The sequence below is a fragment of the Microbacterium meiriae genome, assembly GCF_040686935.1.
In the GTDB taxonomy this organism is placed as follows: Bacteria; Actinomycetota; Actinomycetes; order Actinomycetales; family Microbacteriaceae; genus Microbacterium; species Microbacterium meiriae.
The window spans coordinates 110,813-161,585 of the sequence record NZ_JBFBMF010000005.1 but is presented as its reverse complement, the minus strand read 5'-3'; the positions used below and the strand labels follow the sequence as shown (position 1 = coordinate 161,585).

At 70.7% G+C, this 50,773-nt stretch carries 47 protein-coding genes (1 of these 47 only partly in view); 15 read left to right on the top strand and 32 right to left on the bottom strand.

Going from position 1 to position 50,773, the window contains the following annotated elements; genetic code table 11:
• Positions 1 to 35: 35 nt before the first annotated feature.
• The 4 genes from AB0P08_RS16195 to AB0P08_RS16180 all read right to left on the bottom strand — a co-directional run bounded on the left by AB0P08_RS16195 (position 36) and on the right by AB0P08_RS16180 (position 4,514).
• Positions 36 to 956 carry a carbohydrate ABC transporter permease gene (locus AB0P08_RS16195; protein ID WP_197971853.1) on the bottom strand — a complete coding sequence of 307 codons (921 nt, stop codon included), beginning with the start codon at positions 954 to 956 and terminating at the stop codon, positions 36 to 38.
• The gene (locus AB0P08_RS16190) at positions 953 to 1,900 is read right to left on the bottom strand and encodes a carbohydrate ABC transporter permease (protein ID WP_187662536.1); all 948 of its coding nucleotides are present in this window, start codon (positions 1,898 to 1,900) and stop codon (positions 953 to 955) included. Before AB0P08_RS16190 ends, AB0P08_RS16195 begins: the two co-directional genes overlap by 4 nt.
• A gap of 3 nt (positions 1,901 to 1,903) precedes the next feature.
• Positions 1,904 to 3,217, bottom strand: a complete 1,314-nt coding sequence (locus AB0P08_RS16185) for an ABC transporter substrate-binding protein (protein ID WP_363590536.1) — start codon at positions 3,215 to 3,217, stop codon at positions 1,904 to 1,906.
• A 61-nt stretch (positions 3,218 to 3,278) separates the two neighbouring features.
• Positions 3,279 to 4,514, bottom strand: a complete 1,236-nt coding sequence (locus AB0P08_RS16180) for an aminotransferase class V-fold PLP-dependent enzyme (protein ID WP_363590535.1) — start codon at positions 4,512 to 4,514, stop codon at positions 3,279 to 3,281.
• Between the two features lie 166 nt (positions 4,515 to 4,680).
• On the opposite strand from AB0P08_RS16180, the gene AB0P08_RS16175 reads away from it, so the two are divergent.
• Positions 4,681 to 5,358 (top strand): FadR/GntR family transcriptional regulator, encoded by a 678-nt coding sequence (locus AB0P08_RS16175; protein WP_085605550.1) that lies wholly within the window; start codon positions 4,681 to 4,683, stop codon positions 5,356 to 5,358.
• Positions 5,359 to 5,462: 104 nt separating this feature from the next.
• Here AB0P08_RS16175 and AB0P08_RS16170 read toward each other — a convergent pair whose 3' ends face one another.
• Genes AB0P08_RS16170 through AB0P08_RS16150 form a run of 5 tightly spaced genes read right to left on the bottom strand, consistent with a single transcriptional unit; the run spans position 5,463 to position 9,276 of the window.
• Positions 5,463 to 5,978, bottom strand: coding sequence for a glycine cleavage system transcriptional repressor (locus AB0P08_RS16170; RefSeq protein ID WP_363590534.1), 516 nt, complete (start codon positions 5,976 to 5,978; stop codon positions 5,463 to 5,465).
• Positions 5,979 to 5,999: 21 nt separating this feature from the next.
• Positions 6,000 to 7,058: a PLP-dependent cysteine synthase family protein gene (locus AB0P08_RS16165; protein WP_363590533.1), complete on the bottom strand. Its 1,059-nt coding sequence runs from the start codon at positions 7,056 to 7,058 to the stop codon at positions 6,000 to 6,002.
• A 24-nt stretch (positions 7,059 to 7,082) separates the two neighbouring features.
• Positions 7,083 to 7,895, bottom strand: coding sequence for a GntR family transcriptional regulator (locus AB0P08_RS16160; RefSeq protein ID WP_363590532.1), 813 nt, complete (start codon positions 7,893 to 7,895; stop codon positions 7,083 to 7,085).
• The gene (gene rbsD / locus AB0P08_RS16155) at positions 7,895 to 8,299 is read right to left on the bottom strand and encodes a D-ribose pyranase (RefSeq protein ID WP_187662530.1); all 405 of its coding nucleotides are present in this window, start codon (positions 8,297 to 8,299) and stop codon (positions 7,895 to 7,897) included. The genes AB0P08_RS16160 and rbsD overlap by 1 nt, the downstream gene beginning before the upstream one ends.
• Before the next feature lie 14 nt (positions 8,300 to 8,313).
• Positions 8,314 to 9,276 carry a ribokinase gene (locus AB0P08_RS16150; protein WP_363590531.1) on the bottom strand — a complete coding sequence of 321 codons (963 nt, stop codon included), beginning with the start codon at positions 9,274 to 9,276 and terminating at the stop codon, positions 8,314 to 8,316.
• 118 nt (positions 9,277 to 9,394) lie between these two features.
• Between AB0P08_RS16150 and AB0P08_RS16145 the strand changes: the two genes are divergently transcribed.
• Positions 9,395 to 10,057 (top strand): transaldolase family protein, encoded by a 663-nt coding sequence (locus AB0P08_RS16145; RefSeq protein WP_268777033.1) that lies wholly within the window; start codon positions 9,395 to 9,397, stop codon positions 10,055 to 10,057.
• Between the two features lie 4 nt (positions 10,058 to 10,061).
• Here AB0P08_RS16145 and AB0P08_RS16140 read toward each other — a convergent pair whose 3' ends face one another.
• On the bottom strand, positions 10,062 to 10,739 hold the full coding sequence (locus tag AB0P08_RS16140) for a FadR/GntR family transcriptional regulator (protein ID WP_187662527.1): 678 nt from the start codon (positions 10,737 to 10,739) through the stop codon (positions 10,062 to 10,064).
• A gap of 47 nt (positions 10,740 to 10,786) precedes the next feature.
• On the opposite strand from AB0P08_RS16140, the gene AB0P08_RS16135 reads away from it, so the two are divergent.
• Entirely contained in the window at positions 10,787 to 11,686 is a 900-nt protein-coding gene (locus AB0P08_RS16135; RefSeq protein ID WP_363590530.1) for an amidohydrolase family protein, read from the top strand.
• Between the two features lie 336 nt (positions 11,687 to 12,022).
• Here the strand turns inward: AB0P08_RS16135 and AB0P08_RS16130 are convergent, their stop codons facing one another.
• Both AB0P08_RS16130 and AB0P08_RS16125 read right to left on the bottom strand, forming a co-directional pair.
• Entirely contained in the window at positions 12,023 to 12,817 is a 795-nt protein-coding gene (locus AB0P08_RS16130; RefSeq protein WP_363590529.1) for an SDR family NAD(P)-dependent oxidoreductase, read from the bottom strand.
• A complete protein-coding gene (locus AB0P08_RS16125) occupies positions 12,799 to 13,659 on the bottom strand; it encodes a fumarylacetoacetate hydrolase family protein (protein ID WP_363590528.1) in 861 nt (286 codons plus the stop codon). The genes AB0P08_RS16130 and AB0P08_RS16125 overlap by 19 nt, the downstream gene beginning before the upstream one ends.
• A gap of 123 nt (positions 13,660 to 13,782) precedes the next feature.
• Between AB0P08_RS16125 and AB0P08_RS16120 the strand changes: the two genes are divergently transcribed.
• From AB0P08_RS16120 to AB0P08_RS16110, 3 genes are read left to right on the top strand one after another with little or no spacing between them, the layout of a single operon-like run.
• Positions 13,783 to 15,078, top strand: coding sequence for an L-fuconate dehydratase (locus AB0P08_RS16120; protein ID WP_363590527.1), 1,296 nt, complete (start codon positions 13,783 to 13,785; stop codon positions 15,076 to 15,078).
• Positions 15,065 to 16,051: an aldo/keto reductase gene (locus AB0P08_RS16115; protein WP_363590526.1), complete on the top strand. Its 987-nt coding sequence runs from the start codon at positions 15,065 to 15,067 to the stop codon at positions 16,049 to 16,051. Before AB0P08_RS16120 ends, AB0P08_RS16115 begins: the two co-directional genes overlap by 14 nt.
• 25 nt (positions 16,052 to 16,076) lie before the next feature.
• Positions 16,077 to 16,496, top strand: coding sequence for an RbsD/FucU family protein (locus AB0P08_RS16110; RefSeq protein WP_363590525.1), 420 nt, complete (start codon positions 16,077 to 16,079; stop codon positions 16,494 to 16,496).
• A gap of 96 nt (positions 16,497 to 16,592) precedes the next feature.
• On the opposite strand, the gene AB0P08_RS16105 is transcribed toward AB0P08_RS16110, so the two are convergent.
• Complete coding sequence (locus AB0P08_RS16105; protein ID WP_363590524.1) at positions 16,593 to 17,594, bottom strand: LacI family DNA-binding transcriptional regulator; 1,002 nt, start codon at positions 17,592 to 17,594, stop codon at positions 16,593 to 16,595.
• Between the two features lie 188 nt (positions 17,595 to 17,782).
• Between AB0P08_RS16105 and AB0P08_RS16100 the strand changes: the two genes are divergently transcribed.
• The 4 genes from AB0P08_RS16100 (at position 17,783) to AB0P08_RS16085 (ending at position 22,503) form a co-directional block, all read left to right on the top strand.
• Entirely contained in the window at positions 17,783 to 18,652 is an 870-nt protein-coding gene (locus AB0P08_RS16100) for a sugar phosphate isomerase/epimerase family protein (protein WP_363590523.1), read from the top strand.
• A gap of 178 nt (positions 18,653 to 18,830) precedes the next feature.
• Positions 18,831 to 20,333, top strand: coding sequence for a sugar ABC transporter ATP-binding protein (locus tag AB0P08_RS16095; protein WP_363590522.1), 1,503 nt, complete (start codon positions 18,831 to 18,833; stop codon positions 20,331 to 20,333).
• Complete coding sequence (locus AB0P08_RS16090; RefSeq protein WP_025105378.1) at positions 20,333 to 21,367, top strand: ABC transporter permease; 1,035 nt, start codon at positions 20,333 to 20,335, stop codon at positions 21,365 to 21,367. Before AB0P08_RS16095 ends, AB0P08_RS16090 begins: the two co-directional genes overlap by 1 nt.
• Positions 21,368 to 21,501: 134 nt before the next feature.
• Positions 21,502 to 22,503: an ABC transporter substrate-binding protein gene (locus tag AB0P08_RS16085; protein WP_071329175.1), complete on the top strand. Its 1,002-nt coding sequence runs from the start codon at positions 21,502 to 21,504 to the stop codon at positions 22,501 to 22,503.
• 742 nt (positions 22,504 to 23,245) lie between these two features.
• On the opposite strand, the gene AB0P08_RS16080 is transcribed toward AB0P08_RS16085, so the two are convergent.
• From AB0P08_RS16080 to AB0P08_RS16050, 7 genes are all read right to left on the bottom strand, one after another.
• Complete coding sequence (locus tag AB0P08_RS16080; RefSeq protein WP_363590521.1) at positions 23,246 to 23,542, bottom strand: putative quinol monooxygenase; 297 nt, start codon at positions 23,540 to 23,542, stop codon at positions 23,246 to 23,248.
• Between the two features lie 23 nt (positions 23,543 to 23,565).
• Positions 23,566 to 24,534, bottom strand: coding sequence for a phosphotriesterase family protein (locus tag AB0P08_RS16075; RefSeq protein WP_363590520.1), 969 nt, complete (start codon positions 24,532 to 24,534; stop codon positions 23,566 to 23,568).
• Positions 24,534 to 25,478 (bottom strand): shikimate dehydrogenase family protein, encoded by a 945-nt coding sequence (locus AB0P08_RS16070; protein WP_363590519.1) that lies wholly within the window; start codon positions 25,476 to 25,478, stop codon positions 24,534 to 24,536. The genes AB0P08_RS16075 and AB0P08_RS16070 overlap by 1 nt, the downstream gene beginning before the upstream one ends.
• On the bottom strand, positions 25,475 to 26,452 hold the full coding sequence (locus AB0P08_RS16065) for a phosphoglycerate dehydrogenase (RefSeq protein WP_363590518.1): 978 nt from the start codon (positions 26,450 to 26,452) through the stop codon (positions 25,475 to 25,477). Before AB0P08_RS16065 ends, AB0P08_RS16070 begins: the two co-directional genes overlap by 4 nt.
• The gene (xylB, locus tag AB0P08_RS16060; RefSeq protein WP_363590517.1) at positions 26,452 to 27,942 is read right to left on the bottom strand and encodes a xylulokinase; all 1,491 of its coding nucleotides are present in this window, start codon (positions 27,940 to 27,942) and stop codon (positions 26,452 to 26,454) included. Before xylB ends, AB0P08_RS16065 begins: the two co-directional genes overlap by 1 nt.
• Positions 27,943 to 27,951: 9 nt before the next feature.
• On the bottom strand, positions 27,952 to 28,527 hold the full coding sequence (locus AB0P08_RS16055; protein WP_025105385.1) for a glucose-6-phosphate isomerase family protein: 576 nt from the start codon (positions 28,525 to 28,527) through the stop codon (positions 27,952 to 27,954).
• Positions 28,528 to 28,649: 122 nt separating this feature from the next.
• The gene (locus tag AB0P08_RS16050) at positions 28,650 to 29,624 is read right to left on the bottom strand and encodes an acetylxylan esterase (RefSeq protein WP_363590516.1); all 975 of its coding nucleotides are present in this window, start codon (positions 29,622 to 29,624) and stop codon (positions 28,650 to 28,652) included.
• A gap of 80 nt (positions 29,625 to 29,704) precedes the next feature.
• On the opposite strand from AB0P08_RS16050, the gene AB0P08_RS16045 reads away from it, so the two are divergent.
• Positions 29,705 to 30,514 carry a DeoR/GlpR family DNA-binding transcription regulator gene (locus AB0P08_RS16045; protein WP_363590515.1) on the top strand — a complete coding sequence of 270 codons (810 nt, stop codon included), beginning with the start codon at positions 29,705 to 29,707 and terminating at the stop codon, positions 30,512 to 30,514.
• Between the two features lie 11 nt (positions 30,515 to 30,525).
• On the opposite strand, the gene AB0P08_RS16040 is transcribed toward AB0P08_RS16045, so the two are convergent.
• The 6 genes from AB0P08_RS16040 to AB0P08_RS16015 form a co-directional block, all read right to left on the bottom strand.
• Positions 30,526 to 31,413: a LacI family DNA-binding transcriptional regulator gene (locus AB0P08_RS16040; RefSeq protein ID WP_268777049.1), complete on the bottom strand. Its 888-nt coding sequence runs from the start codon at positions 31,411 to 31,413 to the stop codon at positions 30,526 to 30,528.
• 68 nt (positions 31,414 to 31,481) lie between these two features.
• Positions 31,482 to 33,743 (bottom strand): FAD-dependent oxidoreductase, encoded by a 2,262-nt coding sequence (locus tag AB0P08_RS16035; protein WP_363590514.1) that lies wholly within the window; start codon positions 33,741 to 33,743, stop codon positions 31,482 to 31,484.
• A 37-nt stretch (positions 33,744 to 33,780) separates the two neighbouring features.
• Complete coding sequence (locus AB0P08_RS16030) at positions 33,781 to 35,586, bottom strand: BNR-4 repeat-containing protein (RefSeq protein WP_363590513.1); 1,806 nt, start codon at positions 35,584 to 35,586, stop codon at positions 33,781 to 33,783.
• Positions 35,587 to 35,597: 11 nt separating this feature from the next.
• On the bottom strand, positions 35,598 to 36,923 hold the full coding sequence (locus tag AB0P08_RS16025) for an extracellular solute-binding protein (RefSeq protein WP_363590512.1): 1,326 nt from the start codon (positions 36,921 to 36,923) through the stop codon (positions 35,598 to 35,600).
• 50 nt (positions 36,924 to 36,973) lie between these two features.
• Complete coding sequence (locus AB0P08_RS16020; RefSeq protein ID WP_101848185.1) at positions 36,974 to 37,879, bottom strand: carbohydrate ABC transporter permease; 906 nt, start codon at positions 37,877 to 37,879, stop codon at positions 36,974 to 36,976.
• A complete protein-coding gene (locus tag AB0P08_RS16015; RefSeq protein WP_363590511.1) occupies positions 37,876 to 38,730 on the bottom strand; it encodes a carbohydrate ABC transporter permease in 855 nt (284 codons plus the stop codon). Before AB0P08_RS16015 ends, AB0P08_RS16020 begins: the two co-directional genes overlap by 4 nt.
• Positions 38,731 to 38,976: 246 nt before the next feature.
• Between AB0P08_RS16015 and AB0P08_RS16010 the strand changes: the two genes are divergently transcribed.
• The 4 genes from AB0P08_RS16010 (at position 38,977) to AB0P08_RS15995 (ending at position 44,895) form a co-directional block, all read left to right on the top strand.
• Complete coding sequence (locus tag AB0P08_RS16010; RefSeq protein WP_363590510.1) at positions 38,977 to 39,420, top strand: hypothetical protein; 444 nt, start codon at positions 38,977 to 38,979, stop codon at positions 39,418 to 39,420.
• Positions 39,421 to 39,555: 135 nt separating this feature from the next.
• Entirely contained in the window at positions 39,556 to 43,629 is a 4,074-nt protein-coding gene (locus tag AB0P08_RS16005) for an Ig-like domain-containing protein (protein ID WP_363590509.1), read from the top strand.
• On the top strand, positions 43,620 to 44,225 hold the full coding sequence (locus AB0P08_RS16000) for an SGNH/GDSL hydrolase family protein (protein ID WP_363590508.1): 606 nt from the start codon (positions 43,620 to 43,622) through the stop codon (positions 44,223 to 44,225). The genes AB0P08_RS16005 and AB0P08_RS16000 overlap by 10 nt, the downstream gene beginning before the upstream one ends.
• Before the next feature lie 19 nt (positions 44,226 to 44,244).
• Positions 44,245 to 44,895: a GntR family transcriptional regulator gene (locus tag AB0P08_RS15995; protein ID WP_136051814.1), complete on the top strand. Its 651-nt coding sequence runs from the start codon at positions 44,245 to 44,247 to the stop codon at positions 44,893 to 44,895.
• 202 nt (positions 44,896 to 45,097) lie between these two features.
• Here AB0P08_RS15995 and AB0P08_RS15990 read toward each other — a convergent pair whose 3' ends face one another.
• The 6 genes in view from AB0P08_RS15990 to AB0P08_RS15965 are tightly spaced (at most 21 nt apart) and all read right to left on the bottom strand, a layout consistent with a single transcriptional unit that may run on beyond the window.
• The gene (locus AB0P08_RS15990) at positions 45,098 to 45,907 is read right to left on the bottom strand and encodes an amidohydrolase family protein (RefSeq protein ID WP_363590507.1); all 810 of its coding nucleotides are present in this window, start codon (positions 45,905 to 45,907) and stop codon (positions 45,098 to 45,100) included.
• Between the two features lie 21 nt (positions 45,908 to 45,928).
• Positions 45,929 to 46,873, bottom strand: coding sequence for an aldo/keto reductase (locus tag AB0P08_RS15985; protein ID WP_363590506.1), 945 nt, complete (start codon positions 46,871 to 46,873; stop codon positions 45,929 to 45,931).
• Positions 46,843 to 47,625, bottom strand: a complete 783-nt coding sequence (locus tag AB0P08_RS15980; RefSeq protein ID WP_259953317.1) for an RraA family protein — start codon at positions 47,623 to 47,625, stop codon at positions 46,843 to 46,845. The genes AB0P08_RS15985 and AB0P08_RS15980 overlap by 31 nt, the downstream gene beginning before the upstream one ends.
• Positions 47,622 to 49,538: a DUF8034 domain-containing protein gene (locus AB0P08_RS15975; protein ID WP_363590505.1), complete on the bottom strand. Its 1,917-nt coding sequence runs from the start codon at positions 49,536 to 49,538 to the stop codon at positions 47,622 to 47,624. The genes AB0P08_RS15980 and AB0P08_RS15975 overlap by 4 nt, the downstream gene beginning before the upstream one ends.
• Positions 49,535 to 50,389 carry a carbohydrate ABC transporter permease gene (locus AB0P08_RS15970; RefSeq protein ID WP_363590504.1) on the bottom strand — a complete coding sequence of 285 codons (855 nt, stop codon included), beginning with the start codon at positions 50,387 to 50,389 and terminating at the stop codon, positions 49,535 to 49,537. The genes AB0P08_RS15975 and AB0P08_RS15970 overlap by 4 nt, the downstream gene beginning before the upstream one ends.
• Positions 50,389 to 50,773 carry the end of a carbohydrate ABC transporter permease gene (locus tag AB0P08_RS15965; RefSeq protein WP_363590503.1) on the bottom strand. 599 nt of this gene lie beyond the right edge of the window, so 385 of the gene's 984 nt are visible here — the last part of the coding sequence; the start codon falls outside the window, past its right edge; it ends in the stop codon at positions 50,389 to 50,391. The genes AB0P08_RS15970 and AB0P08_RS15965 overlap by 1 nt, the downstream gene beginning before the upstream one ends.

The following is a 50,773-nucleotide window of genomic DNA, read 5'->3' as shown; positions in this document are numbered from 1 at the left end:
TCGCGGAATGGGACCATTTGCGCGATTCGGGCGGGTTACTCCTTGACGGCCCCGGCCGTGAGGCCCTGGACGATCCAGCGGCTGGCGAGGGCGAACATCACCATCGTCGGGAGGATCGTCAGCACGGCCGCGGCGCTCATGGAGCCCCAGTCGATGTTGAACGTGGAGATGAAGCCGTTCAGCGCCGATGGCACTGTGCGGTTCGCGTCGGTGTTCATCAGCACGACCGACAGGAACAGCTCGTTCCAGCAGTTCACGAAGTTGAAGATGAACGCCGCGATGATGCCAGGCGTCATCACCGGCACGAGCACTCGGAACAGTGCACCAAGGCGCGAGCAGCCGTCGATCATCGCCGCCTCCTCCAGCGCGTCGGGGACGTTCTCGAAGAAGCCCCGCAGCATGACCGTGGAGAACGGGATGCAGATCGCGATGTAGACGAGGATGAGGCCCGGCTTGGTGTCGACCAGGCCGAGGTCGGTCATCATCGAGTACAGCGGCCCGAGCGCGATGAAGGCCGGGATCATCTGCGTCAGCAGGAACGCGATGAGCACCGCCCCCTTGCCGCGGAACTCGAACCGCGCCAGCACGTAGGCGCTGAGCAGCGCGATGAGCGTCGCCACCGCCCCGGCCGACACCGCCACGATGGCGGAGTTGGCCAGAAACGTCCCGAACGAGCTCTTCTCGAACAAGCTCGTGAAGTTGTCCAGCGAGGGCTCGCTCGGCCAGTACTCGATCGGGAAGCGGTTGATCGTGCCAGGCGACTTGAACGCGGTGAGCGTGATCCAGTACAGCGGGAACAGCGTGATGAGCAGCCACAGCCCCAGGCCGACGACACGCACCACGCCGCCCACCGTCACCCGGGGCTTCGGGCGCGGGGCGGCCTTCGGGTCGGGCACCGTGATGCGGCGCGTCTCGGTGACCGAGGACCCGGTCCGGACGGATGAGGTGATGGTCATCGCTGCACTCTCCGCATCGCCATCAGGTAGAACGCGCAGAACACCATGAGGAAGGCCACGACGATGAGCCCGATGGCGCTCGCGATGCCGTAGTTGCCCTGCTGCGTGTAGTTGATCATCCACGTCGTGATGATGTGGGTCTGGTTGGCCGGGCCGCCGTTCGTCATCGCGTAGATGATGTCGGGGAAGTTGAAGATCCAGATCACGCGCAGCAGGATCGTCAGCAGCAGCGTCATCGAGATGTACGGGATGATGATCGAGAACAGCTGCCGCACCTTGCCGGCGCCGTCCAGGCTCGCCGCCTCCAGCATCTCGTCCGGCACCGACTGCAGGGCCGCGAGGATCATGATCGCGAAGAAGGTCACGCCGTACCAGATGTTCGCGACGATCACGGCGAACATCGCGAGCTTCGGGTCGGCCAGCCACGGCAGGGGCGCGTCGATCAGACCCGCCTTCATGAGAAGGTCGTTGACGACGCCGAACTCGGCGTTGAACATCCAGCGGAACAGCATGCCGATCAGGAAGCCGGACACCGCCCACGGGAAGAACACCAGCGCCTGGTAGAGCCCGCGGAAGCGGAATCGCTTGCGCAGGGCGAGAGCGATGAGGAAGCCGATCACGAGCTGCGGCACGAGCGAGCCGACCACCCAGAGCACGGAGTTCCACGCCACGGTCGGGAACGCCGGGTCCCGGAAGACGGCGAGGAAGTTGTCGATGCCGACGAACGGGGTCGACGTGAGGTCCCACAGGTTCCAGTCGTGGAACGCCATGCGGGCGCCCTGCAGCATCGGCCAGTACGTGAACCAGCAGACGAAGACGATCGCCGGCGCGAGGAACGCCAGCAGGGTGAGCGCAGTGCGACCCCGGAAGGGGCGACGACGCGATGCCGGGGAGGCCCCGCCGGCGGTGCCGACGGAGCCCCCTTCACGGATGGTGCGGGCCACGGATCAACCCTTCTCCGCGGCGTACTTCTCGGTCCAGAACGCGTCCCACGAGGCGAGGAGGTCCTTCGTGGACATGTTGCCGAGCAGCACGCTCTGCACGTCCTGGTCGGACTTCTGGATCCACTCGGTCCACCAGCTCACCCCGCGCGGCTGACGCACGTTGACGTAGGTCTCCGGGTCCTCGGTCATGGTGACGTAGCTCGTCCAGGGGCCGGTCGAATAGAACTCGTCGTCCGCGGCGGCCGCGATGATCGGGACGAGGCTGTTCGCCTGCGCGAACTCGGTGGCGGGCTCGGCCGACGACAGGAACTCGACGAGCTTGACCGCCGCCTCCTTATGCTCGCTGTTCTCCGCGACGCCCCAGCCGGCGACGGCGAGGGGCTGCGCGGCCTTGCCGGACGGGCCGACGAGCAGCGGGGCGGTGTCCCACTGGTCTTCGGTCAGCGAGGAGTCCTGCACCGTCGCGATGACCTCGGGGTCCTGCAGCAGGAACGCGGTGGTGCCGTTGGTGAACCCGGCGACCATCTCGGGGTAGCCCCACGAGACGGCGGACGGCGGCGAGGCCTCCTTGAAGAGGTCGAAGTAGTCGTCGACCGCCTCCTGGGCCTCGGGCGCGGCGAAGATCGTCGAGCCGTCCTCCATGAGGAACGCGTCCTCCGTGTCGAGGCCGTCGATCGTGTAGGCCTCGATCGCCGCGACGACGTTGCTGTTGGCGTTCTGGCCGCCGCGGAAGGCGTAGCCGTAGATGTTGTTCGACGGGTCCTGGATGGCGGACGCCTGCTCCAGCAGGTCCTTCCAGCTGTGCGGCGGGCCGTCGAAGCCGGCCTGCTCGACGAGGTCCGTGCGGTAGAAGAGCGACAGGCCGTAGAAGCCGTAGGGGACGAAGTAGCTCTTGCCGTCCTCCGCGACCGATGCCGACTGCGCGTTCTTGGTCAGGGCGTCCCAGCCGTCCCACTCCTTCAGATCGTCGCCCAGGTCGTACAGCCAGCCGTTGTTCGCGAACGGCCCGACGGTGATGTCGCGCACCTCGAGCACGTCGACGCCCTTGCCGGACTGCAGCATCTGCTGGATCTTCTGGTCGGCCTGCTCGGTGGGCGGGGAGACCAGGGTGACGGTGATGTCGGGGTTGTCCTTCTCGAACTCGTCGAGCAGTCCGCGGAGGAGCTCGGTGCGTGCCGGGTTCGTCAGGCTCTCGACCATCTGGAGCGTGACGCTGCCGTCGCCGCCGGACGAGCCGGAGCCTCCGGAGCATCCGGTGAGTGCGAGGACGGCGACGGTGCCGACTCCGGCTGCGGTCGTCAAGATCTTGTTCTTCACGATGTGCCTCTCGGTGGGGGTGGGTGGGTGTTCGGGTGGGTCGTGCGGGAGGTGATGCGGGTCAGGGGAGGATGAGGGCGTCCGCGGGGCGGATGCCGGCGCGGCGCAGGATCGCCGGGACGCAGCGCTCGACGAACGCCTCGACGTCGGCGGCCTCGGTGTACAGGTGCGCGGAGAGGCGGAAGTAGCCGACGCCGCGGAAGCTCGTGAACGCGGTCTCCACGCCGACCTCGTCGAGGAGGTCCATGCGCAGCGCGTCGGCCTCCTCGCGGGTGGCGCCGAGGCCGAGCGGCAGCCGGATGAGGCGCATGGACGGCACCGGGGAGGGGAGCGGGGTCAGTGGGTCCTCGTCGCCGAACGGGCGCAGGGCCTCGGCGATGAGCTCGGCCCCCGCGTCGGCGCGCGCTGCCATGGCTTCGCGGGCGGCCGCCCATCCGAACTCGGCCTCGATGAACTCGATCGCGGTGGGGGTGGCGAGGTACGTCGTGGCGTCGATCGTGCCTTGCGTGTCGAAGCGCTCGGGGTACGGCTCGCGCGCGGCCCAGGAGTCGATCAGCGGCCAGAGCTCGTCGCGGTCGGGGGCGGTGGTGACCAGGAGGGCGGAGCCGCGCGGGGCGCAGGGCCACTTGTGCAGGTTGCCGAACCACCAGTCGCCGCCGGCGACGGCCGCCGCGTCCGGGATGAGGCCGGGGGCGTGGGCGCCGTCGACGAGGGTGCGCACGCCGCGCTCGGCCGCGAGGTCGGCGATGCGGCGGGTGGGCAGCAGGCGGGCTGTGGGCGAGGTGATCTGGTCGACGACGAGCAGCCGCGTGCGCGGGGTGAGGGCGTCGGCGAAGAGCTGCACGATCTCGTCGTCGTCGGCGAGCAGGGGCAGGGCGACCGTGCGGACGGAGGCGCCGAAGCGGCGGGCGAGGCGCTCGGCTCCCATGGTGATGGCCCCGTAGCCCTGGTCGGTGACGAGGATCTCGTCGCCGATCTCGAGCTGGAGGGCGTTGTAGACGACGGTGGCCGCGGCGGAGGCGTTGGGCACGAACACGCTGTCCTCCGCGCGGGCGCCGACGAACGGAGCCGTCCGCTGCCTCGCCTCCTGCACGCGCTCCGCGATGCGCGGGAACCACTCGACGGGGCTCAGGTCGGCGCGGCGGCGCAGGGCGTCCTGGTGGGCGACCACCACCGACGGCACCGCCCCGAAGGACCCGTGGTTGAGGTGGATCACGGTCGGGTCGAGAGGCCAGGCGTCGCGCGCCCGCAGGCCGGAGTTCAGCGTGAGCGGAGCGGGGAACTGCGGAGCGGGCATCGGACCTCATCGGTGAGTGGGGGCGAGTTGTTGCACAACTTTGCCACACGCCTTCGGTTTTGGCTACGAAAGCGCGAAGATGAAACATAGTTGTCATACGAGTTTGCGGCCGCCGGTGTGTCCGACAGACTTCACGAGGGGTGGGGGAGTGGCAGAGAGGATGACGATGAGCGCACTCGACACGGCGCTGCACGGGCTGCGGGCTCTCATCGCCGACGGCGCTCTGCGCCCCGGCGACCGGCTGCCGAGCGAGGGAGAGCTGTGCGAACGGCTCGGCGTCTCACGGGGATCGCTCCGCGAAGCCATCCGCACCCTCGCCGCGCTCGGCGTGCTGGAGACGCGGCACGGCTCCGGGAGCTACGTCAGCGAGCTCCGCGCGGCCGACCTCATCGGCAGCCTGTCCCTCACGGTCGGACTGCTGCCGATGGCCGGGGTGCTGGAGCTGACGGAGCTCCGACGGGTGCTCGAGCCCCATGCGGCGGCGCTCGCCGCGGCCCGCATCGACGAGGACACGGTAGCCGCGCTCGACGAGGTGCTCACGGAGATCGAGTCGACGACGGACTTCGAGGCGCAGTCCCGCCTCGACCACGAGTTCCACATGGCGATCTCCTCGGTCGCGGGTAACGAGGCCCTGACCAGCCTGATCGACGTGCTGCGCTCCCGTTCCCGGGCCTACCGGATCTCCGACCCGGAGGATGCCGCGGAGCTCAAGATCCACTCCGACGCCGGCCACCGTGCGATCCTCCGCGGCCTCGCCGCCGCGGATCCGGTGGCAGCCTCCGCCGCCGCGTCCGCGCACGTCGCCTACACCGAGTACTGGGTGCGGCGGTACTCCGGCCTCTGACTCCTGGTTTCCCGGCCGAGCCACCCTCTTTCGTGCGCCCCGGCCCTATTCGGACGTCCGGAAGGGGGTGGGCGGCACTGAAGGGGGTGGGTCGGCGAACGGGGTCAGCCGAGGTTGATGTCGACCTGGATCTCGGACGCGAGGCGCTCGAGGTCGGCGCGCAGGGCGTCGAGGTCGACCGTCGGCGGGACCTTCGCGATCACCGAGGCCTCGAACAGTCGCCCGCCGGCCATCGCGGCCTCCCGGGTCTCGGTCGTGAGCTCCTCGATGCTCAGGGCGTGGGCGTTCAGCACCGCCGACACCTCGCGCACGATGCCGGGGCGGTCGTTGCCGAGCACCTGCATCACGATCAGCTGCTCCTCGTCCTCCGACGGCCCCGGCGTGCCGGTGAGCACCGACAGCGTGAGCAGCCCCTGGCCCTGGATCGCCCGGAGCGCGGTCTCGAGCTCCCCCGTGCGCTCCGTCGGCACGGACACCTCGATGACACCCGCGAACGTGCCGGCGAGCTCGGCGAGGGAGCTGTTCTCCCAGTTGCCGCCATGCGCATCGACGACATCGGCGACGGCGGCCACGAGGCCAGGACGATCGGCACCCGCGACGGTGAGGATGAGTGTGGTCATGGGGTCAGCGTAACCCGGGGATCACTCCGCCCAGACGCCGGACTCCAGGAACCGCTCCAGCCGCGCACGGTGCGGGGCGAGGTCCCACCCCTGCTGCGCCACCCACTCGTCGGAGTAGTACGTGCCGGCGTAGCGCACACCGCTGTCGCAGATGAGGGTCACGACGCTGCCGGTCTCGCCGGCGGCACGCATCCGGGCGATGAGCTGGAACGCGCCGTAGAGGTTCGTGCCGGTGGAGCCGCCCGCCCAGTGCAGGGTGCGCTCGCGGAGGAGGCGGATCGCGGCGATGGAGCCCGCGTCCTGCACCTGGATCATCTCGTCGATCACGGACGGCACGAACGAGGCCTCCACCCGCGGCCGCCCGATGCCCTCGATGCGGCTCGGGCGTCCCGCCGGCGGGTCGACCGTGCCCGCCCAGCCGTCGTAGAAGGCTGAGCCCTCGGGGTCGACGACGGCGATCCGGGTGTCATGGCGGCGGTACCTCACATAGCGGCCGAACGTGGCGCTGGTGCCGCCGGTGCCGGCGCCCGTGACGATCCAGCGGGGGATCGGATGCCGCTCCTGGGCGAGCTGGCTGAACACGCTCTCGGCGATGTTGTTGTTGCCGCGCCAGTCGGTCGCGCGTTCCGCGAAGGTGAACTGGTCGAGGTAGTGCCCGGTGCAGTCCGCCGCCAGGCGCTGCGCCTCGGACGACATGTCCTCCGGACGGTCGACGAAGTGGCAGGTTCCGCCGTAGAACTCGATGAGGTCGATCTTCTCCTGCACCGTCGACCGGGGCACGACGGTGATGAACTTCAGTCCCAGCATGCGGGCGAAGTAGGCCTCCGACACCGCGGTCGATCCGCTCGAGGACTCCACGAGGGTCGTGTCCTCACGGATGCGCCCGTTGACGAGCCCGTAGAGGAGGAGGGAGCGCGCGAGGCGGTGCTTGAGCGAGCCGGTCGGGTGCACCGACTCGTCCTTGAGGTAGAGGTCGATGCCCCACTCCGGCGGCAGCGGGAACAGGTGCAGGTGTGTGTCGGCGCTGCGGTTGGCATCGGCTTCCAGCAGGGCGATCGCGGTGCTGGTCCAGTCGCTCATGCCTCGAGCGTACCGGGGCCGCTGTCAGCCCACCGTGCCCGCGGGGGAGGCGCCGCCCGATCCGTCCACGTGCATCAACGACGCCTGGGACTGCTCCTGCTGGAGCTGGAACTCGAAGCGCGAGCGGTCGCCGCGGTGGTACGCGATGAAGTACTCGATCGGCACCCCGTCCTCACTGCGGCTGACGCTGCGCAGACGGAGGAGGGCGGAGCCGGCGCTCACACCGAGGTGCTGAGCCTGCTCGTGCGTGGCGACCGTCGCCTCGGCCGAGCGGACGCCGTGCGTGGCGATGATGCCGTGGTCGGCGAGCAGCCGGTACAGCGACGCCTCGGTGAGATCCGCGCCGAGCGTCACCGCCCCCACCGCCTCGGGCATCCACGTGGTCGAGAGCGACCAGGGCTCGCCGTCCACGTGTCGCAGCCGCTCCAGCACGATCACCGGCGATCCGACCGGCACCTCCAGGGCCAGGGCGACCTCCTCGTCCGCGACGGTCTGCTCGTGGCGGAGGACGTCGCTGTGCACATGGCCGCCGCGCCGCTCGACGTCGTCGTACAGCCCGACGAGTGTGTGTACGAGACTCTCGCTCGTGCGCGGGCGGGAGACGAACGTGCCCTTGCCCTTCACGCGCTCGACGAGTCCCTCGTGCTCGAGCTGCGCCAGCGCCTGCCGAACGACCGTGCGGGAGATGCCGTAGCGCTCGCACAGCCGGTGCTCGCCGGGAAGAGGATCGCCCGGCTGCAGACCGTCGCGGGCGATGCCGTCGATGATGAGCTGCCGGAGCTGGTCGTACATGGGCGCCGCGCTGTGGCGGTCGATGGCGTCCTCGATGAGGGACATCAGTACGCCACCCCCGCGTGCAGGATCACGTTCGCGTACGGGGTGAACTCCCCGGAGCGCACGAAGGCGCGGGCGGCGTGCGTGCGCCGCTTGAACTCGACGTGCGGGACCAGCTCGATCTCGAACCCCGCATCGGCGAAGCGCTCGCGCAGGGCGTCGAGCACCTCCGGGCTCTTCTCGGCGACCTCGGCCGATACCGTCGCGCCCTCGACGACGAGCTCCGCGAGCACCGTGTCGAGCACGTCGAGGAAGGCGGGGGCGCCGGGGCGGTAGGCGAGGTCGATGCGCTCGGCGCCCGGCGGGATCGGCAGCCCGGCATCGGTCACGACGATCAGATCGGTGTGCCCGGTCTCGCTGATGACGCGGGAGAGCGCGGGGTTGATCGTGGTCGAGGTCTTGCGCATCGTGTGCTCCTGGTTCAGTTCGCGACGGGGGCCGCGGTGCGCGCGGCGAGGAAGGCCTCGACGTCGGCGCGGCGGGGGAGGCTGGGCGAGGCCCCCTGCTTCGTGACGGTGAGGGCGCCCGCGGCGGTCGCCAGCCGCACCGCATCGGTGAGGGCCGCTCCGCTCGCGAGCGCGGCGCCGAGGTAGCCGGCATAGGCGTCGCCCGCGGCGGTGGTGTCGACGGCCTCCACGGGGAACGGCGGGACGACGGTGGCGCCCTCGGCGGTGACGACGCACGACCCCTGTCCGGCCAGCGTGATGACCGCGGCGCCCACACCCTGCTCCAGGAACCAGTGTCCGGCGCGTTCGGCGGAGGCGGCGTCGGTCACCTGGATTCCGCTGATGAGCGATGCCTCGGTCTCGTTCGGGGTGACGATGTCGATGCTCCGCCAGATCTCCGCTGCCAGCTCCGCCGCCGGTGCCGGATCGAGGATCACGGTCATGCCGTGCTCGCGTCCCCGGGCGGTGATGTGGGCGGTCAGGGCGGACGGGGTCTCGAGCTGGGTGAGCAGCACCGAGGTCGTGGGGGCGAGCGCTGCGAGGGCCTCGTCGATCTGCTCGGTGCTCAGGGCGGCGTTCGCGAGCGGCACCATGACGATGTCGTTCTGCGCGGAGGCGTCGACGCGGATGTGCGCGATGCCGGTGGGGCCCGGGACGGTGCGCAGGTGCGCGAGGTCGACGCCGGCGGCGGTGAGACCGTCCACCACGAGGTCGTGGAACAGGTCGTCGCCGACGCAGCCGACGAAGCTCGTGCGGGCGCCGGAGCGTCCCGCCGCGACGGCCTGGTTCGCGCCCTTGCCGCCGAGCATCAGCGTGAACTCGTCGCCGAGGATGGTCTCGCCGCGGGCCGGGAGCCTCTGGGAGAAGGTCGTGACGTCGGCCGTCACGCTGCCGACGATGACGACGCCGGAGCGGTCGCCGGGGTGTGCGGGTGTCATCTCGCTCCTGATCCTCCTCGACAGCGCGGGACTCCCGGTCTTTGACAAGGTTCGGGAGCTGTCATTACATTAGCCGAAGCCCCACCTGTAACGACAGGTTGCCCGCGAGGAGACCCCGATGACCGCGATCGCGCCCCGCCTGTACGTCGACAGCGCCGACACCGACCGTGTCGCGCGGCTGCTCTCCGCCGGGGTCGTGCACGGTGTCACGACGAACCCCACGATCCTCGAGCGTGGCGGGCGGACGGCTGGGGAGATCCCCGACCTCTACGCCCGCTGGGTCGAGGAGGGCGCTCGGGAGGTGTTCTTCCAGACGTGGGGTGGTGACACCGCCTCCTTCCTCCGGAACGCGGAGGGCATCCGTGCGCTCGGCGACCGGGTCGCGGTGAAGGTGCCCGCGACCGCAGCCGGGTTCGCTGCCGCTTCCGCCCTCGTCCGTGACGGGGCCACGGTCCTCGTCACGGCGGTCTACTCCGTCGCGCAGGCGCTCGCGTGCGCTTCGATCGGTGCCCAGTACATCGCGCCCTACCTCGGGCGCATGCGCGACGCGGGCATGGACGGCGACGCCCTCATCGCCCGGATGCAGGAGATGTGCGCGGGCAGCGCCTCCAACGTCCTCGCCGCGTCGCTGCGGACGGCCGATGACATCACCGGGCTGCGCGCTGCCGGCGTCCCCTACTTCACCGCCGCGCCCGACGTGCTCGACCAGGTGCTGTTCCACGAGGTCAGCGACAGCTCGGCGGCCGAGTTCGACGCCGCGATGGAGCGTCTCGGCGCCTGACGGGTCAGGCCGAGGCGGCCTGCCGCAACCACCGCTCGACACCCGCGATGTGGGCCGTGGCGAGGGAGGTGGCCAGTGCCGAGTCGCGCTGGGCGATGGCGTCGGCGATAGCGCGGTGCTCCGACAGGGTGCGCTCCACGGCGCCGCCCTCCGTGAGCCCCCGCCACACCCGGGCCCGGACCGTCTGGCTGCTCAGGTGCTCGATGAGGCTCGCGAGGTAGGCGTTTCCCGCCATGCCCACGATCTCGCGGTGGAAGCGGATGTCGTGGTCGACGAGCTCCTCGATGCCGACGGAGGCGTCGACGGCCTCCACCTCGTCCTGCAGGGCCGCGATCGCCTCGTCCGTGCCCAGGGTCGCCGCGAGCCCGGTGGCCTGCGATTCGAGCATCCGGCGGACGGCGAACATCTCCAGCATCGAGTCGTCGTCGTGCATGTCCACGACGAACGCGATCGCCTCCAGCAGCAGGTGCGGCTCCAGGCTCGTGACATAGGTGCCGTCACCACGACGGACGTCGAGCACGCGGATGACCTCCAGTGCCTTGACCGCTTCGCGCATCGAGTTGCGGGAGAGGCCGAGGCGCTCGGAGAGCTCCTTCTCCGGGGGCAGGCGATCGCCGGGGGCCAGTTCGCCCGACACGATCATCGCCTTGATCTTCTCGATCGCCTCGTCCGTCACTGCCATGGCGCTCATCCTCGCACAACATCCGATGTCTGCGGCAGGATGGGGGCATGCGCATCCTCGACTCGCACCTGCACCTGTGGGACCCGGAGGCCCTCGGGTACACGTGGCTCGAGGGACCGCTCGCGCGGCGCTTCGGTGCCGTCGAGTTCGAGCATGCGCGGGTGGAGCGGGCCACGGACGAACGGGCCGTGTTCGTGCAGGCCGAGACCGCCGAGGACGACTTCCTCGCGGAGGTGCGGTGGGTGGCAGGGCAGGCGGAACGACTCGGGGTGGTCGGCATCGTCGCCGGCGCTCGGCTCGATCGCGGCACCGACACCACGGTGCACCTGGAGAGCCTCACCGCGGAGCCCCTCGTGGTCGGCGTGCGTCATCTGCTGCAGGGTGAGCCGGACGGCATGATGCTCTCGTCGGCCTTCATCTCCGGGGCCCGCGAGGTCGCGGCGCACGGGTGGACCTTCGACGCGTGCGTACGTGCCGCGCAGCTCCCCGACGTCGCACGACTGTCCGGCGCGATCCCCGAGCTGCGGATCGTGCTCGATCACCTCGGCAAGCCGGAGGTCGGGTCGGCTTCTGCTCCGCGCACGCCCTCTGTGGAGTGGGAGCGCGACCTCGCCGAGCTGGCGCGACACCCCGGGGTGTTCTGCAAGGTGTCCGGACTGCCCGCGGAGGCCGGAGGGGACTGGAGCCTCGCGCAGCTCGAACCCTTCCTCGACACCGCGGCCGACGTCTTCGGTCCCGAGCGCCTGATGTGGGGGAGCGACTGGCCCGTCTCGGCGGTCGGCCCCGCGGTGCCGGACGATCCCCGCGCGCCCGCCGACGGCTCTCCGGTGAATCAGCCGTCCGCACGCAGCCGCTGGGCCGACGCCGTGGCGGCCTGGGCCACGTCCCGCGGCATCGATCACGACGCCCTCTTCCACGCCACCGCCACCTCCTTCTACTCCCTCTAGCTCCCCCTCCCCGCCCCTTACGCGGGGCGAGTGCAATATGCCACCTCCGGAGCCCCGTCCAGGCCCGCTTTTGATCCCGGCCGGATGGGTGCCGTACCGCTCACGCTCGTCCCTCCGGCGCCTCGTGGCGTGCGGGATGGGAAACGGTCCGCGGCCGCAGCGTCGGGGAGCGATTCTGATCCCGCCCGCGCGGACACCCGTGTGCGGGATCAGAAAGGGGCGTGCGGGGCGGGATCGGGGAGCGGTTCTGATCCCGAACGGCGGGACGGGATGGGGACGGGACGAGAACGGCCCGGGGTCTCGCGGGGAGACACCGGGCCGTCGGAGAAGAGCGAGTCACTCGGGGCGGAGGCGGAGCTGCGCCATCCCCCCGTCGACCTCGACGAAGGTGCCCGTGGTGGAGCCCGCGGCGGGACTCACGAGGTAGGCCACCGCGGCGGCGACCTCGTCGGGGCTCACGAGTCGTCCGTGGGGCTGTCGTGCCTCCAACGCGGCCCGCTCGGCGGCGGGGTCGGCCGCGGAGTCGAGCAGTCGTCCGACCCAGGGGGTGTCCGCCGTGCCGGGGTTGACCGCGTTGACGCGGATGCCCTCGCGCAGGTGGTCGGCGGCCATCGCGCGGGTCAGAGCCGACACGGCTCCCTTCGACGCGGAGTACAGCGCCCGCTGCGGGAGTCCGGTGGTCGAGGCGATCGAGGCCGTGTTGCACACCGCGGCGGCGGGGGACTTCCGCAGCCAGGGCAATGCCGCCGAGGTCACCCGAGCGATGCCCGTGACGTTGATGGAGAGGACGCGGGCCCACTCGTCGTCGTCGTTCGCCGCGATGTCGCCCTGCGCACCGATGCCGGCGTTGTTGACGACGATGTCGATGCGGCCGAAGAGCTCGGCGACGGCGGCGACGGCGGCGTCCACGCTCGCGCGGTCGGAGACGTCGGCGGTGAACGCGGCGAACCGCTCGTCGGCGTGCGTGGTGTCACGATCGAGGACCGCGACGATGACGCCGTCCTCGTGCAGACGGTCGGCGATCGCCGCGCCGATGCCGGAGGCTCCTCCGGTGACGATGGCCACGAGGCCTTCGGTGCCGCCGGCGCTGGGTCCCTGAGCCTGTCGAAGGGTCACTTCTCTGCCTCCCATGCGACGAAGTCCTGGCGCTGGCGGCCGAGGCCGTCGATCTCGATCTCCACCACGTCGCCCGCGGCCAGGTAGGGGTACGTGCCGGACAGGGCCACGCCCTGCGGGGTGCCGGTGAGGATCAGGTCACCGGGTTCGAGCGTCACGTACTGCGACAGGTGGTGCACGATCTGCTCGACCGTGAAGATCATGTCGCTCGTGTTCGAGTCCTGCCGCGGCTCGCCGTTCACGAAGCTGCGGAGGCCGAGCGCCTGATGGTCCACCTCGTCCGGGGTGACCAGCCAGGGACCGGTGGGATTGAAGCCGAAGGCGATCTTGCCCTTCGACCACTGCCCGCCGGACACCGCCATCTGGAAGTCCCGTTCCGACACGTCGTTCGCGGCGACGAAGCCGGCCACGTGCGCCATCGACTCCTCCGGGGAGTCGAGGTAGGCGGTGCGGGTGCCGATGACGATGCCGAGCTCGACCTCCCAGTCGGTCTTCTCGCTCCCGCGCGGGATCGTCACGGCGTCGTTGGGGCCGACGACCGTGTTGGGCGTCTTGAGGAAGATGATGGGGATGGTCGGCGGCTCCGACCCCGACTCCGCGGCGTGCGCGGCGTAGTTCATCCCGATGCAGATCACCGCGCTCGGGCGGGCGATCGGGGCGCCGATGCGCATCGTCGCGGCGTCCGGCAGCTCGGGGAGCTCCCCGGCGTCGCGGGCGGCGGCGACGCGGGCGACGAAGTCTCCCGCAAGGAAGTCGCCGTTGACATCGGATGTCACCGGGCGGAGGTCGAGGTAGCGGTCACCCTCCAGGAGGACGGGGATCTCCGCCCCCGGGGTGCCGAGCCGCGCGAACTTCATGATTCTCCTGATCGTTCGGGAGGCCGCTGCTCAGCGGCCGGTCTCGTTGACAGTATAGACATCGGATGTTTACACTCCAAGAGATCCGCGCGGAAGAACGACCCGCGCATGGAGAGGAACCCCGTGAGCCGTATCGTCGCCCTCGACACCACCGACATCCGCTTCCCCACGTCGCTGAGCCTCGACGGCTCCGACGCGATGAACCCGGACCCCGACTACTCCGCCGCGTACGTCATCGTCCGCACGGACGCCGCCGACGGCATCGAGGGGCACGCCTTCGTCTTCACGATCGGCCGCGGCAACGACGTGCAGGTCGCGGCCATCGACGCGCTCGCCGGACACCTCGTCGGGCGGGAGATCGAACCGCTGCTCGATGACATGGGCGGCACGTTCCGCGAGATCGTCGGCGACTCGCAGCTCCGCTGGCTGGGGCCGGAGAAGGGCGTCATGCACATGGCCATCGGCGCGGTCATCAACGCGCTGTGGGACATCAAGGCCAAGCGCGCGGGCCTGCCGCTCTGGCAGCTGCTCGCCCGGATGACCCCGGAAGAGCTCGTCGACCTCGTCGACTTCCGCTACCTCACCAACGCCCTCACCCGCGAGGAGGCGCTGGAGATCCTGCGCACGGCGGAGCCCGGGCGGGCTGAGCGCGAGCAGCAGCTCCTCGCCACCGGCTACCCCGGCTACACGACCAGCCCCGGCTGGCTCGGCTACTCCGACGAGAAGCTCGAGCGCCTCGCCCGCGAGGCCATGGCCGACGGGTTCACGCAGATCAAGCTCAAGGTCGGCGCCGACCTCGACGACGACATCCGCCGCTTCCGGAAGGCCCGGGAGGTGTGCGGCCCGGACTTCCCCATCGCGATCGACGCGAACCAGCGCTGGGAGGTCTCCGAGGCGATCGAGTGGGTGAACGCGCTCGCCGAGTTCCACCCCGCCTGGATCGAGGAGCCCACCAGCCCCGACGACATCCTCGGGCACGCGGAGATCGCCCGCGGCGTCGCGCCCATCCGTGTCGCCACCGGTGAGCACGCGCAGAACCGGATGATCTTCAAGCAGCTCCTGCAGGCCGACGCGATCTCGGTCATGCAGATCGACGCCGTCCGCGTCGCGGGAGTGAACGAGAACATCGCCAACCTGCTGCTCGCGGCGAAGTTCGACGTGCCGGTGTGTCCGCATGCCGGCGGCGTGGGGCTGTGCGAGGCCGTGCAGCACCTGTCGATGTTCGACTTCGTCGCCGTCTCCGGCACTCGCGAAGGCCGCCTGATCGAGTTCGTCGACCACCTGCACGAGCACTTCGTCGTGCCGACCGACATCCAGGGCGGCTCCTACATGGCTCCGACCGCGCCGGGTACGGGCATGGAGATGAAGGCCGACAGCATCGCGGAGTACACCTGGACGGGTGCGCATGTCCACGCCTGATCTGAGCGGCGTGTCCGATCGTCTGCAGGTCCCCACGCTCGGCTACGGTGCCGCGAACGTCGGCAACCTCTTCCGCGAGCTGTCCGACGACGACGCGTGGGCGGTGCTGGACGCGGCGTGGGAGAGCGGTATCCGCTTCTACGACACCGCTCCGCACTACGGCCTCGGGCTGTCCGAGCGTCGCCTCGGAGCCTTCCTGCAGACCAAGCCGCGCGACGAGTACGTGCTCTCGACCAAGGTCGGCCGTCTGCTGCGCCCGAACCCGGACCACGCCGGCGGCCTCGACACCGCCAACGACTTCCACGTGCCGGACGACCTCCAGCGCGTGTGGGACTTCTCGGCGGACGGCATCCGGACGAGCCTGGAGGAGTCGCGCGAGCGCCTGGGCATCGAGCGCATCGACCTCCTCTACCTGCACGACCCGGAGCGGCACGACCTCGACCTCGCGCTCGCCGAGGCCCTTCCCGCCCTGGAGCAGCTGCGCGCGGACGGTGAGGTGACCGCGATCGGCATCGGCTCGATGGTGTCGGACGCCCTCGCGGCGTCGGTGCGTTCCGCCGACCTCGACCTCGTGATGGTGGCCGGTCGGTACACGCTGCTGGAGCAGCCCGCCGCGGTCGACGTGCTGCCCGCGTGCCGCGAGACCGGCACCGGGATCGTCGCGGCGTCCGTGTTCAACTCCGGCCTCCTCGCCTCGAACGAGCCGCGACGGGACGGCCGCTACGAGTACGGGCAGCTCCCCGACGAGCTGTGGGAACGCCTGGTGCGCATCGCCGCGGTGTGCGCCGACCACGATGTGCCCCTGCCGGCCGCGGCGATCCGGTTCCCGCTGCAGTCCGACGTCGTCCGTTCGGTCGTGGTCGGTGGCAGTCGTCCGGCCCAGCTCCGGCAGAACGCCGAGTACGCTGCCCTGGAGATCCCGTCGGCGCTGTGGGAGAACCTTGCGGCCGAGGGTCTGATCTCCGCGTCCTGACCCCCCCCGATCGAGAGGAGCCGCCGTGCTCGAAGGAATCCACCCGCTGCTGACCGGGGAGCTGCTGCTGCATCTCGACCGGATGGGGCACTCCGATGCCGTGGTCGTCGCCGACGCGCACTTCCCGGCGTGGGGACTGGGCGCACGGGTGGTCGACCTTCCCGGGACCACGACGCCGGAGGTCGTGGCCGCGATCCGCAGCGTGCTGCCACTCGACGACGCGCCCGGCATCGACCTGATGACCTCGGCCGACGGCGAGGTGCTGGATGTGCAACGCGAGCTCATGGCCGCGGCGGGTACGGAGCTCGACACCACGCGCTTCGTCGACCGCTTCGCGTACTACGAGGTCGCGAAGGAGGCGTACCTGATGGTGCGCACGGGGGAGACGCGGAAGTACGGCAACGCACTGCTCCGGAAGGGCGTGGTCGGCCACCCCTCGGCCTGACTCCGTTCACAACTCAGGAGCTGCTTCGGCGAAAGCGGCTGGACGGGCCGTTTCGACGCGGAGCCGCGCTCTTCTCCTGAGTTGTGAACGCCGGGTTCACCGCCCGACGGTGGACTCCCGCACGATGAGTTCGGCCGGGAACGGCGTCGGCGCCGGCGGGGGAGCGGTCGGATCGGCGAGGAGCTGCAGCAGCGCGGCCCCGGCGGCGCGGCCGATCTCGTAGCCGGGCTGCCGAACGCTCGTCAGCGGCACCACGCCCTGGTGTGCGGCGGCCACGTCGTCGAAGCCGACGAGGGCGATCTCCTCCGGCACCCGGATGCCGTGGCGGAGCAGCTGCGTCAGCACACCGAGGGCCACCCCGTCGTTCGCGGCGAAGACCGCGTCCGGGCGCTCGTCCGCCGGGAGCTCGACGAGGCGTGCCCCGGCGCGGAGGCCGTCCTCGGTCGCCAGATGCTCGACGTCGAGGACGGAGACGCGGGCGTCGGTGCCCGCGACCGCATCGCGCAGGCCGGCGAGGCGGTCATTCGACTGGCTGACCGCCGGTGCTCCGAGGAACAGGATGCGGCGTCGGCCGAGGGACAGAAGGTGCTCGCCGGCCAGTCGTCCTCCGCCGCGGTCGTCGAAGGTGACCGCGGCCACGGAGGGCGAATCCCGGATGGGGCCGACGACCACCGAGCGGATCCCGCGGGTCGCGAGCTGCTCCAGCCGCGGCACGACATCTCCGCGCGGATAGATCACGATGCCCTGCACCCGGTGGGCCTCGAACATGTCGATGTTCTGCTCCTCGCGGGCGACGTCGCGGGCGCTGTCGCTGAAGAAGAGCGACCAGCCGCCCTCGCGGGCCACGTCGTCGACGCCGCGGGAGAGGTCGTTGAAGTACGGCAGCCAGGCGTCGAGGAGGATGAGGGCGAGGGCCTTGCTCGATCCCGCACGGAGCTGGCGAGCCGACTCGTTCGGCACGAAGCCGAGCTCGGCGATCGCGGCGCGCACGCGCTCGCGGCTGGCGGCGCCGAGGACGTGCGGGTGATTGAGGTAGTTCGACACGGTCGATGCCGAGACCCCCGCGAGAGCCGCGACGTCCTTCACGCTCGCGGACATGGGCCTCCTTCGGCGGTGGGGCCGTCGGTGTGCGGCCGGATGAGGCCCAGGCTAGCGGAGGACTTGTAACGTGCCAAGAAAGTTCTTGACACCCCGGTCGACGGCGACGTAGCGTGACTCGCACACCGGACTTGTAACGTGCCAAGTCCGCGCGGCGACGGTGCCGGACACCCGCCGGAGGAGCGCTCATGAACATCGGCTGCCACGGACTCGTCTGGACGGGGACCTTCGACGCGGACGGCATCCGGCTCGCGGTCGAGAAGACGAAGCAGGCGGGCTTCGACCTCATCGAGTTCCCGCTGATGGATCCGTTCTCGTTCGACGTCGCCGCCGCGAAGGCCGCCCTCGCGGAGCACGGACTCGCGGTCAGCGCCTCGCTCGGGCTCTCCGACGAGACTGACATCACCAGCGGTGACCCCGCCGTGGTGGCCGCGGGCGAGGCGCTCCTGCTCCGCGCGGTCGACGTGCTCGCCGAGCTCGGGGGCACGCACTTCTGCGGTGTGATCTACAGCGCCATGAAGAAGTACATGGATCCGGTCACGCCCGAGGGTCTCGCCTCGAGCCGTCGCACCATCGCGCGAGTGGCCGACCACGCCGCCGAGCGGGGAGTCTCCGTCTCGCTCGAGGTCGTCAACCGCTACGAGACCAACGTGCTGAACACCGCGCGGCAGGCGCTGGCGTACCTCGCTGAGGTCGACCGTCCGAACCTCGGCATCCACCTGGACACCTACCACATGAACATCGAGGAGTCGGATATGTTCGCGCCGGTGCTCGATGTGGCCCCGGCCCTGCGGTATGTACACATCGGCGAGAGCCACCGCGGCTATCTCGGCACCGGGACGGTCGACTTCGACACGTTCTTCAAGGCGCTCGGACGCATCGGCTACGACGGCCCCATCGTGTTCGAGTCGTTCTCCTCGGCCGTGGTCGCGCCTGACCTCAGCCGCATGCTCGGCATCTGGCGCAACCTCTGGACGGACAACGACGAGCTGGGTGCCCACGCGAACGCCTACATCCGCGACAAGCTCGTCGCCGTCGACTCGATCCGCCTCCATTGAGGCCGGCCGGCGGTTCGAGATCAAGATGTTATTACAGGTCTTCCCTCGCCGCCGATCGTTAGATACATTTAGATACAACTTGCACTGACCCGGGTGCAGGTCGCAGAATTGATCCGATGTTTACGGCGGAACGGTCCGCCGCAATCGCGACAGAACCTTCAAGGAAGCAGGTGAGCGCATGAGTGGACCCATCCTGAGGGTCGAGGGGATCAGCAAGGGATTCCCCGGTGTCCAGGCGCTGAAGGACGTGCATCTCGAGGTGCGCGCCGGCGAGGTGCTCGTGCTCGTGGGTGAGAACGGTGCCGGCAAGTCCACCCTGATGAAGATCCTCTCCGGGATCTACACCAAGGACGAGGGCACGATCACGTTCGAGGGGCAGGAGGTCGAGCTCACCAGCCCGCTGCAGGCGCAGGAGCTGGGGATCACGATCATCCACCAGGAGCTCAACCTGATGCCCGACCTCACGGTCGCGCAGAACATCTATGTCGGCCGCGAGCCCACCACGGGCCCGTTCCTGTCGGAGCGGAAGCTCAACCGGCAGACGGCCGAGCTGCTGCAGCGCCTCGACATCCACCTCGACCCGCGCCAGCGCGTGGGAGAGCTGACGGTGGCCGAGCAGCAGATGGTCGAGATCGCCAAGGCGCTGTCCTTCAACGCCAAGGTCCTCATCATGGACGAGCCGACGTCGGCCCTCACCGACAGCGAGGTCGAGACCCTCTTCGTCCTCATCGAGCAGCTCAAGGCGCGCGGCACCGGCATCGTCTACATCTCGCACCGCATGGACGAGCTGCGCCGCCTCGCCGACCGCGTGACCGTGCTCCGCGACGGCACATACATCGGATCACTCGACAAGTCCGAGATCACGATTCCGACGATCATCGAGATGATGGTCGGCCGCGTGATCGACGAGGGCACGCGTCCGCAGGCGCGGGAGCATCTCAACGACCCCATCGTGCTCGACGTGCAGGGGCTCTCCACGCGGAAGCTCCTCAAGGACGTGTCGTTCCAGCTGCACAAGGGCGAGATCCTCGGATTCGCCGGCCTCATGGGCGCCGGCCGCACCGAGACCGCCCGTGCCGTCATCGGCGCCGACCACCGTGACGGCGGCACGATCACGATCGGCGGGCGCACCGTCCGCATCGCGCAGCCCGCGGACGCGGTCAAGCACGGCGTCGGCTACCTCTCCGAGGATCGCAAGCTGCTCGGCCTCATGCTCGAGCAGGACGTGACCTTCAACACCGTGCTCGCGTCACTCGGCTCCTACGCCAACGGCATCGGCTGGATGGGCGACAGCAAGGCGAAGAACAGCACCAAGGAATACGTCCAGCAGCTGCGGGTGAAGACCCCCTCGGTCAACCAGGTCGTCAAGCTCCTCTCCGGAGGGAATCAGCAGAAGGTCGTCATCGCCCGGTGGCTGATGCGCGACTGCGACATCCTCATCTTCGACGAGCCGACGCGAGGCATCGACGTCGGTGCGAAGGAGGAGATCTACCGCCTCATGCAGCAGCTCGCCGACGCGGGCAAGTCCATCATCGTCATCTCGTCGGAGCTCCCCGAGATCCTCCGGGTCGCGAACCGCATCGCCGTGTTCGCGAACGGCCGCATCACCGGGACGCTCCGCAACGAGGAAGCCAGCCAGGAGAAGATCATGCAACTCGCAGCCCACGGGGAGGAAGACTGATGAGCACCCCACAGCAGTCCGGATCGTCGACGACGACGATCATCCAGACGGCCGTCAACGAGGACACCGACAAGCGCGACGTCGCCGGGTTCCTCAAGCGGCAGTTCCAGCAGTCGCTCGCGTTCGGCACCCTGATCGTCCTGGTCATCTTCTTCTCGATCGCCAGCCCGAACTTCTTCACCTTCAGCAACATCGCCACGGTGCTGCTGTCCACCGCGGTCATCGGCATCCTCGCCCTCGGCACGACGTTCGTCATCATCACCGGCGGCATCGATCTGTCGATCGGCACCGGCATGGCGCTCTGCGCCGTGATGACGGGTGTGCTCATCACCAACCTGGGCCTGCCCGTGTGGGTGGGTGTGCTCGGCGGCATCGCGACCGGTGTGCTCATGGGGCTGGTCAACGGCGTGAACATCACCTTCCTGCGGCTGCCTCCGTTCATCGCGACGCTGGCCATGATGATGATCGCCGGCGGCCTCGCCCTCGTCATCTCGAACGTCGCGCCGATCTACTTCTCCACCTCGGCTCCCGACTTCAAGAAGATCGCGCTCGGCGTGCTCATCCCCGGCATCCCGAACGCGGTGCTCATCACCGCGGCCCTCGCGATCGTCGCCTGGCTCGTGCTGTCGAAGACACTCCTCGGCCGGTACACGTTCGCGATCGGATCGAACGAGGAGGCCACGCGCCTCTCCGGCGTCAACACGCGCCGCTGGACGATCCTCATCTACATGTTCGCCGGCGCCTTCACCGGCATCGCGGGCATCGTGATCGCCGCCCGCCTCGACTCGGCCCAGCCGCAGATCGGCACCGGCTACGAGCTGCAGGCCATCGCGGCCGTGATCATCGGCGGCACCTCGCTGCTCGGCGGCCGCGGCTCGATCCTCGGCACCGTGATCGGTGCGCTCATCATGAGCGTCCTCGTCAACGGCCTCCGGATCATGTCGATCCAGCCGGAGTGGCAGAACATCGTCGTCGGCGTCGTCGTCCTGCTGGCCGTCTTCCTCGACTCGCTGCGCAACCGCCAGCGCACCTGAGACACGGCGGCGGCGAAACCCGTGCCCGCCGCCGTCCCCGGCTCCGGCCGGATCCCGCGGAACCCTCCGCACAGGCACCACGAATGTCCACCCGCCGGTCCTGGCCGGCACCCACACAGAACAACGGAGTTTCCATGAAATTCGGCAAGAAGACCGCATTCGCGGCACTCGTGGCCGCATCCGCGCTCGTGTTCGCCGGCTGTGCCGGCGGCGGCGACGTGATCGAAGAGGGCTCGGGCGGCGACACCGGCAGCAGCGACGGCGAGATGTACATCGCCATGGTCTCGAAGGGCTTCCAGCACCAGTTCTGGCAGGCCGTCAAGAAGGGCGCGGAGGAGAAGGCCCAGGAGCTGGGCGTCAAGATCACCTTCGAGGGCCCGGCCGCCGAGACCGAGATCGCGCAGCAGCTCGAGATGCTGACCGCCGCGATCGACAAGAACCCGGACGCCATCGCCTACGCCGCCCTCGACCCCGAGGCGTGCGTCGCCCCGCTCGAGCAGGCGAAGTCGAAGGACATCCCCGTCGTCTACTTCGACGCCCCGTGCAACGGCGACGTCGGACTCAGCCTCTCCGCGACGGACAGCAAGGTCGCCGGCGCGCTGGCGGCCGAGCACATGGCCGAGCTGATCGGCGGCGAGGGCGAGGTCGCCATCGTCGGTCACTCGCAGATCAACTCGACGGGTGTCGAGCGTCGCGACGGCTTCGTCGAGAAGATCGAGGCGGACTACCCCGACATCGAGATCGTCGACATCCAGTACGGTGACGGCGACCACCTGAAGTCGGCCGACATCGCCAAGACTCTCATCGCGGCGCACCCCGACCTCAAGGGCATCTACGGCACCAACGAGGGCTCGGCCATCGGCGTCGTGAACGCCGTGAACGAGCTCGGCCTGGAGAAGGGCAAGATCACCATCGTCGGCTTCGACTCCGGTGCAGCCCAGATCAACGCCATCAAGGACGGCACGATGGCCGGCGCCATCACGCAGGACCCGATCGGCATCGGCGCCCAGGTCGTGCAGGCGGCCTACGACGCGGCCAACGGCGACGACGTCGAGGAGTTCTACGACACCGGTTCCTACTGGTACGACAAGAACAACATCGACGACGACAAGATCGCCGCGGTCCTCTACGAGTGACCCGCACGACGGAGCCCCTCGCCTTCGGGCGGGGGGCTTCGTCGTGTTCAGTGGTGTTCCGGGTCCGTGATCCGTGATCCGTGGGCCGTGGGTCCGTGGTCCGTGGGTCCGTGGGCGATCGGCGGTCCGATTGCACGACCCCGGGGCGGATGCACGATCGGACCCCCGGTTTCCTCGTGCACCCGTCTCGGGATCGTGCAGATGAACAGGGTCCGGGGTCGGGTCGGGTCGGTCTGGGTCTGGGTCTGGGTCTGGGTCTGGGGTCTGGGGTCTGGTCTGGGGTCTGGTCTGGTCTGGGGATGGGACCGAGGGCGGGACCGAGGGTGGGACCGAGGGTGGGACGGATGCACGACGCGGGGACCGATGTGTGACCGGGTGGGCGGTTCGGTCGTGCCGTCGTGACAGGGGTGTGCAGGTGAAACCGGATGGCCGAGTGGAGTCGTTCGGCCGGGGACGGTGAGCCCAAGGTGCGGATGCACGACGCGGGGACCGATGTGTGACCGGGCGAGCGGTTCGGTCGTGCCGTCGTGACAGGGGCGTGCAGGTGAAACCGGAGGGCCGAGCGGAGCTGTGCCGCACGGGGGACGGTCAGCCGGGGGACGGGGCACGACGAAGACGGATGCACGACGGGAGGACAGGGGCACGACGGGGAGGCCGGAATGGGCGTGCGGGCGTGGCGAGGTCGTGCAGGTGAAACAGGGAGACGGAGAGGGGAGACGGAGACGGAGGGGGGTCAGGGGGGTCAGAGGGGGCGGAGGAACGTGAGGATCGAGGTGGGCTCGACGATGAGTTCCTGGAGCGCGGCGTTGAAGGGGGCGCCGGCGGGCGCGTGGAGGTGGGCCTGGAAGGCGTCCTCGTCGCGGTAGACCTCGTAGACGAAGAAGCGGTCGGGGTCGTCGACGAGGCGGTGGGCCTCGAAGACGATGTTGCCCTCCTCGGCGCGGACGACCTCGGCGAAGTCCCGCAGCAGTGCCGCGACGCGGTCGGCGGCCCCGGGCTGCGCGGTGAAGACGGCGTGGAGGACGGTGGGTTCGGGCATGACGACTCCTCGGGTTCGGGTGGTCAGGGGCGGAGGGTCAGGAAGCGCGCCGGCGTCGTGACGAGCATCCGGTGCACCGCGTCATCGCCGACGGCTTCGCGGAGTCGCGGGAGGTAGCGGTCGCCGAGGTAGGCGAGACCCGGCATGCCGCCGTAGGCGATGTACCGGGTGCGACGGGCGACGTCGCCCCCGAGCAGGATCCGGTCGCCGGCCCCGCGCTCGACCACGGCGACCGTGAGCGCCAGCAGCTCCGCGTCGGACCGGGTGCGCGGCCTGGCGAAGCCGTCGTAGCCGAGGTGGGCACCGCGCTCGGCGAGCGAGACGTGCAGACCGGGGTCGGGGTCACGGTCGGCGTGGGCCAGGACGACGCGATCCGCTGCCACCCCCTCGGCCTCCAGGAGGTCGAGCACCTCGTGGGCCGCGGTGCCGAACTCCAGATGCACCATGACGGGCGCTCCCGTCTCCCGGTGCGCCCGGGCGATGGCGACCAGTGTCGTCCGCTCGAACGGGCTGATGCGCCAGTAGTCGGCGCCGCCCTTCAGCATCCCGGCGCGCACGGGCTCCCCCCCAGGGCCCGCGGCGAGGGGCACGTCGGGCGTCTCGAACACCGCGGCGTCATCCGCCGGCATCCCGCGCGTGAGGTCGGACACGAACAGGGCGGCCAGGCGGTCGGCGCCCCACACCTGAATCGGGTGGTCGGGGCCGTAGTGGGCCTCACGGTGTCGACCGGTCGTCGCGACGACATGCAGCCCGGTCGCGGCGCTGATGCGGGCGACAGCGGCGGGGTCGCGGCCCAGGCCGAACGGCGTGGCGTCGACCATGGCCTCGAAGCCGCTCGCCCGCAGGAGGCCGGCCTCCTCGCCGGACGCGGCCTCGTCGTCGAGCTCGTCCCCGACCAGCAGCGGCGACACCTGGAACAGGTGCTCGTGGTAGTCCACGCGCCCGAGCTGCGACGGGTCGATGTCGCCGAGGACGGTCCGCACGGCGGGCATCAGCGCACCGACTCCGCAGCCTCCGCGAGGCGCTCGACGGTCTCGGGCGTGAGGTCGAGGTCGAACACGTCCGCCACGACCTGCGACCAGCCGTGGATGAAGTACCGCCACCCGTCGACCACGTGCAGCGCGCGATCGTCCTCCTGCGCCTCGGCCTGGTGCAGGAACTCCAGCGAGCCGCGGTAGTTGAACTCCCACACGTACGCGCCCTGGGGGAAGACGACGGCGTCGGTCAGGGGCGATCCGGGGCGGTCCTTGCCGAGCCCGGTGGCGTTCGCGATGACCGATGCCGCAGGGGCGGCCGTGACCAGAGCGTCGGCCTCCTCCGGCGTCTCGGTGACGACGTAGCGGAGCAGTCCCTCGGGGGTGCCGTGCTGGCGGTGCACTTCGCGGAGGTGGTCGAGCTTGTCCTGGGTGCGCGCGGTGACGGTGATGAGCCCGGGGGCGTCGTCCCGCTCGGCGAGGGCCCAGCTCAGCGCGGTGCCCGATCCGCCCGCACCCAGGATGACGACCTCGGCCCCGGTGCGCGCGAAGTGCTCGGCGGGGAGGAAGTCACGCAGCGCCAGGTCGACCGTGATCGGGTCCTTCGCGCGGCCGGACAGCGTGGACCCGCGCTTGGCGATGCTCGAGATCTCGGCGCAGGACACGGCGAACGGGTCGAGCTCGTCGAACAGGTCGGACGCCGCCGCGTACACGTTCATCTTGTGCGTGGTGACCAGCGCGCCGCGGTGGTGCGGGTCGTCGCGGATCTGCTCGACCATCGCGCGGTACTGGGCGGGGTCGGCATCCATCGGCAGGTCGTGGCCGACGAGGGTCCGGGTGGGGAGGCCGAGGATGTCGGCCCACAGCGGGAACACCTTCATGATCGACGACGAGGCGGTGGTGACGCCGACGAAGCCCATGTAGTCGGCGGTGGCGGGGGCGGACGTCGCGGCGGTGGTCATCGGTTCTCCTCGGGGGCGGACGCGGGGACGGGGACGAGGTGGGCGGGGTCGGCGCCGCGGAGGACCGCGATCACGTCGTCGAGGGACAGCGCCCCCATGTTGTCGACGGCCTGGGTGGTCTGGGCGCCGAGGTGCGGGGTGACGATGACACGGTCGGCGAGGTCCGCGGCGAGCAGGGGGCTGTCGTGCGCGGCGGTGTCGCCGTCGAGCGTGTCGGCCGCGTACCCGGCGAGGATGCCGTCGCGGAGCGCGTCGGCCACGGCCTGCTCGTCCACGAGGTCGCCGCGGGCGGTGTTGACGAGCACGGTCCCCGGTCGCATCCCGGAGAGGCGGTCGGCGTCGACGAGCTGCTGCCCGCCGGGGGCGTGCAGGGTGATCACATCGGCGGTGCGGAACAGGTCGTCGAGGTCGACGGGCTCGGCGCCGCGGTCCCGCACGAGGTCGGCGGGCAGGAACGGGTCGGAGGCGAGCAGCCGCGGACCGAATCCGCCCAGTCGCCGCGCGACCCCCTGGCCGATCCGCCCGAAGCCGACGATGCCGACCGTCGCGGCGCCGAGCTCCCGTCCGCGGCGCACGGTCCAGTCACCGGTCCGCACCCGGCGGTCGCCGTCCGGGATGGTGCGCAGGGCGGCGAGCATGAGGCCGACCGCGTGGTCGGCCACCGCGTCGGCGTTCGCGCCGGGGGTGTTCGTGACCGGGATGCCGCGCTCGCGTGCCGCCGCGAGGTCCACCGCCTCGATGCCGACCCCGTAGCGCGCCACGACCTTGAGCTTCGGGCCGGCGGCGAGGTGCGCGTCGGTGACCGGTCCGGTGCCGGCGATCCAGGCGTCGGCGCCATGCAGCAGCACGCGCAGCTCGTCGAGGTCGTGATGCGCGGGTCCGCGGAGGATACGGTGTCCGGCCTGCGCGGCGCGCCCGACCAGGTCGAGGTCGCCGTCCGAGAACGAGCGGCTCGTGACGAGGATGACGCCCATCAGTGCGGCCTTCCGGCGAACCACGGCGCGAGGGCCGTGTAGGCGTCGGTGAAACGCGCGTGGCGCTCGGCGTAGACCGCATGCCGGTAGGGGTCGGGCGTGAACTCGGCGGTGACCTCGCTGAGCGCTCGGGCGGCGGAGAAGTCGGTGAGGCCGAGACCGACGGCTCCCGTGACCGCGGCACCGAGGCTGTTCGCCTCCTCCACGATCGTGCGGCGTCGCACCGGCACGCCCCACACGTCGGCGAGGACGGCGAGGTAGACGTCGCTCTGCGCCCCGCCGCCGACGGCGTCGATGCGGTCGATCGTCGCGCCGGCCTCGCGGAACGCCTGGATGCAGGTGAGGAGGTTGAACGCCGTCCCCTCCAGGACCGCGCGCACGAGGTGGGCCCGCCCGTGGTGGCGGGCGAGACCGACGAAGGCCCCGCGCGCATCCGGGTCCCACAGCGGGGAGCGCTCGCCGAGCAGGTAGGGGAGGAAGTAGAGGTCGTCGGTGTCGATGTCGCTCGCGGCCTCGGCGACGAGGCGCCCCGTCTCCGGGTGCGCGGGGTCGACGGAGAGGGCTTCGGCGATCCACTGCACCGAGGCGCCGCCGGCCTGCATGGTCGCGGTCGGCACGAACGACGCGGGCACGACATTGTCGAACGTGAAGGTGCGCATCGCGGGGTCGTGCAGCGGGGCGTCCGCTGCGAAGGAGATCCACGAGGAGGTGCCGAGGCACACGTAGGCGCCGTCCTCCGGCGCCACGACGCCGGAGCCGACCGCGGCGAGCGGTCCGTCGCCCCCGCCCATCACGACCTGGACGCCGGTGTGCAGCCCGAGCGCCTCGGCCGCGGCGGGCGTGAGCGGGCCCGCGATCTGCGTCGACTCCAGGATCTCGGGGAAGAGGGCGGGATCGAGTCGCGCGGCCGCGAGGATCTCCGGCGACCACGTGCCCGCGACCTGGTCGTACGCATTGGTGCCCGAGGCGTCCGAGCGGTCCGTGGCGAGCCGCCCGGTCAGCCGCAGCACGATGAAGTCCTTGGCGACGCACACCCGGCGCACGCGCTGCCACACCTCGGGCTCGTTGTCGCGTACCCACATGATCTTCTCGAGGGAGTAGGTGGGGTTCAGGCGGTGGCCGAGGATCCCGTAGGCGCGCTCGGCGCCGACCGCCGCCTCGAGCTCGCGCTGCTGGGCGCCGGCGCGGGTGTCCGCCCAGATGATCGCGGGTCGCGCGGGCTCGCCGTCGGCGTCGAGCAGCACGGCGCCCATCATCTGTCCGCTGACCACGAGGCCCGCGACCTCGGCGGCGGCGGTGCCGGTGCGCGCGAGGAGGTCGCGGGTCGCCGTGACGACCGCGTGCCACCAGTCGGCCGGGTCCTGCTCGGCGACGCCGCCGGCCGCGAAGTGGGCCGGGTACGGCACGGTGACCGCGGCGATCAGGCGACCGTCGTCGTGGTGCAGGGACGCCTTGTTCCCGGTGGTGCCGAGGTCGTGGGCGATGATCATGGCCGGAGCCTATTCCGCGTAGGGGCGCAGGTCGACGCCGGACTCCGCGCGGAACGCCCGCGAGCCCATGCCGTGCTCCAGCACCCAGCCGTAGTCGTGGCCGGCGCCGCCGGGGTACACGGCGAGGAAGGAGTACGGCTCATCGCCCGTGTTCACGGAGCGGTGCGCCCAGCCCGGCGGGATGTAGCCGATGGTGCCCGGGAGCATGTCGAGCCACTCGGTGCGCTCGCCGTCGAACATGAGCAGTCCGCCGCGGCCGTGCAGCGCGAGGTAGATCTCGCCCTGATGGTCGGGGTGCTGGTGGCCCTTGGTCATCCAGAGCTCGCCGCCCGTGTCGCCGGGCATGATCGTGGTGATCGACTGCGGCAGCTCCCGCTCGATCTCGGGGACAGGGGAGCTGACGACCGTGTAGACGATCGGGTCCTCGCCCGCGGCGGCAGCCGCCCAGGCGTCGTGATCGCGGAACAGGCCCTCGAGGTCGGACATCCGCCGGGTCAGGGTGGGGCCTTCGGGGGAGAGGGTGAGCTTCTCGGCGTCGAAGGCGATCGCCATCGGGGAGATCGGCGGGGTCTGGTACTCGGGCATCCATGCTCCTCGAAACGGGTGCTGCGTCGTCGCGCAACCTGTAATGACAAGCTCACTGTACCTGTTATGACAGGTTGCGTCCAGTGCTCTCCCGCGCGCGAAGAGCCGCGCATGCGGCGGTCTCAGCGGGCAAGCACGCGCTCCAGATGTGCGCGCCCGTCGCGGATCGCGGCCGCCGTCACGTCGTCCCACCCGGGATACTCCGCATGGCCGGCCGGAAGCACCGCCAGCTCGAGATCGCGGGCCCCCGCGGCGACCGCGAACTGTCCCTGCGGCGGCACGTACTGGTCCCAGAGAGCCGCCTCCACCCGGACCGGTACCTCCGCGAAGCCGATGCTCGTGGAGGAATCGAACCAGCGCAGCGCCTCCCGTGCCTCGGGGTGGCGCTGCACGTGCTGACGCACGGTCTCGCCGCTCCCCAGGCATGGCACCGCCAGCCGTTCGTCGTACTGGCCGAAGCTCGGCACGATCAGGGTGGCCCCCACGAACCGGTCGTCCCACGGCAGGGCGAGGGCGCCGATGCCGCCGCCGAAGCTCTCCCCGACGTAATAGAGAGGAAGCGCGCCGACGACCGAGACGAGGACGTCGGCCGCCAGCCACAGGTCGCGCGCGCAGAGGCCGAGCACGTAGCGCTCCGGATCGTCGATGCCCGCGAGCACGTGCTCCGGGGTCGGCTCGGGTGCACCCACTCCCGCGTTCAGCACGCCGAGTCCGCGGGCCACGGGATAGATCGCCGCGACGTCGTCCGGCACCCGGGCGAGGTCGACCGCTTCGCGTCCGCCGTACCCGTGTCCGTGCACGACGCCTGCGCGGGGCGTGCCGTGGAGGGGCTCGACGACCCAGGCGCGCAGTCGCACGCCGTCGACGCCGGCATGCTCGACGACGGAGACCCGACGGCCCTGCTCCTCGGAGGTGGAGAGGACGACGGGGTCCGCGTCCACCGCGGCGGCCTCCCGCCGCCAGCGTCGCCAGCGGTCGACGAACCCGGGCGGCGCGGGCACCGGGAGCACGGCACGGAGGTCGGCTTCGGTCCGGCCGTAGCTGCCGTCGAAGGCGGCATCGGGGAACCAGGTGGCGTAGGGCTCGGGGAAGGTCATGCGGGCTGAGGGATCCTGTTCCGGGAGTGGGGCGGGCGGGGGTGCGTGGCAGACTGGAGGCTCCATCGGAAGGAGACCGCGTGCTGGTCACGGAACGCCGCGAGCGCATCCTCGCCCTGACCCGCGATCGCGGTACCGCCTCCATCGTCGAGCTCGCGGCGACGCTGCAGGTGAGCGAGATGACGGTGCGGCGCGACATCGATCAGCTGGCCGAAGAGGGTGCGGTCGAGCGCATCCGCGGCGGCGTGCGGGCGCGAGGTCATCAGCGCCTGGCTCCGGCTCCCGCGGCCTCGGCCGAACGACGGGCGATCGTCACGGCGGCTGCGGACCTCGTCGAGCCGGGCATGGCCGTCGGCATCTCCGGCGGACCCACGGCGCTGGCGCTCGCGCGGGAGCTCGTGCGCGTCCCGGAGCTCACGGTCGTCACGAACGCACTGCCGGTCTCCGACCTGTTCTCGCCGCCGGACCGCGCGGACGCTCCGTACACGCAGACGGTCGTGCTCACCGGGGGCGTGCGCACGCCCTCGCAGGCGCTCGTCGGGCCGGTCGCCGTCCGCGCCCTCGAGCATCTGCACTGCGACCTCGTGTTCCTCGACGCCCACGGCCTCGACGAGCAGGCCGGCATCACGACCATGAACCTGCTGGAGGCCGAGACCAACCGGGCGCTCATGGCTGCGGGGCGGGAGGTCGTCGTCCTCGCGGAGCACAGCCGCTGGGGCGTGGTCGGACTCACGACCGTCGCCGACCTCAGCGACATCGACCGCCTCATCACCGACGACGGCCTCGACGACTCCGCGCGGGAGCTGCTCGCCGCCCACGTCGGTACCCTGCACGTCGCGCCGCGCGACGGCGGCGACGAACGTGCGCTCGCGACGGTCCTCGCGGACTGAGTCCGCCGCCGTCATCGGGCCGTGCTCGCCCGCGGGATCAGCCGGGCGCCGACCGTCACGTGCCGCACCGGGAGATCGGCTCCCGGGGGCGCGGCGATCTGCCGTTCCAGCTCGGTGAACGCGGCGTCCACGAGGCGGGCGTGGTCGGGGGCGATGGTGCTGAGGGCGGGGACGGCGAAGCGTGCGGCGCGGATGTCGTCGATGCCGACGACGGCGACGTCTCCCGGCACGTTCCGTCCCTGGGCCTGAAGGGCGGCCAGGGCGCCGAGGGCAACGGAGTCGTTCGAGCAGACGATGCCGTCGAGGTCGGGGACCGCGGCGGCCATGGCGCCCGCCACGCGCTCACCCTCCTCGGCCGTGAAGGCGTCGACCTGCGCCGTGAGTGCGGGATCGGCGGGGATTCCGGCGGCGGCCAGCGCCTCCAGGTATCCGGCATGCCGACGGTCGGCGGCGTCCGACGGGCGGGCATCGCGGCGACCGACGAAGGCGATGCGGCGGCAGCCGACCGCGAGCAGGTGCTCCGTGGCGGTGTAGGCGGCCGCCCGGTTGTCGATCGTCACGTGCGTGAACGGGCTCACCTGGATGTGCTCGCCGAGCAGCACGAGCGGCCCGGGGGAGGTGCGGCGCGTGAGGTCGGCGACCGTGAGCGAGCGCGGGATGTGGATGAGCCCGTCGATGGGTGGCAGGCCGACGCCGTTGGCGACGTCGATCTCGCGGCCGTGGTCGCCCTCGGTCTGCACGATGAGCACCGCCAGGCCCCGGTCGTCGGCACCGCGGACGATGCGCGAGCCGAGCTCCGCGAAGTACGGCTCCTCCAGATGCGGCACCGCGAGCGCGATGAGCCCCGTGCGGGTGGCCCGCGCGACGGGGAGCACGCGGCCGCCGGGCGAGGTGGTCACCTGCGGCCTCCTGGAGGGACGACGGTCTCCGCCGGGACGACGGATGCCCTTCACGTTAGCGCCCTCCGTCACGATTGCACTCGGAACGCGATCACGCGTGCCTCCGCGACGCCGTTCGTCCGCTCCACCACGAGGCGGGCGGCCGTGAAGGCGCCGAGGTCCGCCGGCAGCGGATGCACCCGCAGGCGATGGCGGTTGTCGCGCTCCTCGGCCACGGTGCGCCACTCGTCCGAGCCCTCCGGCTGCACCTCGACCCGGTAGTCGCGCACGAGCTGGGGCAACACCTCGTCGGGGCTGCGGTGGTGATGCAGGGTGTTGAGCTCCAGGTCCACGTCGTCGTCGAACACGAGACGGATCTCGGATGCCGTGACCGGCTGCTCCCAGTCCAGGCGCAGCCACTGCGGGCCCTCCGCCTCCGGGGCGGACGCCCACAGGTGCGGTCCGCCGAACGGACGGTTGTAGCCGGAGACGGCGCGCTCCGGCGCGACGGCCTCGGAGTCCGGGGCCGTGCGGAACGCGGGCACCCGGCCGCGCAGCGGCTTGGTCGGCCACTGCACGAGGAGGCCGTCGCGGTCGACCTGCACGTTGCGGTCGTCGTTGTCGACGCGGTGCACGAGGGTGAGCACCCCTGGCGGCAGCTCGGAGGCGAGCTGCACGTGCACCTGCGGGTTCGCGCGGAGCACGATGATCGCGTTCTGCGGGTCCTCCGGCGCGAAAGGTGTCTCCGCCCGCACCCAGGACGGACCACCGGCGGGGACGTCGATCACCGTGCGGTGCTCGAGCATCGCGGGCACGATGTTCTGCGGCCGGCCCGTGGACCAGACCTCCACCGTGACCTGCGTGTCGGCCTCGGCGCTGAGCAGGAGCTCGGTGGTGTCGAGGCGCGGGTGCACGGGGACGACGATGCCGAGGTCGTCCGTCAGGGTGTGCGGGGTCGCCGCGGCCACCGTGCTCGCCGGGGTGCCGATCGTGCGCAGGGTGCTGGACGCGGTGACGGCGGCGGTGCGGGCGAGGTCGGAGGGATCCTCGTTCGCGACTCCGATGAGGGAGGCGTCGGCGCGCAGCAGCGTCTGCCGGAGTTCCGCACGGTGGTTCTCGTACAGCTCCCGGGGCGTGGCGTCGTGGGCGTAGCAGAGGGCGGCGGCGGTGCCCGCGGCCTCGCCCATCGCCGCGCATGTCGCCATCACCCTGGCGGCACCGAAGGCGATGTGCGTGGCCGAGATGTCGCGGCCCGCCATGAGCAGGTTGTCGACGTTGACGGAGTACAGCGAGCGGAACGGGATCTCGAAGACGCCGTCCGAGAAGCGCTGCACCGCGCCCGCCCCCGTCGCATACATGCCCTCGGCGGGATGCAGGTCGATGGACCAGCCGCCGAACGCGATGCCGTCGTCGAACGACGTCTGCTCCAGGATGTCCTGCTGGCGCAGCGTGTAGTCGCCGATGAAGCGCCGATACTCGCGCTTGCCGGGGATGTTGCCGATCCATTCCAGTGTCAGGTTGTCGGCGTCGAACTCGCCGGAGTTCTTGATGTGGTCCCAGATGCCGAGGATCACCGCCCGCAGCTCATCGCGGATCGCCTCGTTGTCGTCGACGATGTCGAGCGTGCCGCCCCACTCGATCCACCAGTAGTGCGCGCCGCTGTCGCCGCTGCGGATGATGCGCGACGAGGGGATCGGGGTGGTCGAGATGTCCTTCGCGCTCTCCGGCGCGACGTACTTCACCGGGTGCCCGAGATCCTTCGTGTAGAAGAGGAGCGTCGAGCCGAGGAACTCGCGCACGGGCTGCTCGGGCGCCCAGTCCTCACCGAACTCGCTGCGGCTCTCCTTGCCCAGCCGGTGCCGGGCGCCGACGAGACGGCCGACCAGCCCGTCGCCCGTGCAGTCCAGGAAGAGGGGCCCGCGGAAGACCGTGCGGATCTCGGAGCCCATCGTCCAGCCGGTGACCGACCGGACCCGACGGGTGTCGTCGGGTCCGGTGGCCTCGGCCTCGAGTACCTCCGTGTTGAGGAACAGCGTGAGGTTGGGCTCGCGGCGCACGATGTCGAGCACCACGTCGTCCCAGTACACGGGGTTGCCCTCGGGGTTGCGGAACTGGTTCTCCCGGTACATCTCGCCGATGATCCCGGTCTCCCGCGCCCACCGCTGGTTGCCGTGGGCGGTCGCTCCGCACACCCAGACCCTCACCTCCGACGAGGAGTTGCCGCCGAGTACCGGCCGGTTGTTGATCAGCACGGTACGTCGGCCGAGGCGGGCGGCCGCGACGGCGGCGCTCACTCCGGCGAGGCCGCCGCCGACGACGATGATGTCGGCTTCGACGGTCTGGGTGCGCATGGGGATGGGTTCCTTTCGGGAGGGGTGGTGGTGCCGCTCAGCGCGCGGCGATCGCTTCGATCTCGTAGACGCGGGCGACGTCGGTGGCGGAGTCGGACGGGTCGGTGATGAGGAGTCGCACGGCGTCGGCGGTCCGTCCCTGGGCGTCGACGACGACCGTCGTCTTCGTGTTGCCGGTGATGGTGCCGACAGTGACCCAGCCGCCGGCGGTCCGGAGCTGCACGGTGAAGTCGCGCAGCACCGACGTCTGCGGCGGCCCGACGGTGTAGCCGCTGCGCACCCGGACGACGTCGAGCGGCGCGGCCTCGTCCCACGCCACCGTGATGGTCGGCTGGGTGTCGGAGGCCGCCGAGATCCACCGGCTCGCATCCGTGCACCCGCCGTCGATGGCCTTCTCCGGGCCGGTGTCGGCGCGGAGCTGGGACGAGGCGGTCGCGGTGCCGCCGAGCGCCAGGTTCTCGCCGCCGGCGTCGCCCCGGAGGGAGGCGACGATGGCGGAGAGGCTGGTGGTGCCGGCCTGGCCGTCGCGCGGGATCTCGGCGTGCCGCAGCGTCCCGCCGCCGGGAACAGCGGGGGCGCTGAGGTAGACCACGTCGGTGCCGTCGGCACGGGTCGCCGCGCGGAGCCGCTGCTGGCCCACGACGGGGTCGCCCACGGTGTCGGCGGTCCATCCGGAGGCTCCGGCGGTGAGCAGCACCGTCTGACTGCGGGTGATGCCGCAGTCCTGCACCGACACCACGGCGTAGACGCGGGTCTCACCGCCCGCGGTCGTCGTGTCGAGGGCGGCGATGGTCTGCACGCCGCCACCCAGGGCGTCCGTGTCCACGAGGGTCTCACTCGTCCAGGCCGAGCCGGTCCAGGTCGCCCATCGCACGTCGAAGGCGTTCTCCGTCTCATCCGCGTACCGGTAGGTCACGCCCACGAGCTCGCCGTCGGCGAGGGCCATCTTCGCGGTCTGCACTGCCGGCACGGCGTCGCCGATGGTCTCGCCGGGCTCGTAGCCGCGCCACACGACGGCGCCGGGGGTGTCCGGGCGGATCGGGGTCGGCAGCGCCTGCCCGGCGACGTCGCGGAAGCCGCCCGTGGCCGGGTCGTACACCGCGTACGAACCGAGGTGACGGTAGGGATCGGCGGGCCACGGACCCCACTCCCACAGCACGTGCACCTTGCCGTCCGCGTCGACCTCGAGGTCGTCCGGGTAGAAGGAGTGGTTCACGGCCGCGGCGATCGTGGTCTCCCGGCTCCACGTCCCGGCAGCGGGGTCGTAGTGGTACAGCACCCCGTCGCGGCGGGCCTGCGGGTCGGCGCCCACCCGCACCATGAGCCAGATGTCGCCGTCGGCGCCCTGCGCGGTGACCGGGTAGGAGATCGCGGCGCCGGCGTCGGGCATCTCGGCGCTCACGTCGACGAGCGAGGTCGCGTCGTAGGGCACGGTGGAGCGGAAGTACTTCCACGGTTCATGGTGCATCGAGACGAACGCATGGATGTAGCCGTCGCCGTCGATCGCGATGGACGGCTGGTTGTGGCCGTTGTCGTCGAGGTACTCCGCGCAGGCCCCGGAGGCCAGCCGCAGGCAGCCGGAGGTCCACGTGCCGTCGGCGGCGCGGACGGCCAGGTTCACCTGGTGCTTGGTCGCCGCCGAGCCGGGCACGTTGTAGGCGAAGTACGTCTCGTCGCCGTCGACGACGAGCGGGTTCCACCAGCCGGACTGATTGGAGCTGTCGACCGTGACGGGCACGGTCTCGACGTCGGGGGTCGCGGCGGCGGCCGGAGCCGGCGCGGTGAGGACGAGTGCGGTGAGGGCGGCGGCAGCTGTGGCGCCGGCCTTCCAGCGGAGGGTCATGGCGATGCTCCTCAGCCCAGCAGCTTCTGCGCCTGGTCGCCGGCCTGCGCCATGGCGTCCTTGGCGCTCTGCTGACCCACGAGGACGGCCTGCACGCGGTCGGCGATCACGGTCTCGATCTGGGCGTACTGCGGATACTGCCAGAACGGGTTGGTGGTCGCGGTCGCCGTGATCTTCTCGGCGAAGCGCGAGCCGAACGCGTCGGACGCCACCTCCTTCGAGGCCTGCGCCTCCTCGGTCACAGGCGGCAGGCCGCGCAGCTCGTAGTCGCCGAGCACCGCCTTCAGGTCGCTCGTGGCCCACTGGCCGAAGTCCGCGGCCGTGCGGGTGCTGTCGCCGGAGCCGCCGCCGACGATGGCGATCGCGCCACCCCAGACGAGGGCGCGCGGGGTGTCGCCCTTCTTCAGCACCGGGCGGGACTCGGGCACGAGCTTGGAGGCGAGGTCGGGATCCGGCGAGTCCTTAGTGACGGACGCGCGGCCGACGGGGGCGTCGTCGTAGATGGCGGCGCGGCCCTGGGAGAACAGCGAGCGGGCGTCGAAGCGGTCGACGTCGGCGGCGATGAGCCCCTGGTCGTAGAGCGACTTGTACCAGGTGACCGCCTCGATGCTGGCGTCGTCGCCGATCGTGACCTTCCCGTCCTTGACGAGGTCGCTGCCGAACGTCTGCATCCAGATGAGGACGTCCTTGAGCTGGGCGGCCTTGGTCGAGGCGGCGTAGGGGATGAGGCCGCCGCCGAGGGCCTTGAGCTTCTTCAGCGCCGCCTCGAAGTCGTCGACGGTGGTCGGGAACGTGGAGATCCCCGCCTTCTTCAGCAGCTCGGAGTTGGTGATGAGGCCGATCGCGCCGATGGTCCACGGGAACGCGTACTGCTTCCCGTCGAGCTGGGTCGCGTCCAGGCTCGACGCGGTGTAGCCGCGGCCCTTCGTGAGCGCCGAGACGTCCTCCAGCTTGCCGAGCGCGGCCAGCGAGGCGAGCCAGGCGACGTCGACGTGCGCGGCGCCGGTGAACTGCCCGCCGCGCACCTGGAGCATGAGCTGCTTGAAGTACTCGTTGTAGGGGAAGGAGACCTCGGTGATGCCGACCTCGTTGGTCTTCTTGTAGCCGTCGAGCAGGGCGCGCGTCGCCGGGGCGGCCGCTTCCTCCGTGAGCGACCAGCTCGAGAACGAGAAGTCGGTCGCGGTGAACTTCCCGGCGCCGAGGCCGGAACCGGGGGAGGAGGACGGGCTGCCGCTGCCTCCGCCGCTCGGCATGCAGCCGGCGAGAAGGAGGCCGGCGGCGCCGAGCCCGGCGAACTGGAGCAGCTGGCGACGGGAGACGGTGGTGTTCTCGGACATGGGGGTGCTCTCTCTTCTTCGAGGGACTTGGGATGAGGGGGTGGTGCGGGTCAGCCCTTGACCGCGCCGGCGGTGAGACCGCCGACGAGGAAGCGCTGCAGGGCGATGAACGCGATGGCCACGGGGAGCGAGACCACCAGCGAAGCCGCCATGAGCTCCGGCCAGGCGGTGGACGCCTCGCCGATGAACGTGTTGACGAGTCCGGGTGGCAGGGTCTGCTTGTCGGGCCCGGCGAGGGTGAGGGCGAAGATGAAGTCGTTCCAGCCGCGGACGAACGCGAACAACCCCGCGGCGATGAGGCCGGGCGCGGCCAGCGGCAGCACGATGGAGTGGATGATGCGCATGCGGGAGGCCCCGTCGACGCGGGCGGCCTCGATGAGCTCGTCCGGGATCGTGTCGAAGAAGCCTTTCAGCATCCACACGCACAGCGGCAGCGTGAACGTCGTGAACGACAGCACGAGCGCCGTGTAGGTGTTGAGCAGGCCGTATGCCGAGAACACCGCATAGAGGGTGATGAGCAGCAGCGCCTGCGGGAACATCTGCGACGCCAGCACGAAGTACATGAGGCTGCGGCGGCCGCGATAGCGGAACTTCGAGAACGCGTAGCCCATGTACGCCGACACCAGCACCGAGAGGATCGCGGTGATGACGGACACGACGATGCTGTTGCGGAGGTAGCCGAACAGAGCCGGATTGTTCGCGAGGGCGGCGTAGGCCTCGAACGTGATCTCGGTGGGGAACAGCTTCGGCGGGTAGCTGAACACCTCGGTACGCGGGGTCAGCGAGGTCGCGAGCAGCCAGTACACGGGCAGCAGGGCGAACCCGCCGAACACGACGACGGCGATCCAGGCGCTCACGGTGGAGGCACGGCGGTCGGCGCGGTGGCGCCGACGGCGGGGCGCGGCGGGCGGGGCGGAGACGGCGGCCACCGTCTCTTCGGTCAGCACGGCGGTCATCGCTTCTCTCCCTTCTCGGACAGACGGACGTAGACGACGACGAGCGCCATCAGCAGGATCATCCAGAGCAGGCCGATCGCCCCGGCGTGGCCGAGGTCGAAGCCGTCGAACGCGGTCTCGTACACCGCGGTCGCGAACGTCTGGGTGGAGCCGGCGGGACCGCCGCCGGTGAGGACGTAGATGATGTCGAAGTGCTGGAAGTTCCAGATGAACTCCAGCAGGATCACGAGGCCGATGATGCCGCTCATCTGCGGGACCGTGATGGAGAAGAAACGGCGGATGGTGCCGGCGCCGTCGATCTCGGCGGCCTCATGCAGCTCGATCGGCACGGTCTGCAGGCCGGCGAGGAGCATGACCATCATCCAGGGGAACGACTGCCACGTCTTCGCGACGATCACGGCGATCATGGCGGTGGTGGGATTCGCGAGCCACGCCTGGGGGGAGTCGATGAGGCCGACGGTCTCCAGGGCCGCGTTGAGCACGCCGTAGTTGGCGTTGAAGATCCACATCCACAGGAACGAGACGACCACGCCGGGGATCAGCCACGGGATGAGCATGAGGCCGCGGAGCACCTTGGCGCCGCGGATGTGCGTGTTCAGGGCGAGGGCGAGGCCGAAGCCGATCACGAACGGCGCGATGGTCGTGCCGAGGGTGAAGACGAGCGTCTGGGTGAGGAGCGGGAAGAACTCGCCGGTGAGCACGTCGACGATGTTCTGGAAGCCCACGAACTCGCGACCGGGCTCGACGAGGCTCTGCTTGTAGAACGCGGTGATGAGGGCCGTGATCAGCGGGTACACGACCACGGCGGCGAGGAGCGCGAGGCCGGGAGCCGTGAGGAGGAGCGCGAACATCCCGTCCGAGAGGCGACGGGGCCGGCGACCTGTTCCTATCTGTGAGGAAATGGTCTGTTCTGTCATCTAGGTCATCCTTGGCCTGGGGTGATGTGTCCGCACTCTCGCGGTGCGGTCTCGGGCTTCCTCAGTATTTCCGGCAGATTACGGCGACGTCAACTGGAGAGCGCAATAGTCAGAAAGTGGTGGAAAGTGTTTAATTTGTGAACTGATTCACCCGGACGGCGCCGTCGGTACGATCACGACATGGGGTTCTCACTGCTCGGCCTGGCGGTGAGTCTCGCGATCTTCCTGCCGAACCTGCTGCTGATCCCCTTCCCGCCGAGGCCGAAGCTTGAGAGCCCGGCGGTGCCCCGTGTGCTCCTCGTGTTCGAGAGGGCAGGGCAGGCGCTCTGCATGACGGTCCCTGCGATCACGGCGGCCGGCCCGATCGCGTGGGGGTGGGCGGTGCCGGTGGGTGTGAGCGTCCTCGCCTACTGGGTCCTCTGGATCCGCTACCTCCGTCGCGGCCGGCCCGCGTCGGCGCTGTTCGACACCGTCTTCGGCATCCCGGTGCCGATGGCCCTCGCGCCGGTGGCCGCCTTCCTCGGCACAGCGGCTTGGCTGCAGAACCCGTGGATCGCGCTCGCCGCGGTGATCCTCGCGATCGGACACATCCCGACCTCCCTCCTCGCGGCCCGGGCGCATTAGGCGACCTGAGTCCGCCGATCCGAAACGATCGGTATCGATCCTTGCTAGTCGATTATCGATTGGCTACGGTCGGAGCAGCCGCTCCCGCGGCGCCGCGCGCATCGGCCGTGCGGGAAGCGACAGTTCGGAGACGCGATGAAGCGTGTACTGGCAAGCCTGACCCTGGCGGCGGTGTTCGGATCCGCCCTCGGCGCGGCGATCCCGTCGGCGGCTGCGGCCGCGGACGACGACGCCCTCTACCTCGCGCCGGGAGGTGACGACACGGCCTCCGGCACGATCGATGACCCCCTCGCGACGCTGGAAGGCGCCCGCGACCGGATCCGCGCGCTCAAGGCGGATTCCGCCCTGCCGGACGACGGCCTCACGGTGTACCTCCGAGAGGGCACGTACCCCCGCTCGGCGTCGTTCGAGATCGGCGCGCAGGACTCGGGGACCGCGGACGCCCCCATCACCTACCGCTCGTACCCCGGGGAGACCGCCACCCTCACCGGCGGTCGCGAGCTGCCGCGCGACCAGTTCGCCGCGGTCGACGACGCGGCGGTGACCGACCGCATCATCGACCCGGCTGCCCGCGATCGCGTGGTCGGGATCGACCTCGCCGACCTCGGCATCACCGACTACGGCCAGCTCAGCCGCCACGGCTACTGGAAGGCCAACGACGTCAGCACCACGCCGCCCATGGAGCTGTTCATCGACGGCCAGGGCATGACGCTCGCGCGGTGGCCCAACGTCGACGCGGCCACCCCGACCGTGCAGATGGGCGATATCGTCGACGCCGGGCCGGACCGCAACGACGCCGACCTGCAGGAGCGCGGCGGCACGTTCAGCTACGGCTACGACCGCCCGAAGTACTGGACCCAGGCCGAGGACGTGTGGCTGGACGGCATCTTCGGCTACAGCTGGGAGTGGTCGTACAACAAGATCGAGAGCATCGACACCGAGGCGAAGACCATCACCCTCCGCTACGGCGAGATGTCCGGGATCATGAAGAGCTGGTTCCCGGACTTCCACTTCGCGCAGAACCTGCTGGAGGAGCTCGACGCCCCCGGCGAGTACTACATCGACCGCGACGCCGGGAAGCTGTACCTCATCCCCAACGCCGCGTTCACGTCGGGTCGCGGCGCCGTGACCGTGACGACGCTCGACGAGCCGATGCTGCGCGCCGACGGCGCCTCATATGTGAACTTCGACGACCTCGTGATGGAGTACGGACGCGCGACGGCCGCCGTGATCCTCGGGGGCTCGCACGTGACGATCTCGCACAGCGACATCCGCAACTTCACCGACGGCGGCGTGCTCATCAACTCGCCCGGTCGCTACACCTACGACGGCATCCCGGTGAACCGCGGCGGCCGCGACCACGCCGTCACCGACAGCCGGCTCACGCACGTCGGCGGCGTCGGCGTGGTGCTCCAGGGCGGCGACAAGACGACGCTCGAACCCGGCCGCAACCGGGTCGAGAATTCCGAGATCGCCGACTTCGCCTACTACCACAAGGCCTACAACCCCGGTGTGATGTTCGACGGCGTCGGCAACATCGCCAGGGACAACGAGATCCACGACGCTCCCCACCCCGGGATCATCGTGCACGGCAACGATCACCTGTTCGAGCGCAACGAGGTGTACGACGTCTGCAAGCAGTTCCACGACCTCGGTGCGATCTACATGAACTCCGGCAAGACCCCGCAGCAGCGCGGGCACGTGTTCCGGGAGAACTACTTCCACGACATCGGCGTCGGCATGGCGGGCGTCGAGGGCATCTACGCCGACAACTTCACGTGGGACCTCACGATCGAGAAGAACGTGTTCGTGAACATGGGCAACGGCGCGATCAAGAGCGGCTCGGCCGACTACATCGAGGCGCGCAACAACGTCTTCGTCGACGCGTACGCCCCGTACGACAACTACGAGCAGTGGATGGGCGACCAGGAGGGCAACGTCGTCGACCGCGACTACATGCCCGCGTGGGAGCAGGTGTTCGCCGACAACAACGACTTCGTCGGCACGCCGTATCTGACGAAGTACCCCGAACTCGCGCACTTCTTCGAGGACGACCACTACTTCCCGAACCACAGCACGTTCGCCGAGAACGTCGTGTGGAACCCGAACCGGGCGCGGATGGCCGGCGTCAACGAGCACGGCGCCAAGGACGGCAAGAACCTCCTGAACTACGAGGACAACTGGGTGGCCGACGCCGACCCCGGCTTCGTTGACGCCGCGAACGGCGACTACACGTTGAAGGCCGACGCGGCCGTGTTCGACCAGATCCCCGGCTTCGAGGCCATCGCGTTCGGCGAGATCGGCGTCGACGGTGAGATCGGGCAGACGCAGCAGCCGCAGACCGTGCCGCTCGAGGACATCGCGTTCGACACGGACACCCTCACGATCGACGCGGGCGACGAGGTGCGCGTGCGTGCCGTGCCGCTGCCGTGGAACGCCGACGACGCCGCGGTGACCTACGCCTCGGCCGATGCCGCCGTCGCCACCGTGAACGACAAGGGCGTGGTGCTCGGCATGGGCCCCGGCACGACCACGGTCACGGCGACGGCGAAGGCCGATGCCACCAAGACCGCGACCATCGAGGTGATCGTCGAGGAGGGCGACGGCGTGCTGCACTTCACCGACTTCGAGTCGGGGGCGAACGGCTGGCCGACCGACCCGAACCGCTCCATTCAGGTGGATGCGTCGGGCGACAAGGTGTACCGCATCCTCAAGGGCGCCAACAGCATCCTGCCGCGGGACTTCACGGAGTTCGTGCTCGACTTCGACGTCACGGCCCCGGCGACGACCCCCGCCAACGCGGGACTCATCGTCTACGACCGCAACGGCAAGGGCGGCGGCTACATCCGCTTCCGTCAGGCCGCGGCCGGTCCGACCTGGACGATCTTCGACGACGCCTGGAAGGTCGTCGCCGAGAAGGTCGTGCCGGCGGCGCAGGGCCTGACCCCCGGGGAGACGTCGCACGTCCGCATCGCGGTGCAGGACGGGCAGATCCGGATCTCCGTGAACGGGGCGATCGCGCTGGAAGGCGCCGACCCCGGCCCCGGCAAGGCCGGTCGGGTCGGGTTCTACGTGGAGAACTACGCCTCGCTCGACTTCGACGACATCGGGTTCTCGCTCTCCGGTGTTCCGGTCACGGGCGTGAGCCTGGACGCCGACGCCGTGGGACTGACCGTGGGGGAGCGGCGCTCGGTCGCGGCCACGGTCGCCCCGGAGGACGCCAGCGACGCCCGGGTCACCTGGACGACCGATGCCCCGGAGGTCGCCACGGTCTCCGGCGGCCGGATCGCGGGGGTCACGGCCGGAACCGCGACGATCACCGCGACCTCGGTCGCCGACCCGAGCCTCAGCGACACGGTCACCGTGACCGTGGACGACGCCGAGTACCCGACCACCCGCCTCGACGGCCAGCTGAAGGACGGGGCGAACTGGAGTCAGTCCGACCACATCGCCGTGGACGACACCGGCGTCGTGATCAGCGGCCAGGGCGTGCACGGCTACGAGACCGAACGCTTCGGCGACACGCTGCTGCAGTTCGAGGCGGAGTTCGGCGCCTTCGACGGCGGCTGGTACGGCTTCCAGGCGCGCTCCGATCAGACCGGGCTCCCCGCCTGGCAGAACTCCAACACCGGCTACCTCGCGGTGATCAAGGAGGACGTGATCGAGTTCCAGAGCTGGACCCCGGGCCAGACCATGCTCGACAGCATCCCCAACAAGGTCATCGAGCCGGGCTCCACGCACCGCATCGAGTTCGGTGCCGTCGCCGAGGACGGTGGCACCCGCATCGTGCTCCGGGTCGACGACGTGACCGTGTGGAACATGGTCGACGCCAGGGAGAACCTCCGCATCGGTGCCGACGGCTTCTTCAACGTCTACCACTACGGCAAGACGAACACCCTGGCCGTGCGGCCGACGCCGCCGCCCGCGACGGTGACCGGCATCTGCTGGGCCCCCGAGGCCGACCCGAAGACCCGCTACGTGCGCGGCGAGGAGCTCGACGTGACCGGCATGCTGCTGGGGGTGGACTGGAGCGACGGGTCCCACACCACGCAGCAGGTGGCGGCCGACATGGTCAGCGGCTTCGACAGCAGCAAGGTGCGCCCGCACCACACGCTCACCGTGACGTACGCTGGCGCGAGCGTCGAGCTCCCGATCTCGGTGCGACCCAAGCTCAAGAACGACGAACAGGACGTGCCACGATGCGGGTGATCTTCATCGGAGACTCGATCACCGACGCGGGGCGCGATCGCTCCGATCCGGAGTCCTTCGGCGACGGCTACGTCTCGCTCCTCGCGCCCGAGCTGCAAGCGGCGGGAGCCACGGTCCGCAACCTCGGGATCGCCGGGGACCGCGCCCGCGACCTCGCAGCCCGGTGGGACGCGGAGCTGATGCCGACCGCTCCGGAGCTGCTGACCGTGTACGTCGGCGTGAACGACATGTGGCGACGCTTCGACAGCGACGACCCGACCCCGGCCGAGGACTTCGAAGCGACGCTCGGCGACCTCCTCGCCCGAGCGGTGGCGACGCACGCCCCGCGGCTGATCCTCATGGAGCCGTACTTCCTCCCGGTGACGGAGGAACAGCGCGCGTGGCTCGACGACCTCGACGGGAAACGGGCGGCGGTGCGGGCTCTCGCCGCGGAATACGGGGCGGCGTTCGTGCCCCTGCACGATGTCTTCACGGCGGCCGCGGAGGAGCATCCGGTCGTCGAGCTCGCGCCGGACGGGGTGCACCCGACGCCCCGCGGATCCGCCCTCATCGCGGATGCCTGGCGCACGGCCGCGTCCATTAGCGATAGTCGATAATGGACGTAGACTGATGGTCATGACGGATGCTCTCGGCACGGCCGGACTGCAGCGCGGACTGCTGTCTGATCAGATCTACGCGCTCATCAAGGCGATGATCAAGGACTCCACGCTGGCTCCCGGCGAGCAGCTCGTGGAGTCGCAGCTCGCCCGGCAGATGCAGGTGAGCCAGGCGCCCGTGCGCGACGCCCTCAAGCGGCTCGCCCACGAGGGTCTCGTGTCGCACGTGCGGCATCAGGGCAACTTCGTCGCGAGCTACTCCGCGGAGGAGGCGGCGCAGGCCAAGGTCGCCCGCGTCGAGCTGGAGGGGCTGGCGGGACGGCTGGCCTGCGGAGCGCTCGACCCCGCCCGCCGGGCCGAGCTCGTCGGCCTCATCGCGCAGATGCACGAGGCGGCCGAGGCGGAAGACCTCGCCCGGTTCCGCGAGCTCGACTTCACCTTCCACCGTGCGGTGATCGAGGCCAGCGGCAACGTGTACCTCCCGCGCATGTGGGACCTCCTGGAGCCGAGCCTGCGCGTCATGCACGTGCTCGGCGACCCCACCTTCACGGGGGACTGGCACGAGGTCGCGGACTGGCACAAGGGCCTGCTCGACACGCTGGACGCCGGCGACGAAGAGGCCGCGTCCTCCCTGTTCCGCGCTCACGCCGCCGGCACCCTCCTCGACTGACCCCCGCTTCCCGCCGCGCAAGGTCGCAGTTTCGCACCGAGGTCGCATGGCTGGCCGGAGTCCCTGCGACGCGGTGCGAATCCGCGACGGGGGTGCGGAAGTGTCCGGGGTGGGGAGTCCCTGCGCGAGGTCGCAGTTTCGCACCGGGGGTCGCATCCATCCCCGGAATCCCTGCGACCTCGGGGCGAAACTGCGACGGGGGCTACGCCGTGAAGGGGGAGAGGCGGTCGGCGGTGCCGGACCAGAACGCTCGGGCCTCGGAAGGGGACAGGGGAGGAAGAGCCCGCCGGGTTGCGGCGAGCACCTCCGCGTAGGTCGTGGTCCGCGTGGACATCGGCCAGTCGCTGCCGAACATCAGCCGGTCCGCGCCGAAGAGGGTGAATGCGGAGCGCAGCAGTTCCCGCGACTCCTCCGCCCCGCGCGCCGCGAGGTCGAGCCCGGAGACCTTCGCCGACACCCCGGGAGCCGACGCGGCCTCGGCGAGGGCGGAGAGCCATGCGGCATCGGCCGTCCGGGCGCCGAGGCCGAGGTGGCAGAGGACGATCGCGGTGTCGGGGTGTCGTCGGGAGAGGGCGGCCGCGGCGGGAAGCTGCTCCGGGCGGATGAGCAGTTCGAGGGTGCGGGCGGTCGCTCCCAGGTGCTCCGCGAGGGCGTCGAGGCCGTCCACATCGGACAGGTCAGCGGCGTACTGCGGCACCGCGGCGCGCACGCCGACCACGGCGGGAGAGAACGCGACTGCGGTGGCGCCGGCGGCCCGTCCCGGCGCGGGGGTGTACTGCAGCACCACGCGCCGCAGGTACGGGTCCCGTGCGGCCGTGGCGGTCAGCCACTCCGCCTCCGCCACCGTGTCCGCGGCCTGCACGGCGATGGCGGAGGAGACGCCGGCGTCCGTCAGCTCCCGCCCGAGGTCTGCGGCCGCGGCATGCCGCGGGAGTCCGAGATCGTCGCGGAACCACGGGATCGGCACGGCGTCCACATCCCAGAGGTGCACGTGGGCGTCGACGATCCGCACGTCAGCTCCTGCGCCGCGCGATCACGCGGCCTCCGCGTCGAGGGCGTCCCACAGCGCGGCGGGGAGCCCGGCGTCGAGGCCGTCCACGAACGCGTCCACCTCCGCGGGCGTCCGCGCCCCGACGACCACGGCGTCCGCACCGTGCCGCAGCGGGAACTGCACCGCGGCATCCGCGAGCCGCACGTCGTACGTCGCGCACACGGCCTGCAACCGCAGCGCCCGCTCCCGGAGCTCCGGTGGTGCGGGCTTGTACTCGAAGAGCGGCGAGCCGACCGGGTCGACGAGGATGCCGGAGTTGAACACGGCGGCCGCGAGCACCCCGATGCCGCGGGCCGCCGCGGTCGGCAGCAGCCGGTCCAGGGCGGAGCGGTCGAGCAGAGTGAGTCGTCCGGCCTCCATCACCACGTCGAGCGGCGCCTCGGCGACGTAGCGCTCCAGGGGGTCGAGCCGCCCGAGGCCCACACTGATCGCGCGCACCACCCCTTCGTCGCGCAGCTCGACGAGCGCCGGGAGTGCTGTCGCGAACGCCGCCTCCACGTCCAGGGGGTCGTGCAGGTGGAGCACGTCCACGCGATCGGCGCCCAGCCGGGCGAGGCTGCCGTCGAGGCTCCTCCGCACGCCGTCCCTGCTGAGATCGACGACGGAGTCGTGCCCGCTCGCGGCTCCCGAGACCGGCCGGCCGTCCGCATCGACGAGCACCCGGCCGACCTTCGTCGCGATCACGTAGTCGTCGCGCGGGACGTCGCGGAGGGCGAGGCCGAGCTTCCGTTCGCTCTCACCCGACCCGTACAGGGGCGCGGTGTCGAAGAACCGCACGTCCCGGGCGAGCGCCGCATGCACGGTGGCCACGGCGTCGGCGTCCGCCACGGGGGCGAAGAGGTTGCCGATCGGCGCGCAACCGAGTCCGACGTCGTCGCGCGCGGCGACGGCGGGGTTCAGCGGACGGAGCTCTGGACGGAACGCCATGCCTCGTACTCCTCGCGGCTGTCGGGGGTCAGCGGGTAGTAGTCGCTCAGGCGCGCGCCCTCGTCGAGGCGGCGGCGGCTGAACACCTCCCACTCCTCATGATCGCGCGCGTCGTCCACGACCTGCGGCGCCATCGCCTGCGGCACCACGACGGGGCCGTCGTCGTCGGCGACCACGAGGTCGCCCGGCATGCACAGCGCACCGCCCACCGCGACCGGCACGTCGTACGCCCACGGCACGAGCTCCGACTGCGAGGCGTAGTGCGGGGTCGTGCCCGTCGACCACACCGGGATGCCGAGCTCGCGGATGCGGCCGGCGTCGCGGATGCGCCCGTCCACGACGATCCCCGCCCCGCCCTTGCGTGCGAAGTAACGCGCCAGGATGTCGCCGATGCACCCGGAGAAGCGGCTGCCGTAGGCCTGGATCACCAGCACGTCGCCGGGCTGCACGGCCTCGAGCACGTGCCACAGGGCGGTGTGCCGCTCGGCGTACTCCTGACCGTCGCCGGAGGCCATGTCCTCGCGCTGCGGCATGAACTGCAGCGTCAGCGCCGAGCCGACCACGCGCTGACCGAGGCTCAGCGGCTCCGGCCCGTCGATGTAGCTGCGGCGGATCCCGAGCCCGTGCAGCTTGGCGCACGCGGTGGCGGAGGAGATCGCGTCGAAGGAGTCGACCACCTCGCGCGAGGGCCGCTCGTAGGCCCCACCCCGCACGGGCAGGGCGAAGTCGGGTCGGATCAGATCGGCGCTCATGCGTCTCCTTCAGGGAACAGGTGGCGCGGCGAGCCGGTCGCACGCGCGATGGTCAGGTCGAGGTCGGCGGTGTGCGCCGGGGGCAGGGCCACCACGAGGTCGTCGTCGACATCGAGGGTCGTCGTGACGAGCGGGGCGTCCGGGGCCGTGTAGGTGCCCGAGGCGCCGGGCCAGAAGCCGGGCTCTTCGCCGATGGCCGTGACGCGGACGATCCGGTCGAGCCCGAAGCGCCCGCCGCGCAGCCGCACGGTGCGGGTGTGCACGGCGGAGGTGTTCACGAGCTGCACGCCGATGCCGTGGTCGTCGAGGCGGTGTACGAGCGCGGCGACGTCCTCCGGGAGCCCGGGTCGCGCGCGGTCCACATCCTCGTAGCGCAGAGCCGTGAAACCGAGTCCGCCGTTGTAGAGCACCTGTGGAGCCCCGCTGACGAGCTGGGTCAGCACCTCGGTCACGACGGGGTTCACGCGCTGCCAGAAGTGCAGGTGCGCGGCGTCGGGGTCGCGGTCGTCGGCGAGCATCATCGCGGCACGGCGCGCCACCTGGCCGAGCGCCATCTCCAATGCCCGCACCGGGTAGTCCGGAAGGTCGCCGGAGAGATACGCGAACCAGCCGGCCTCGTGGCCCGCCTCCTCCTTGTCGCGGAACGGCGCGACGAGGTCGGTGGAGTCGGGGAGACCGGCGATCGCCGTCTCCAGCCGCTCCCGGTCAGACGCCCGTCGCGACCACCACCAGAGCCACAGGGGGAGGTCGAGTTGCAGCGGACCGTAGTCGAACCAGCCGTCCGCGCCGTGACGGTACGGGACGAGCAGTCCCGGCTCGGTGGCGGCGGCACCGAGCCGGGCCATCCATCCGCCGCGCAGGCTGTAGGTGGACTCCGCGACGCTGCCTGTGCGCGCCTCGGCGAGCACGGTGTCGAGCATCGTGCGCACGAGGTCGAGGGCGGCGTCGTCGCCTGTGACGAGCGCGTGGTTGAGGGCACCGATCAGGGCGCTCATGCCGACCGAGTGCAGCCCGTGCGGCCAGGCCCAGCCGTAGTGCCCGCCCCACCAGCGGCCGTCGTGGAGGGAGCCGACGGTGCCGTCCGGGCCGACGTTGTCGGGGAGCAGCCCGCCGTCCGCCCGCGCGCGCCAGCCGTCGACGTACCGGCGGATCCACGCGGCCGCCTCCTCGTCGCCGTCGTAGAGCCAGCGGTTCGCGGCGAGGGAGGTCGCGGCGAGGTTCACGGCGATGTCACCCGCCGCGCGGCGCTGCATCTCCTCCGCCATGCGCTGGGCGTGCGCGGGATCGGCGAGGTCTTCCCACGAGGCGATCCCGTCCACACCGTGCAGCGGCAGGCCGTAGGGGCGCATCTCGTCCCGGTCGGCCGTGTACGGCACGATCTTCTCGTCGAGTCCCTCGCGGGCGCCCAGCGCGCCGTTGTGCGGCGAGCGGATCATGTTGCGCTCGGCGTCGTAGTTGCCCTTCGCGGGGTCGGTGAAGAGGGCCGCGAACCGGGCCGCCCGCGCGGCGAACGCGGTGTCGGCCGGGTCGGCGGCGCAGATGCCGGCGAGGAAGAGCAGCGACTCGCCCTGATGGAACCAGTCGTAGCCGTTGTCGTACTCCTCGGCGAGCATGCCCGCCTCGGCGAGCTGCACGGTCACGCCCTCCCAGTGCCGCTTGGCGTCGGCGAGAACCTCGTCGGGGCCGCCGAGCAGGTAGAACGCGGGCCAGTTGAAGAACGGCTCGTACAGGTCGTCCACGCCGTCGCGGTCGATGAACTCGGCGACGCCGCGGAGGCGGCCGTCCGGCAGGGTGTAACGGTCGCGGAAGAGGCGGCGGGCCTCCTCGACCTCGGCGAAGAGCCGGCGCTGCAGCACGGCCCAGGCCGGGATCGTGCGCAGCGGACGGGTGAGCGGGGTCTCCGGCACGGTCATCCCTTCGTCGCTCCGGCGACGAGGCCGCCGATGATGTGGCGCTGCATCACGATGAAGAACACCATCGCGGGCAGCACGGCCAGCAGGAGGGTCGGGAACACCTGCGTGTAGTCGGTGGAGAACTGTCCGACCGCCGCATACACCCCGGTGGTCACCGTGTAGATCCCGGAGCTCGGCCCGAGGATGATCTGCGGACTCACGAAGTCGTTCCACACCCCGATCGAGTTGAGCACCACGACCGTCGCGACCACGGGCTTCATGATCGGGAAGATGCACGCCCAGAAGGCGCGGATGGGACCGGCGCCGTCCAGCGACGCCGCCTCGTCGATGTCGCGGGGCACGCTGCGGAGGTAGGCGGTGAACAGGAAGATCGTCACCGGCAGGGTCGCCGCGGTCTCGAAGAGGATGAACCCGGGGATCGTGTTGATGAGCCCGAGCACCCGCAGCACGAAGACCACGGGGATCAGCGTCACCTGGCCCGGGATGAAGAGCCCGGAGACGAAGAGCAGCAGGAGTCCCAGGTGCCACTTCGACCGTCCGCGCGCGATCACGTAGGCGACGGGCGCGGCGAGGGCGATGCAGCACAGGTTCACCAGCACGACGAACAGCAGCGTGATGCCGTACGCGGCGATCACGTTGAACTTGCTGCTCGTGATCGCGGCCCACAGGTAGTCGAACGTGAACATCTGCGGAGTGATCAGCAGGGGGTTCTCGATGATGTCGGCCTGCGGTTTGAAGGCGTTGATCAGCATCGTGTACATCGGGATCAGCATCGTGATCGCGACGACGCCGAGGACGATCCACCGGATCGCGCTGACGGCGATGGCCGGGCGGTTGCGGGTCTGCTTCATCAGTCGGTCGCCTTCTGCTCGGCGCGGCGTCGCACCAGGGTGACGGCGAGGCCGACGACCGCGGTGACGATGAGGAGGATCATGGACTGCGCGGCGCCGAAGCCGAGGGCCGAGTTCGCGAAGGAGTCCTTGAGGATCTGGTAGACGATGGTCTGCGTCGAGCCGGCAGGCCCGCCGTCGGTGAGCGACAGCACCACGTCATACGCCTTGAGGAGCCCGACGAGCGTGAGCACGAGGTTCACGGTGAAGACGGGGGCGATGAGCGGCAGCGTGATGGAGCGGAACTGCTGCCACCGCGAGGCGCCGTCCACCGTCGCCGCCTCGTAGTACTCCGCCGGGACCGACTTGATGCCGGCGAGGAACAGGATCATGTTGAAGCCGAAG

Excerpts from the sequence above, each read along its gene's own strand:
- AB0P08_RS16195 (WP_197971853.1), bottom strand. The coding sequence starts at position 956 with ATGACCATCACCTCATCCGTCCGGACCGGGTCCTCGGTCACCGAGACG.
- AB0P08_RS16180 (WP_363590535.1), bottom strand. The coding sequence starts at position 4,514 with ATGCCCGCTCCGCAGTTCCCCGCTCCGCTCACGCTGAACTCCGGCCTG.
- AB0P08_RS16175 (WP_085605550.1), top strand. The coding sequence starts at position 4,681 with ATGAGCGCACTCGACACGGCGCTGCACGGGCTGCGGGCTCTCATCGCC.
- AB0P08_RS16170 (WP_363590534.1), bottom strand. The coding sequence starts at position 5,978 with ATGACCACACTCATCCTCACCGTCGCGGGTGCCGATCGTCCTGGCCTC.
- AB0P08_RS16165 (WP_363590533.1), bottom strand. The coding sequence starts at position 7,058 with ATGAGCGACTGGACCAGCACCGCGATCGCCCTGCTGGAAGCCGATGCC.
- AB0P08_RS16160 (WP_363590532.1), bottom strand. The coding sequence starts at position 7,895 with ATGTCCCTCATCGAGGACGCCATCGACCGCCACAGCGCGGCGCCCATG.
- rbsD (WP_187662530.1), bottom strand. The coding sequence starts at position 8,299 with ATGCGCAAGACCTCGACCACGATCAACCCCGCGCTCTCCCGCGTCATC.
- AB0P08_RS16150 (WP_363590531.1), bottom strand. The coding sequence starts at position 9,276 with ATGACACCCGCACACCCCGGCGACCGCTCCGGCGTCGTCATCGTCGGC.
- AB0P08_RS16145 (WP_268777033.1), top strand. The coding sequence starts at position 9,395 with ATGACCGCGATCGCGCCCCGCCTGTACGTCGACAGCGCCGACACCGAC.
- AB0P08_RS16140 (WP_187662527.1), bottom strand. The coding sequence starts at position 10,739 with ATGGCAGTGACGGACGAGGCGATCGAGAAGATCAAGGCGATGATCGTG.
- AB0P08_RS16135 (WP_363590530.1), top strand. The coding sequence starts at position 10,787 with ATGCGCATCCTCGACTCGCACCTGCACCTGTGGGACCCGGAGGCCCTC.
- AB0P08_RS16130 (WP_363590529.1), bottom strand. The coding sequence starts at position 12,817 with ATGGGAGGCAGAGAAGTGACCCTTCGACAGGCTCAGGGACCCAGCGCC.
- AB0P08_RS16125 (WP_363590528.1), bottom strand. The coding sequence starts at position 13,659 with ATGAAGTTCGCGCGGCTCGGCACCCCGGGGGCGGAGATCCCCGTCCTC.
- AB0P08_RS16115 (WP_363590526.1), top strand. The coding sequence starts at position 15,065 with ATGTCCACGCCTGATCTGAGCGGCGTGTCCGATCGTCTGCAGGTCCCC.
- AB0P08_RS16105 (WP_363590524.1), bottom strand. The coding sequence starts at position 17,594 with ATGTCCGCGAGCGTGAAGGACGTCGCGGCTCTCGCGGGGGTCTCGGCA.
- AB0P08_RS16100 (WP_363590523.1), top strand. The coding sequence starts at position 17,783 with ATGAACATCGGCTGCCACGGACTCGTCTGGACGGGGACCTTCGACGCG.
- AB0P08_RS16095 (WP_363590522.1), top strand. The coding sequence starts at position 18,831 with ATGAGTGGACCCATCCTGAGGGTCGAGGGGATCAGCAAGGGATTCCCC.
- AB0P08_RS16090 (WP_025105378.1), top strand. The coding sequence starts at position 20,333 with ATGAGCACCCCACAGCAGTCCGGATCGTCGACGACGACGATCATCCAG.
- AB0P08_RS16085 (WP_071329175.1), top strand. The coding sequence starts at position 21,502 with ATGAAATTCGGCAAGAAGACCGCATTCGCGGCACTCGTGGCCGCATCC.
- AB0P08_RS16080 (WP_363590521.1), bottom strand. The coding sequence starts at position 23,542 with ATGCCCGAACCCACCGTCCTCCACGCCGTCTTCACCGCGCAGCCCGGG.
- AB0P08_RS16075 (WP_363590520.1), bottom strand. The coding sequence starts at position 24,534 with ATGCCCGCCGTGCGGACCGTCCTCGGCGACATCGACCCGTCGCAGCTC.
- AB0P08_RS16070 (WP_363590519.1), bottom strand. The coding sequence starts at position 25,478 with ATGACCACCGCCGCGACGTCCGCCCCCGCCACCGCCGACTACATGGGC.
- AB0P08_RS16065 (WP_363590518.1), bottom strand. The coding sequence starts at position 26,452 with ATGGGCGTCATCCTCGTCACGAGCCGCTCGTTCTCGGACGGCGACCTC.
- xylB (WP_363590517.1), bottom strand. The coding sequence starts at position 27,942 with ATGATCATCGCCCACGACCTCGGCACCACCGGGAACAAGGCGTCCCTG.
- AB0P08_RS16055 (WP_025105385.1), bottom strand. The coding sequence starts at position 28,527 with ATGCCCGAGTACCAGACCCCGCCGATCTCCCCGATGGCGATCGCCTTC.
- AB0P08_RS16050 (WP_363590516.1), bottom strand. The coding sequence starts at position 29,624 with ATGACCTTCCCCGAGCCCTACGCCACCTGGTTCCCCGATGCCGCCTTC.
- AB0P08_RS16035 (WP_363590514.1), bottom strand. The coding sequence starts at position 33,743 with ATGCGCACCCAGACCGTCGAAGCCGACATCATCGTCGTCGGCGGCGGC.
- AB0P08_RS16030 (WP_363590513.1), bottom strand. The coding sequence starts at position 35,586 with ATGACCCTCCGCTGGAAGGCCGGCGCCACAGCTGCCGCCGCCCTCACC.
- AB0P08_RS16025 (WP_363590512.1), bottom strand. The coding sequence starts at position 36,923 with ATGTCCGAGAACACCACCGTCTCCCGTCGCCAGCTGCTCCAGTTCGCC.
- AB0P08_RS16020 (WP_101848185.1), bottom strand. The coding sequence starts at position 37,879 with ATGACCGCCGTGCTGACCGAAGAGACGGTGGCCGCCGTCTCCGCCCCG.
- AB0P08_RS16015 (WP_363590511.1), bottom strand. The coding sequence starts at position 38,730 with ATGTTCGCGCTCCTCCTCACGGCTCCCGGCCTCGCGCTCCTCGCCGCC.
- AB0P08_RS16010 (WP_363590510.1), top strand. The coding sequence starts at position 38,977 with ATGGGGTTCTCACTGCTCGGCCTGGCGGTGAGTCTCGCGATCTTCCTG.
- AB0P08_RS16005 (WP_363590509.1), top strand. The coding sequence starts at position 39,556 with ATGAAGCGTGTACTGGCAAGCCTGACCCTGGCGGCGGTGTTCGGATCC.
- AB0P08_RS16000 (WP_363590508.1), top strand. The coding sequence starts at position 43,620 with ATGCGGGTGATCTTCATCGGAGACTCGATCACCGACGCGGGGCGCGAT.
- AB0P08_RS15995 (WP_136051814.1), top strand. The coding sequence starts at position 44,245 with ATGACGGATGCTCTCGGCACGGCCGGACTGCAGCGCGGACTGCTGTCT.
- AB0P08_RS15985 (WP_363590506.1), bottom strand. The coding sequence starts at position 46,873 with ATGGCGTTCCGTCCAGAGCTCCGTCCGCTGAACCCCGCCGTCGCCGCG.
- AB0P08_RS15980 (WP_259953317.1), bottom strand. The coding sequence starts at position 47,625 with ATGAGCGCCGATCTGATCCGACCCGACTTCGCCCTGCCCGTGCGGGGT.
- AB0P08_RS15975 (WP_363590505.1), bottom strand. The coding sequence starts at position 49,538 with ATGACCGTGCCGGAGACCCCGCTCACCCGTCCGCTGCGCACGATCCCG.
- AB0P08_RS15970 (WP_363590504.1), bottom strand. The coding sequence starts at position 50,389 with ATGAAGCAGACCCGCAACCGCCCGGCCATCGCCGTCAGCGCGATCCGG.